Source organism: Kitasatospora sp. NPDC096077, assembly GCF_040303245.1.
GTDB lineage: Bacteria > Actinomycetota > Actinomycetes > Streptomycetales > Streptomycetaceae > Kitasatospora.
Map to the genome: position 1 here is coordinate 1 of NZ_JBEOSV010000075.1, position 41,825 is coordinate 41,825.

Here is a 41,825-nt window from a genome sequence, read left to right on the forward strand (position 1 = left end):
ATCCGCTGCCTGATCCGCCGCGCCTGGTCCCTCTACCGCTGGAACACCCGGCCTCGCACACCCCGCATCCGATGACCTACTGGCGGACGCCCTTACGTCAGCAGCCAAAGCCGTCCTCACTCTGGAGCTGCAGCGCTGAAAACGCTCACTGTCCCACACCCACCCCAAGGGACTTCGCCAGCAGAGTCGCCGGTCCGACTTCCTACACCTCCCCGGGTGCTCCGCGTCCTCACCCACGGTTCGAAGTGATCACCACTGCGCCCAGTCCACCGTGGAAATGGTGTACCCGAAGTCCCGGACGACCGTGAAGAGGGGCTGGATGTAGGTGTAGCCCGGGTTCATCGGGTCGGTCGCGCCCCCCACCACCGTGCCGACGGCCTTGGTGCCGTAGATGACCGCTCCCCCGCTGTCGCCGGCGGCCGACCTCACGTCGACCTTGATCAGGTGCTCCGTGGTACGCCTATCGCCGTCGGTCATGCTGGCTTCGGCGGTGTCGAACATGCCGCACCTCCAGCCGCTCGCCATGCCCGAGGCGCAGGTCCAGTCGCCCTTCTCCATCTCGGACTGCGGGTCGGCGACGTAGCCGTTGTAGTAGTTGTAGACGTTGGCGACGTCCGTCTTGATCATCTTCCCGGTGGGGTGCCACGCCCGCGGATTGTCCACCCTGATCAGCTCGTAGTCCTCGGTGACGTTGTGCCGGTTGGTCACGACTCCGATGCGGGTGTTGCCCCACTGGTCGGGCCAACTGTCGTCACGCCGGATCACCGTACCTTCGTCCCAACAGTGACCGGCGGTCATCAGATAGGCCTGACCGGCCTGCTGGATCATGATGCCGGCCGAGCAGCGACCCCCACCCCCCATGGCCTGCAGGCCGTCGCCCCCGACCAGACCGGTCCGGACGTTGGCGGTCCCCCGGTGGGTGGTGACGTTGACCCTTCGCACGGTCGGCTTCGGTGACACCGGCCGCACGCAGCACCGCCTCGGCGTCCTTTCCGGCCTGTACGTCCAGCGCGACACGGTCGGCGCCGGTGTCTACCTCCCACGAACTGTCCGGCGGCATCAGCCCCTTGCGCCCGACCTCGTTGAGCCGCTCGTAGACCTCCCTGAGGTCGGCGGTGGTGTAGGCGGCACGCTGCGGGATAATTCCGGCGGCCTTGGCCGCGCGTTCCCCCTCGTCGTCCACCACGTTCGCGTGCACCTCACCGCGCATCACGTCGAGCCACACGCCCGCGTCCTTCGCGCCCTGGCCGGTGCGGAACGCCTTGGCGGTGTTCGACAGCCCGTCCTGGGCCGCCAGGCGCTGCCCCACCTCCCGCTCGGGGACGCTGAGTTGGCCCGCCACCGCATGCGCGGCGGTCTGCGAGGTGAGCGGGGCCGGTGACCCGAGACGGCCGACGGCTGAGCTCTGCGCCACGCCCGGCGCCATGGCGAACCCTGCCAGCAGGACCGCCACCGCACTCTTGGCGAGGGCCTTCCTGGGGACCTTCATGGTCAACACCCGGGACCGGCCGCGCGGAGCGATCCGCGCGGCCGGGTCGGTCAGCGGTGCGGCTCGGTGTCGGGTATCCAGGTTCCGTGGAATCCGGCCGGCACCCGGCGGGGCAGGTGCACCGTGGCGACCGGGCCGGCGGCCAGGTCGGTGGCGTCGTGCACGAGCAGACGGGAGGGCACCGACGGGGAGCGGTGGGTGACGATCGACAGCAGCCAGCCTTCGTCCTCACCGGTGGAGCCGGCGGCGGAGCCGTCCGTGGAGCCGGCCGCGGGGACGAAGACGGCCTCGCCCGCGTGCCAGTCCGCGCCGAGGTCGTGCCGGGCGACGAGGCCATGCTCGCTGTCGACTTTCACGATGGCGTGGGAGTCGACGGCGTACAGGTAGCGGTGGGGCAGCCCGACCAGGCGGTCGTCCAGGGTCGGGAACTCCACTCCGGTGTCGTCGAGCGCCTGCTCGGTGACGGTGCCGGTGGCCGGGTCGAGGGTCCAGCGGTGCAGGGAGCTGACCCCAGCGGCCGCGGCCTGGCCGGGGCCTGGCGGGCCGCCGGCGCGGGCCCAGGCGGCCCGCCAGGCGTCGGGGCCGTAGCGGACGGCGTCCAGGACGACGCGGCCCCGGTCGTCCTCGTGGGCGTTGCCGACGTGGAAGACGTAGCACGGCTCGATGTCGAACCACCGCACCGCCGGATCGTTCCTGCCCATCAGTCCGATGCGCGCGGTGTAGCTGTCGCTCCACCGGTAGGGCACGCCGCGGCCCACCAGGTCGGGGTCGAGGACGACCGGGAGGTCCAGCCAGACGATGTGGTGGGGGGTGATGGCGAAGTCGTGCATCATCGTCGGCCCCGGCACCTCGACGGGGAAGCTGGTGGCCAGTTCACCGTCCGCGGTCAGCCGGTGGTACGTCAGATACGGCGGACGCACGCCGTAGTCGAACAGGTGCAGCTCTCCGGTACAGGGGTCCTCCTTGGGGTGCGCGGTCATCCCGGTGGTGAGCCGGCCGCCGAAGTCGCACGGGCCCAGGGTGTCCAGTTCGGGGCTCAGTTCGTAGGGGTAGCTGGTCTCCATCAGCGCGAGGATCCTGCCCGCGTGTTGGATGACCGAGGTGTTGGCGGCCCCGGCGGCCAGGTCGCGGGTGCCGTCCGGGCCGATCGGCCGGGCGCCGTCGAGGCGCCTGGTGCGCACCCAGCGGTTGCGGTACCAGGCGGCCCGGCCGTTCTCCAGCCGCACGCCGTGCAGCATGCCGTGGCCGGCGAACCAGTGCCCGCTGTCCTCGCCGGGCAGCGGGTTGGGCCCGTTGCGGAAGTAGCGGCCGGTCAGCTCGGGCGGCAGCGCGCCGGTCACGTGGAGTCCGGTGGCCTCGGTCTCGTCCTGGACGGGGGCCAGGTGGCCCGCGAGGTAGCTCGGAGTCTGTTCGCTCATGCCCCGACACTCACATGTACAAACTGATATGTCAATGAGTACATGTCCAGACTGTTAGGTACGATGGCCGCATGTCCCTGCGCCACGCCCTGCTCGGTCTGCTCGCCGACCGGCCCCAGACCGGCTACGACCTGAACAAGCGCTTCGAGGAGTCCCTGTCGCGCTACGCGTGGCACGCCAGCCACAGCCACATCTATCCGGAGCTGAAGAGGATGACCGTCGACGGCCTCGTCGAGGTCGTCGACGAGGGCACCCGCGGCAGCAAGACCTACGGCATCACCGAGAGCGGCACCGCCGCCCTGCGGGAGTGGATGTTCATCCCCAAGGACGGACCGGTGCGCAGCGAGGCCGTGCTGCGGCTGTTCCTGCTGTCTGCCCTGGAGGCGGAGGACGCGCGCACCCTCATCGACCAGGTCATCGCCCACGCGGAGACGGAGAGCGCCGAACTGCGGGAGGCCGTCCAGCGCATCGAGGCCGCCTCGCAGCCGGGTGACAAGCCGCCCTTCGCCCGCTTCGCCGCCGAGTTCGGTCTGCGGTTCCAGCAGCTCCAGCGCGACTGGGCCCAGTGGGCCATCGATCAGCTCGACGAGAGCGCGATGCCCACGGACGACCGAGGGCCGTCTTCCGATTGACCGGCCGGGCCGGACGACACGGGCCGGACTCCGCGACCGTGGACAGTGCGATCATCGCCCAGCGACACCCGATCACCGGGCTGTTCCACCGTGTTCTCCGGCCCCTGGTACGGGGGTCGCAGCCTCTTCATGTCGCCCGACTCCCTTGCATGGTAAGGAAGTTGGCGTAATTTCGGCTCCTCTCCGGACCTTCCTCCCCGGGACGACCGCCCGGACGCAGCGTCCTGTTCGAGTCCACCGGCCGCAACCTGGCGGCAGGCCCGAGCGGGCCGCCCGGGCCCTCCGGCGACTGGCGCCGCGACCTCCGCCGGATCGCCCACGAGCAGCGCGCCATCATGCGACGCCATCCCTGGCTCCCCGCCGCGCTCCCGGCCCGCCAGACCCTGGGCCCGAACACCCTCGCCGTCCTCGACCACGCGCTCGCCGTCCTCGCCCAAACCGGCCTGGACGCCCAGGCGCAGCTGGAGGCCTTCAGCCTCCTCACCGGCTTCGTGGCCAGCCACATGTCGTACGAACTCGCTCAGGAACGAGCCGGCGAGGTGGCGGACCGGATCTCCGGCGAGTCCCTCGACACCCAGGCCCGCTACCTCGCCTCCGCCGTCGCGGGCGGCACCTAACCCCACCTCGCCCGGGCCCTGGCCGGGGCAGGCGGCGACCAGAGTCCCGAGGCGGTCTTCGACCGCTCCCTCGACCTCGTGATCGGCGGGATCGCGGCGGCCGGCTCGGCGGAGCCGAAGGAGGGAGGGCCCGGGCCGGGCCGAGGACGACGTGGACGTTCAGGGGGGTGCCGTGCTGGGGCACGGGAGGCCTTCGGCAGCGGATGGGAGGTGCGGACGTTCCCGGTCCGCAGCCCCCGGGGCAACCCCGCTCCTGACCATGCGGAATCGAAGCTCGTGGAGCGTCGTGCATGATCAGGCGCTGGGAGTTGGATCAGGAACTGGAGGCAGGGTTGAGCGTCACTGGTGTGCGGGTCGTCGGCGCGGTGCCTGACGAGAGGATCTGGGACCTGCTGAACGTTGCGGTTCAGGCTGCGCCGTCGCCGTACGCCTCCGCCGCGGTCGTCGACCTCCCCGAACTCCCGCCCGGCGGCTCCCTCCTGGTCCGCCCCGACGGCTTCATCGCCTGGCGTGCCGCCGATCCCCCGACCACCTGGGCCCGTCCCTCACCCTCCTGCTCGGGCACGGCTGAGCCACCGGGAACACCCCTGTCCCCCGGGAGATCCCCGGGCGGGCCGGCAGTGGCGTTGTGCTCGGTGCCGCCGGGTCCACTGCGGCCACAGGGCTGTCCAGACACCTTGTCGCACGCCGTCGAGGGTGGTTCGCCGCGGGCCGAGGCCTCCCTGGCGGCCGGATGCGATCAAGCACCCGGCGCGGGATCCTGAAATCAGGCGCATGCGAAGGAACTCTGCCACCGTCGCCCGCCCACCCGGATGTGCGCCGCAACGTGACGCCAAGTCACCGTCAGCCGAGCGGGTGGCACAGCCTCGCCCTCCTTCACACGGTCCGGCTCGCGCCGGGCGTCGTCCGGGTACCGGTCATCACCCTCCGCGACCGGATCAGAGGAGTGGTCTGCCATGGCCGTGGTCCGCAAGAACATCCTGAAGGACACCACCGCACGCGACGACTTCATCGAGGCCGTTCACCGCCTCAAGGAAAAGATGTCCAACCGCACGACCCGCGGGTACGGCATTCCCGGCCCCGACCAGCAGCTGTCCCTCTACGACCTCTTCGTGATCGAGCACATCCAGGCGACGAGGCGTGCCATCCCGTCCAACGGCAGCTGGTTGCTGCGCAACACGGCACACCGCTCGCCGTCCTTCCTGCCGTGGCACCGCTGGTTCCTCCTCCGCGTGGAGGGCCAGATGCGGTCGGTACTCGGCAAGTCCGGCTTCGCCCTGCCGTACTGGGACTGGCAGACCGACGCCGACGCCGGAGTGCCGGAGCGGGCGGCGGTCTGGGGCGACACCTACATGGGGCACGCAGGCATACCCGTCAACAGCGGCCCGTTCCGCGCCCAGAACAACCCCCGACCCTTCTGGGTCATCGTCGAAGCCGACGGCCTCGGCGCCTGGGACTCCGTCCGGCGGGGGCTGGAGCGGCAGTTCTACCAGAGTGCGAACAGCCTGCCCAACAGCACGAATGTGAAAGAGGTCCTCTCCAGCTACCCGACGTACGACTCAGTAGGTTTCGACGTGAACTCGGCCGGTTTCCGCAACCGGCTCGAAGGGTTCCTGCCGGCCGGTCAGTCCAGCATGCACAACCGGGTCCACGACTGGATCGGCCGCGACATGATCCCGATCAGCTCGCCCAACGACCCGGTCTTCTTCCTGCACCACTGCAACGTGGACCGGATCTGGGAAAGCTGGATGAGCAAGAACGGCCGCAGCTACCTCCCCGGCATGGATGCCCCACCCGTGTACAGCGGTATCCGGATCGACGACGTACTCCCCTTCGACGGCTATCCGGTCGACGACCCGCCCACACCGCGCCGCGCCCTCGACATGACCTCCCTCTACAGCTACGACCAACTGGTACCGATCTGACCCCGACTACCGGGCGTGAGCATCGAGTTCAACCTGCCCGGCGCACCGCGGACAGCCCCCTCCACGGTTCGCTGTCGCCCGTCAGTGTGCGCCCGCTCCGTCCGCCGGTGCCGCACCCGCCATGACCGACGGGGCGAAGGCCGGCAGTTGCTCCAGACTCTCCGCGACCGCCGCGAAGCCGTATTCGAGCATCTCCCGCTCGTAGCGCTCGACGGCGGGCAGCAGTTCCGCCTCGCCGCGCTCGACCGCGGTGAGCACGCGGCAGAGGAGTTCCGCGTCCCGGAACGCGGTGTTGGCGCCCATGCCCGCGCTCGGCGGCATGACGTGGACGGCGTCGCCGAGCAGGGTGACCCGGCGGGTGCCCCAGTGCGGCACCGGCTTCGCGTGACGGACCGTCAGCACCGAGCTGTTCACCACATCCGACTGGCGCACCAGCTCGACCAGGTCGGGGTGCCAGTCGGCGATGCCGGCCAGCAGCAGGTCACGGACCCCCGGCCAGTCGGCGGGCAGCGGCTTGATGTACTCGGGCAGGAACGCTCCCCAGCGCAGGTAGCTGCCGGTTCGCGGCAGTTCGACGTCGGGGGCCAGTTCGGCCGCGGCCAGGTGCGGCGGGCGGCGGAACTCCATCTTGCCGAGCAGCATCCGCACCTCGGGGCCGTGGACCAGGGTGCCGAAGCCCGGGACCAGGCCGGCGAACCGGTCGGTCAGCGGCGTGCGGCCGAGCAGGCCGCTGCCGTCGAGGGTGACCACCTCGGCGTCGGGCAGGAGTTGTCGGCGCACGGGCGAGTTGCCGCCGTCCGCGCCCACCAGCAGGTCGCCGGTGGCGGCGGTCCCGTCGGCGAACTCGGCCCGCACGGTGCCGTCGGCCTGCTCGCTGTAGCGGACCAGCCGCTTGCCGAACTCGATCCGGTCGGTGATCCCGGCCAGCAGCAGGTGCCGCAGGACGTGCCGGTCGGTGGCCATGCCCCCGTGCAGCGCACCGAGTCGGCGGATCTCGCGCAACTGCTCGTCGACCACCCGCCGCTCACCCGAGAGCTCCCCGGTGCTGGCCTCCAGCAGCGGGTGCAGGCGCTGCGGCAGGCATGCGCGCAGCGCGTCCAGCCCCCGGCCGCCGATGCCGATCCGGAAGCCCTGGTACCGGGCCTGCACGTTCTCCTCGCGCTCGTAGACCCGCACGTCGATCCCGGCCTGGTGCAGTCCCTGCGCCAGGCACAGCCCACCGATTCCCGCGCCGATCACCAGTACACGCATGTCGATCCCCCCGTGGAAACTGACTTGAACACCGTTCACTTGGTCACTGTTCAACTTACTTGGTCGGTGTTCAAGTGGCAAGATGCCTCCGCTGACAGGAATGGGCTACGAAAGGGGACACCCGATGCCGCTTCGGCAGGCCGACGTACTGCAGGGTGCACTGGAACTGCTCGACGAGGACGGTCTCGACGAGCTGACCACCCGCCGCCTGGCCCAACGGCTCGGCGTCCGGGCCGGCGCCCTGTACTGGCACTACCCGAGCAAGGCCGCCCTGCTGGACGCGCTGGCCGACCGGATCATCGGCGAGATGCTCACCCAGCCGCCCACCGGCGGCCCGGACACCGCCCCCGCCACCGAACAGGCCTGGCCCGACCGCCTCCGGGAACTGGCCACCCGGGCCCGCGCGGCCATGCTCGCCCACCGCGACGGCGCCCGGCTCGTGGTCTCCTTCACCGCCCCGCCGCCCAACGCCGTCGCCTACTTCGGCGCCCTGATCGGTACCCTGCGCTCGGCCGGAGCCGATGCCCCGGCCGCCCACCTCGGCGCGGACGTGGTCACCAGCTTCGTCAACGGCTACACCCTCGAAGAACAGGCCCGCCAGGCCGCGCTGATCCCCCAGGACCAGCGCGACGCGACCTTCCGGCTGGAACTGGACATCGTGATCGCGGGCATCCGCACACAACTGCTGCACGACTGAGCGGAGCCCGCCACGGCAAGCAGTACCGGGGCGGCTTGCCGTGGCGGGCCCGGACAGCCGGACGCCCGACCGTCAGTGGTCCTCGTGGAGAAGTCGCAGGGCCACCCGGCGGCCGTGGCCGCGTTTGACAGCGAGTGCGAACCACAAGCGGGTCGCTCCGTCCACGACGTGGTCCGAGTCGGCCGGATCAACCGGATCGGCCCCGACCGGACGGCCTTCCTCGACACGTACGCCGAGCACGTCCTGCCGGCCCGGCGTGGACAGCCGGACCGCCCACCGAAGGTCCTGCTCAGAGGCGGACGAGGCGCGGCGGACCGTCACCGTCAGGGGCGAGGACGACGTCCAGCGGCGGCCGCAGCCAGTGGACGACCTGGCGTCGCCCGTCGTCGGCCCGCACCGGAGGAAGGCGCTCCGCCACGTGTTCGGCGACGGCGAGCGCCTGCTCGTCGTCCAGCGGGGAGCTGACCGCACGACGGCGGTCCCAGGTGACCAGGAGGCGTTCGGGCCGCCCGGCGGAGCCCAGGAAGCCGACGGCTGTGGCAGGCTGCGGGTCCACCAGCAGAACCTTTCCGTATGCGTCGCGCCGAAGCGCGACATGGGATCGGCCCGTCCTGTCCGGGCTGATCCGCCGATCTTGCCCCCACCCGCGGGAGCGCGCACCACGACACCGGGCTCGACCCGGTTCCGCCCACCCGGTGAGCGGCGGTTCCGGTGCATGGATCCGGAATCCTCGGGCAGGCGCCAGGTGTCCTGATGTCGCAAGCCGACGGGAGTGACGGTGACGAGTGCCACGGACAAGGTCCGCAACATGGCGGAGAAGGCCACGGGCAGGGCGAAGGAGGCCGCAGGCCGGGCCCGGGGCGACCGGAGGATGGAAGCGGAGGGCAAGGGCCGGCAGGCCAGGAGCGATCTGAAGCAGGCCGGGGAGAAGATCAAGGACGCGGTCGAGCACTGACAGCCCCGGACGGTCAGGCGCCCTCGCGGCGGACGTGGCGCGGTCAGCTCGCGGTGCGCCGGGCCGCCACGAGGTCGGCGTGGGGGGTCCGCACGACGTGCAGGCCCCCCACGCCCGGTGTCAGCGCCCGGGCGACGGCCCTCCAGGTGGCGCGCCGCACGGGCGGCGGGAGGGTGGCGACGACGAGCGCCTCCGGGCCTGGAGGCGGTCGGTCTCGGCCTGCAGCAGGTCGTAGAACTCCACCGAGACCGAGTACCCGGGTCCGGGTCCGCGTCCGGGCTCGGGCTCGGGCTCGACCCCCGTCCCGTCAGCCATGATCGTGCCACTGGTCACGCCCGGACCCGAGCGGAATTCCGCCGACGTCGAACAGCGCTGCGGCGGGCATCCGCCCTCTCCCTCTCTCGTGACGGACCGGTAACCGACGCTACGGCCACCCGGCCCGGTGCGCGCGGCCGCCGGGCACGTGCACCACGCCCACGGCGCCCTCGCCGCGCCCCGGCCGGCCCCGGTCCGCCGGGGTCTGCCACGGCGCGGTCGGGTCGGCCGGTCCACTGCGGTGCGGTGGCGGCCCGGTGTCCGGCGGGGTGAGCCTGGAAGACCGCTCGCTCCACTCGTGCCCGTCAGTCCGCGTCGCCCACGGTGCTCCGCTCCGAGCGGAGTTGCTCCTCCGAGGCGCCGCGTCGCCAGTAGCCGGAGAACTCGACCCGGGCACGGTCGTAACCGCGCTCCCGGACCAGGTGCCGGCGCAGGCCCCGGACCATCGCCGACTCCCCCGCGATCCAGGCGTACGGCACGCCGGCGGGCAGGTTCGCGGCGCGCACCGCCCCGGCCAGGATCTCGCCCGGCAGCGCGGACCCGCCCTCCCTGGTCAGCCAGGTGACGTCGAGTGCGGCCGGGCTCGGCAGGTCCTGGATGTCCTGCCGGTACGGGACTTCGACGAAGGCCCGGCCCCGGACCCCGGTCGGGAGCCAGCGCAGGATCGCGCCGAGTGCGGGCAACGCGGTCTCGTCCGCGGCCAGCAGCACCCAGTCCGTGTCGGCCGGCGGCCGGAAGCCGACGCTGCGGTTGTCCGCCGTCGTCGGCCCCAGCAGGACCACCCGGTCGCCGGGTTCGGCCCGGGCGGCCCAGGTCGCGGCGGGGCCGGCGCCGTTCGACGGCTGCCCGGGCCGGGCGCCGTGCAGTGCGAAGTCCACGTCCACTTCGAGGGGTTGGTAGCGCTGCGCGCGGATGGTGTACGAGCGCATGACCGCCCGTTCGTGTTCCGGCACGGCCTGCCAGGCCTGGTACCAGCCCGCGCCGGTGCGGTCGGGCAGGACCGGGGCCGGCTGGCCCGGGCGCGGCAGGAAGAGGGAGAAGCTCTGGTCCCGGCCGCCGGAGGCGAAGCCGGCCAGCCGGTCGCCGCCGAAGGTCACCCGCAGCAAGGTGGGGCCGAGCCGGCGGGTCCGTACCACGTGGGCGTCGAAGAAGCGGAACTGTCCGGCGACGGCGGCCGGGTCGGCGGCCGGGGCCGGCGCCCCTGCGGCGGGCCGCGGGATGCGGGTCGGTCGGGTGTCCATCGGGTCGTCAGCCCAGCTTCCGGGCGGACCGGATCGCCTGGGCCAGCCGTTCCAGCAGCGGTGCGGCGCCGGTGTAGGAGAAGCGCGGCACCGCGCTCCAGGGGGTGATCTGGTTCGCCTTCACCGTGGGCAGCTCGGCCCAAGTCGGCTTGCCCGTCAGGTCCTTGGGCTGCAGCGAGGTGCCCCGTTCGTCGAGCAGCAGCAGATCGGCCCGGTACTGGCCGGCGTTCTCCCAGCTGAGGCTCTCGAAGTAGCCCCCGGCTCCGGGCTTGTCCGGGACGACGATGTCCACGCCGAGTTGCGCGAAGTACATCAGGTCGGAGGAGACCTTCGGGTTGGACACGTAGAACAGGTCGGCACTGGCGGAGCAGGCCAGGACCCTGATCCCGCCGGACGCCTTCACCGCCTGCCGCACGCTCTCGGCGGCGGCCTCGAAGCGGGCCTTGGCGTCGGTGACCTTCCTGGCGTTCAGGTCCGCGCCCAACGAGGCGGCCAGATCGGCGTAGTGCTCGATCGGCTCGGTCATCGGCACCCGGGCCACCCCGATCGCCGCGACGTTCGGGTTGATCTTGAGGATCTTGTCCTTGCTCTCGTCGGGGACGTACCAGAAGGCCCCCGGGTCGTACATGTGGGTGACCAGGAGGTCGGGCTGGAGCGCCGCGTACTTCTCGATGTCGAACTCGCCGTAGGCGTTGCCGATGACGGTCACCTGGTTCACGTCGAGGTCGCCGGCCTGGGGGTCGGCCCTGCCGTCGGCGGCCCTGGTCTCGCCGAAGACGCCGACCACCTGCCGCCCCAGACCGAAGTCGACCAGGGCCGCGGCGGCACCGGTGAAGGCGACGACGCGCTGGGGCGGGTTGAACGCCGACAGCCGCTTCGGCTGGTCGTCGGTGAACGACCAGGGGCCGGCCTTCACGCCGTCGGACGCGCCGGCCCGGCTCTTCGTGCCGCTGCCGCCGCACGCGGCCAGGAGTGCGCCGAGCGCGGTGGCACCACCGCCGGCGAGCAGGCCGCGGCGAGTGGGACGACTGGTGATTGTGGGGCGTGTCACAGGTGTTCGCTTTCAAGGAGGGACAGGGCCGGCGGCGCGAAGCGCGGCACTCTGCCGGAACCGAACGACATCGAACTAAGCATAGGCTAACCTAACTTTCACTCCTGTCCAGAGACGTCGTCCCCTCCCCCACACCCGACCCCGCACCCGACCCCGGAGCCCACCAACCGTGTCCATCGCCAGACCACCGCAGTTGGGTCCTGTCCGCCCCGGCGCGGACGACGCCGACGCCGACACACCGGTGCGGCGCACCGCCCGGTGGGCCGGCGGGCTGCTCGCCGCCCTCCTGCTCCTGCTCGCGGTCCTGGTGCTGAGCATCGCCGTCGGAGCCAAGCCGCTGACCCCCGGCCAGGTCTGGCACGGGCTGCTCGACCACGACTCCACCGACTACGCGGTGGTCCACCGGATGCGCCTGCCGCGCACCCTGCTCGGGCTGCTGGTCGGCTGCGGCCTCGGCCTGTCCGGCGCCGTCATGCAGGCCCTGACCCGCAATCCGCTCGCGGACCCCGGACTACTGGGCATCAACGCCGGCGCCTCGGCGGCCGTGGTCACCGCCTCCTCGCTGTTCGGCATCGCCACCGTCGGCGGGTACGTCTGGTTCGCGCTCGCCGGTGCGGCCGTCGTGTCCGTCGCCGTGTACGCGGTCGGCGGCGGCCGGGCGGCCACTCCCGCCCGGCTCGCGCTGGCCGGGTCCGCACTCAACGCCACGCTGTACTCCTACGTCAGCGCGGTGATGCTGCTGGACACCAGGACGCTGGACCGGATGCGGTTCTGGACGGTCGGCTCGCTGGCCGACGCCCAGCCCGCAACCGTCCTCACCGTGCTGCCGTTCATCGGGGCGGGCCTGCTGCTGGCGCTCGCGCTGGCCGGGCCGCTCAACGCCCTGGCCCTCGGCGACGACAAGGCCAGGGCCCTGGGCACCCGGCCCGGGCTCGTCCGGGCCGGGGCCGTCGCGGCCGTCACCCTGCTCTGCGGGGCCGCGACGGCCGCCTGCGGACCGATCGTCTTCGTCGGGCTGATGGTGCCCCACCTGGTGCGTGCCGTCACCGGACCCGACCTGCGCCGGCTGCTGCCGTACTGCGCGCTGCTCGCCCCGGTCCTGCTGCTCGGTGCCGACGTGCTGGGACGGGTCGTGGCCCGGCCGGGCGAACTCCTCGTAGGCGTGGTGACCGCGGTGCTCGGCGGGCCGTTCTTCCTCCACCTCGCGCGCCGCGGGAAGGTGGCCCGGGCATGACCTCGATCCGTTTCGGTACCACCGGCCGGTCGCTGCGCTACCAGCCGCGCGCCCTGGTGGCGGGCACCGGCTGCGCCCTGCTGGCCGCCGTCGTGAGCGTGTTCAGCCTGGGCAGCGGAAGCTACTCGCTCGAACCCGGCGACGTGCTGCGCGCACTCACCGGTGAGGGCTCGCCCGCCGAGGACTTCATCGTCAACCAGCTGCGCCTGCCCCGGGTGGTCACCGCCCTGCTGGTCGGCGCGGCCCTGGGGCTGGCCGGCTCGCTCCTCCAGTCCCTGGTCCGCAATCCGCTGGGCAGCCCCGACATCCTCGGGTTCACCCAGGGGGCCGCCGTCGGCGCCCTGCTCGTGGTGGTGGCGGGCGGCGGCAGCGCGGCCCTGGCCGGCGGAGCCGTGGCCGGCGGCACCCTCACGGGGGCGGCCGTCTGCGCGCTCGCCTGGCGACGCGGCCTGCACGGCGGCCGGCTGGTGCTGGTCGGCATCGGTGCCGCCGCCGTCCTCACCGGGATCAGCGGCTACCTGCTCACCCGGGCCGGACTCACGGACGCGGCCCGGGCGCTCCTCTGGCTGACGGGGAGTCTGGACGGCCGCGGCTGGGGCGAGGCGCTGCCACTGGCCGTCGCCCTCGCCGTCCTGACCCCGGTGGTGCTGTGCGGCTGTGCCCGGCCACTGCGCATGCTCGAACTGGGCGATGACACCGCCATGGCCCTGGGCATCCGGGTCGGACCGCTGCGCCTGCTGCTGCTCGGCTCCGCCGTGCTGCTGTCCGCGCTCGCGGCGGCCGCCGCCGGCCCGGTCTCCTTCGTGGCCCTGACCTCGCCCCAGCTCGCCGGACGGCTGGCCCGCTCCCCCGGCCCCAACCCGGCCGTCTCGATGCTGACCGGTGCCGCCCTGCTGGTCACCGCCGACTGGGCGGCCCAGCATCTGGTCGGCGGACACCAGCTGCCGGTCGGCGTGGTCACCGGCGTCCTCGGCGGCGGCTACCTGCTCCGGCTGCTGGTCGCCGAACGGCGGGCCGGCCGGATCTGACCGCAACCCGGCAGACGGCCGCACGCACGGACATGACGGACGGTGTCCGGGACGCCCCCGCGGCCGCGGGGAGGACCGTTCGGACGCCCGCCGTCACCCCGGCGGTGCGGTGAACCGGTATCCGGAGTCGATCAGTGCGGGCAGGAACTCGGAGAGGGCCGCCACCGTCTGCGAGCGGTCCCCGCCCCCGTCGTGAGTCAGCACGATCGCCCCCGGCCTCAGCTCCGACATGAGCCGCCGGGCGATCACGTCCGTCCCGGGCTCCGCCCAGTCCTGCGGGTCGACCGACCAGCCCATGGGCCGCATCCCCAGCTCGGCGCAGACCTTGAGCGTCTTGGCGGGCCAGTCCCCGCCCGGGGAGCGGAACCAGGTGGGCTCCTTGCCGGTGATCCCGGCGAGGAGTTCGGAGGTACGTGTCAGCTCGTCGCGGATGTTCGCCTCGGGGAGGGCGCGCAGGTTCGGATGGCTCCAGGAGTGGTTGCCGATGAGGTGGCCCCGGCCCGCGATCTCCTTCACCAGCCCGGGGTGTTCGGCCGCGTTCTCCCCGATCAGGAAGAAGGTCGCCCGGATGCCGTGCTTCTCCAGGAGGGCCAGCACGGCCGGGGTGTACTTCGGATGGGGACCGTCGTCGACGGTGATGGCCACCACCTTGCGGCCGGCGTCGAGCTCGTTCACCGGCCTGGTCTCCTCCGCCGTGAGGTGTCGCTGGGCGACGGGCGGGGCCGGGGCGGAGCCGGCGGTGGCGGAGCCGCTCGGAGCCGGAGTGGCGACGGCCGAAGTGGCGACGGCCGGGGCGGGCATCGCCGGAGGCGGTGGCGGCCCACCGGAGACGGCGGGCGCCGGCCCGCTCACGGCCCCCGCGTCCCGAGGTCCTCCACGGCCGCAACCCGTGAGTCCGAGGAACGACAACCCGGCCGTCGTCAAGAGCAATCTTCGTGAGGCGATCTGACGATGCGACAACATCCCGTACGCATCCCCGCGCCGGAACCGTCCGTCACCAGGACACCCTCAGAAGGCCTACGGCGTCACCGGAGGCCCCGGGCGCGCCGTCCACCGCGCTACCGCCCTCCGGCCTGCTCGGCCCGCAGCCGCCAGCCGGCGCTGGCCTCCTGCTGCTGCCAGAACCGGTGGAAGCGTCCCCCCGCCCCGAGCAGACCCTCGACCGTGCCGTCCTCGACCACCGAACCGTCCTCCAGGAACAGGACCCGGTCGGCGGTGCGGACGGTGGCCGGCCGGTGGGTCACGACGACCCCGGTCCGGGTCCCCGCCCCGGCGGTCAGCGCGGCGGCGACGGCGGCCTCGTTCTCGGTGTCGAGGGAGCTGGTGGCCTCGTCCACGAGCAGCACCGGAGCGGGCTTCAGCAGGGCCCGGGCGATGGCGATCCGCTGGCGCTCGCCGCCGGAGAGCGCCGTGCCGCCCTCACCGACGCGGGTGTCCAGGCCGGCCGGCAGCCGGTCGGCGATCTCGTCCACCCGGGCCAGCCCCAGCACCCGGTCCAGCCGTCCGTGCTCCGCTCCCGGATCACCGACCAGGACGTTCTCCCGGATCGTCCCGTCGAACAGGTAGGAGTGCTGGAAGACCATGCTGGTCAGCGCGCGCCGCCCGGCGCCGTCGAGGTGGGCCAGGTCCACGCCGTCGACCAGGACGCGGCCGCGGGTCGGCGACAGGAGTCCGGCGAGCAGGGCGAGCACCGTGCTCTTGCCGGATCCCGAGGGGCCCACGACCGCGGTGGTGGTGCCCGCCTCCAGAGTGAGGTTCAGGCCGCGCAGCACCGGCCGACCGTCCTCGTGGTGGAAGTCGACGTCCTCGAACTCGATCCTCGGCGCCCTGCCGGGTCCGGCCGCGCTGCCCTGGGGCGTGGTCGGTGCGGCGAGCACGGCGTGGACCCTGGCGAGCGAGGCGCGGACGGTCTCGACCGCGGGCGCCAGCCCGGCGAGCGCGGTGAACGGCTCCAGGTAGCGCACGACGACGACGATCAGGGCCACGGCCTCCGGTGCCGTCAGGTCCCCGCGCACCGTCAGGACGGCGGCCGTGCCGGCCAGCAGCACCAGGGCGACCTGGCCCGCCAGACCGAACAGCAGCTGGCCCGGGACCTGGAGCAGCAGCAGCCGCATGGTGGATCCGTGCTGCTCCGCCAGGGCCCGGCCGACCTGGCTGCGGGCCGGTTCGACCCGCCGGCCGGCCCGCAGGGCCTGCTGGGTTCCGGCGAACTCGATCAGCCGCTCGGTCAGGGCGCTGTTGGTGTCGGCGGCGAGCGCGTCGGCCCGTCGGCTGATCCGTCCGGAGGCCCAGAGCGCCACCATCAGCACCGGGACGCCGAGGGCCGCGGCCAGTCCGAGCTGCCAGGCGACCGGGAGCAGCGCCAGGGCGATCGCGGCGGGCAGCAGGACGGCACCGGCCAGCGGTGTGAGCAGGTTGGCGAACAGGCCGACGAGTTCGGGGCCGCCGGAGGCGATCGCCGCGCGGGCCTGCGCGGTGTTGCCCGCCAGCCAGCCCAGCCGGACCTCGGTCAGGCGGTCCGCGACGTCGTGCTGGACGCGCTCCAGGAGCCCGAACCCCAGCTCGAAGCCGCGCCGGGCCGCGAGCGTGTCGACCGCCCAGCCGGCCGCGGTCACGGCCGTCAGGACGCCCAGCCAGGGCAGTGCGCCGACCGGGCGCGGGCCGAACAGCTCCCGCACCAGCGGGACCAGCAGGACGGCACCGGCCGCGCGCAGCAGGACCGAGGACAGGGTGAGCGCGCCGTAGGCGGTGACCGCCGGACGCCGCTCCGCCGGCAGCAGCCGCAGCAGCGGTCGGATCATCGGATGGCTCCTTCGGTAGCGGTCCCGAGGTACCCGTCGTCGGGTCGCCCGGCTCCGGGTAGCCCGGAGGCGGGGCCGTCCGGCACGGAGCGCGCACCGTCGGCCTGCCAGAGGCGGTGGTAGCGGCCACCGGCGGCGAGCAGTTCGTCGTGGGTGCCGGCCTCCACCACCCTGCCGTCGTCCATGACGGCGATCCGGTCGGCGCCGGTGACGGTGTGCAGGCGGTGGGCGATGACGAGGACCGTGCGGTCCCGGGTGAGCCGGTCGAGGGCGCGCTGCACCAGGTACTCGGACTCCGGGTCGGCGTAGGCGGTCGCCTCGTCGAGGACCAGGACCGGGGTGTCGGCGAGGATCGCGCGGGCGATGGTGAGCCGTTGCCGCTCGCCGCCCGACAGCTGCGCCCCGTCGCCGAGCACGGTGTCGTACCCCTGCGGGAGCCGGGTGATCCGGTCGTGGATCCGGGCCGCGCGCGCCGCCGCCTCGACCCGTTCGGCGGAGGCGTCCGGGACGGCCAGCGCGATGTTCTCCCGGACGGTGCCGCGGACCAGCTGGACGTCCTGGAGGACGAACCCCACCCGGGTGTACAGCTCGTCGGCGGTCAGCGAACGGATGTCGCACCCGTCGACGCGGATGGCGCCCCCGCCCACGTCGTGGAACCGGGCGAGCAGGGCGGCGAGGGTGGACTTGCCCGAGCCGGAGGGACCGACCAGGGCGGTCACCGTGCCGGGCCGCAGCGTGAGCGAGACGTCCCGGATCACCGGCACGCCGGGCCGGTAGGCGAAGGCGACCCGGTCGAACACGACCGTGCCCGGCGGGCCGTCCTGGTCGGCGGTGCCGGTACCGGGGCGGGTGTCCAGTTCCTCCGCGTCCAGCGTGACGGCGATGCCGCGGGCCGCGAGCATGCCGTCCCGCAGTCCGCCGAGCCCGTAGCCGATCCCGAGCAGCCCGGTGCCGAAGGTGGTGCCGAGCAGGAGGAACGGCAGCAGGTCGACGGGGGCCATCCGGCCCGTGACGATCAGCAGGGTTCCGGTCGTGGCGATCAGCCACAGGAAGGTCGCGGGCCTGGTGACCAGGTCCATGAAGGTCTTCTTGCCGATGAACGGCCGCTGCCAGTCCCCCAGGAACGCCAGGTACTCGTCCAGTCGCAGCCGGAAGGTGGAGGCCGCCGCACCGCCGAACACCCGTACCACCGGCTGTCCTTCGAGGTAGGCGCCGGCCTCGCCGCCCATCCGCTCGGCCCACCGCTGGGCCTGCGCGATCCGCGGACCGGACTGCACCATCATGACCGCCATGGTGACGACGTAGACCAGGACCGGTACGAGCAGCACCAGGGCCGGCCGCCAGTCCACGGCGAACAGGTAGCCGAGGACGGACAGCGGGGCGACGACCGCGGCCACCGCGTCCGGGACGGCGTGGGTGACCAGGTAGTGCAGGGACAGGGTGTCGTCCTGGACGAGTTTCTTGGTCCCGGCCGATCCGCGCGTGGAGTACCAGCCGAGCGGCAGCCGGGCGAGTTTGCCGAGCAGCCGGGTGCGCAGGTCACGGGCGAACCGGGCGTCCACCGCGTGCAGCCACAGGGTCAGCGCGGCGCCGAGCACGGTGCCGGCACCGAGCAGGCCGAGCGCGAGCAGGCCGACGGCCCGCAGCCGCGCGTCGTCGGCGCCGTCCAGGAGCCGCCGGGCCAGCTCGGTCAGCAGGACGAAGGGGGCGAGTTGCAGGACCGTGACGACGACCTGCAGCAGTCCGGCCAGCAGCAGCGCCCCGCGCACGGGGGCGAGCAGCCGCCCGGCCGCCTGGGAGCGCCAGCGGGCGGGGGCCGCGGGGGTGGACGGGGCGCCGGGCTGCGCCGGGACGGCCGGCTCCCGGGGCGCGGCCGGCCCGGCGGCCGTCGGCCCGCCGTCGGCGAGTTCGTCACCGGCGAGTTCGTCACCGGTCGGCGGGCGGGCCGCGGCGATCTCGGGCAGTGCCGCTTTCCCGCCCGCCGGGTCGTCCCGGAGCTTGCCCATGGACCGGCCGTGGATCCAGTAGGCCCGGCCGGTCAGCTCGGACTTGGGGAATCCGAACTCCTCCCGCAGCCGGGTGCGGACCAGCTTGAACGTGGTCTGCTCGGCGGCGATCCAGGCGGACCAGTCGGACCAGTCCCGTGCCTCGACCGCGGCGGCGAGCCCCGCCCCGCCGTCCCGGGGCACCCAGTGCGAGCGCAGCCGCGGATGGGTCGCCAGCGGTATCAGCCGGTCGTCCGGGACGTGTTCCTCCAGGTACAGCTCCACCGCGACGTCGTGCGGGAGGGCCCGCAGGATCGAGTTGACGGCCGGGATCGACGCGGCGTCCCCGAACAGCAGGTATCCGGCCGGTGGTTCATCCGTCGGTTCGAACGTGGTGGAGCCGAGTGACATCACCGGCACCCGGGCCCCCGGGCGGACGGTCGCGGCCCAGCGCGAGCCGGGTCCCGCGGGTTCGTGCAGGACGAAGTCCACCGCGAAGGCGCCCTTCTCCGGGTCGGCCTCGGTGATGGTGTAGGCGCGCTGGTGCTCGGTGGCCCCGCCGTCCGGGTCCGGGAACCAGAACCGCAGCCAGGCGGCCGGGCCGGCGGTGACCTCCTCGAACAGGGTCGGCGAGACCAGGCGGACGCGCACGAAGTGCGGCGCCAGCCGGATCTTCTCCACCACCGTCGCCTGGTGGTCGCGCGCGCCGAAGCCCCGCAGGACGGCGCCCTGGAATCCACGGGTCACAGCGTCCTCCCCTCGGCCGGGAGCCTGACGTCCAGCGCGGCCGTCACCTCGGCCAGCGGGCGCCCCGGCGGCGCCGCGTCGGTGAGGCCGCGGATGTACGCGGTGACGACCAGCCGGAAGTAGTCCTCCGGGGAGACCTCGGGCAGGTTCGCGTGGGCCGCCGCGAGCACCCCCTCCGAGGCCAGCAGGGCACGGGAATCGGCCAGTTGGCGCTCCATCCGGTGATCGCCCCGCCCACCCGCCAGGTAGGCGGTCTGCCGCTCCTGGGCCGCCGCCTGCGCGATGGCGAACCCGGCCACCGAGGTGCAGACGACCACGGCGGTGTCGGGGGTGTGGCCGCGTTCGACCAGGGCCTCGATCTCGCCGGCGAGCACCGCGGCCCCCGCGGTGCCCCGCGGGAAGAGCTCTTGCAGGTAGCGGGCCATGCCCGGCCGGGCGAGGACGAACTCCCGCAGCGTGAGCGCGAACCGGAGCAGGTGCGCGCCGACGTCCTCGGGCAGGTTCGGGACGCGGAGTTCGGCGAGCATGCTCTCGCCGATCAGCCGGTCCAGCCCGGCCTTGCCGTCCACGTGCCGGTACAGCGCCGCGGAGGCGACACCGAGACGGGACGCCACCCCCTGGAGGGTCAGGTCCGCCAGGCCGATCTCCCGGCCGACCCGCTCGATCCCGGCGAGCGTGATGCGCGGGGGCCGTCCCTCGTGTCCCCTCGTGCGCGAGGGACTGCTTCCGTGCTCCATGCCGAGACCCACACCCCTTGAGATAAGGCGACCCTTAGTTAAGGCCTTAACATAGTGCGGACGGGCGGGCCGGGGCAAGCCCCCCGACGGACCGCCGTCCCCGCCCGGCGCACACCGGCACCGGGCGGGGACGGAGCGGGGGACGGGGAATCAGCCCTCCGCTCCGGCCAGGTCGCGCAGGCGCCGGTCCAGCCGGCGGCCGATCTCCGCGAGCGGTCCGCTACGGGTCATGTCCTTGTGCTCGCAGGTGATCCCGTGGTTCTCGACCGCCCCGTCCACGTGGGCCTTCCAGTCCCGGTGGGAGAGCCCCGGATCGATCGGGTCGACCGTCGCGGTGAAGAACAGCAGGTCCCCGTGGAACACCTGGTGCTCGACGCCCTGCTGGAGTTCGGCCGAGGAGACGAACGCCGCCATCACCCCCTGGAGCGTCTCCTCCGACAACTCCGCCAGCACACCGCCCTGTTCGGCGATGATCCGCAGCACCGCGGCCCGGTCGAGCGGGCTGCCGTCCAGGCGGTCCAGGTCGTAGTGGGACATGTAGAGCAGCGAGCGCAGGGCCTGCTGGCGGTGGTCGCGGGCCAGCTTGCGCCAGGGGTAGCGCGGATAGGAGTCGAGCATCGCCAACAGGGCCACCCGCTCGCCCTGTTGCTGCAGACGGGTCGCCATGGTGTGGGCGACGACCCCGCCGAAGGACCAGCCGACCAGGTGGTAGGGGCCCTCGGGCTGGACCTCCCGGATCCGCTCCACGTACTCGTCGGCCAGCTCCGTCAGGGAGCCGGGCACCGGCCGGCCGAGCAGGGTCCGGCTCTGCAGGCCGTAGAGCGGCCGGCGCGGGTCCAGGTGCGGGCGCAGGCCGGCGAACGGCCAGCTCAGCCCGGAAGCGGGGTGGACGCAGAACAGCGGCTCCAGCCCGCCCTCCGTGCGCAGCGGGAGCAGCACGTCGAGGGCCTCCCGGCTGCCGGGGCCGGTAACGGACTCGGGCGCGCGGTCCGCCCGGCTGTCCAGGTGCCGGGCGAGCTGGGCGATGGTGGGGCGGGTGAACAGGTCGAGCACCGGCACGTCCCACCCCAGCCGGGCCCGCAGCCCGGTCTGCACCCGGGCGAGCAGCAGCGAATGGCCCCCGAGGTCGAAGAAGTTGGCGTCGGCGCCGATCCGGTCCCGGCCCAGCGCCTCGGTCCAGACCTCGGCGATCAGTCGCTCGGTGCCCTCGGCCGGGGCTCGCTCGTCCACCGCGCCGGGGGCGTCGTCACGGTCCGCCCGCAGCGCCTGGTCGGCCAGCGCCCTGCGGTCCACCTTGCCGGAGCTCATCAGGGGCAGCGCCGCCACCACCCGCACCTCGCGGGGCACCAGGTACTCCGGCAGCACCGTCCGCATCCAGTCGCGCAGTTCGGCCGGTTCCGGGCGTGCCCGGGTGCGGTCCGGCGTGCACCAGGCCGCCAGGCGGTCCCCGCCCGGTCCGCCGTTCAGCACCAGCACCAGCACCACCGCCTGGCGGACCGCGGGGTGCCGGTTCAGGACCGACTCGATCTCCTCCAGTTCGACCCGTACCCCGTGGATCTTCACCTGGTTGTCGGCCCGGCCGAGGAACTCGATGTCGCCGTCGGCGCGGTAGCGGGCGAGGTCCCCGCTGCGGTAGAGCCTGGCACCGGGTTCGCCGGAGAGCGGGTCGGCCACGAAGGCGGCGGCGGTGCGGCGCGGGTCGTTGAGGTAGCCCCGCCCCAACGGGACGCCGCCCAGGTAGAGTTCGCCCGCGACGCCGACCGGCACCGGGCGCATCGACGGGTCCAGGACGTAGGCCCGGGTGTTGGGGTTGGGGCGGCCGATCGTGATGCCCCGTTCCGCGGCGCCCCGGTACACCTGGCAGGTGACCCCGATGGTGGTCTCGGCCGGCCCGTAGCCGTGGTACATGGTGGCCGAGCCGAGCCGGTGACGGAACCGTTCGAAGAGCTCGGGCGTGAGGACCTCGCCGCCGCACCACAGGTGCTTGAGCGAGGCGGCGGCGCGGCCGACGTCGGGGCGTTCCAGCATGATGTCGAGGATCGAGGACACCAGGTAGACGAAGGCGACCCGTTCCCGCTCGATCAGTTCCAGCAGGTGCGCCACGTCGCCTTCCCGGCCGGCCCCGGCCACCACCAGCGGGGCCCCGGCGGCCCACGGCAGGAAGATCTCGTTGACCGAGATGTCGAAGGTCAGCGGCGCCTTGTGCAGCACCGGGTCATCGGCGGTCAGGCCGAGCAGCCCGATCTGCCAGGGCAGGCGGTTGCTGATCGCCCGGTGGCGGATCATCGCGCCCTTCGGCGTGCCGGTGGAACCGGAGGTGTAGATGACGTACGCGAGGCCCTCCGGGTCGATGGGGAGCCCGGGGTCGTGGTCCGGCAGGTCGGCGAACCAGCCGCCGGAGCGGTGCCCGGCCAGGTCGAGTTCGACGGCGGCCGGGCCGTCGGGCAGCGCGGCCGCTCCGCCGGGGGTGGTCAGCACCGCGGTGAGGCGGGCGTCGGAGGCGATCCCGGCGATCCGGGCCTGCGGCCAGCCCGGGTCCAGGGGGACGAACGCCCCCCCGGCCTTCTGGACGGCGAGCAGGGCGATGACGAGTTCCGCGGAGCGCGGCAGGTGGATTCCGACGGTCCGCTCCGGACCGACGCCGAGGGCGGTCAGCCGGTGCGCCAGCCGGTTGGCCAGCCGGTTGACCTGTCCGTACGTCAGCCGGTGGCCGTCCGCGACGAGGGCGGGCCGGTCGGGGGCGGCGCGGACCCGGTCCTCGAACATCTCCGGGAAGCTGCGCGGGTCGACCGGTGCGTCGGTGGCGTTCCAGTCCCTGACGATGCGCCGGTGCTCGGCCTCGGACAGCACCTCCAGCGTGGAGATCCGGCGGTCCGGCGCGTCCACGGCCTGGCGCAGCACCCGGACCAGCCGTTCGACCAGGACGCGTGCGCCCGGCTCGTCGAACAGGTCGAGCGCGTACTCCAGGAACCCGTCGATCCCGTCGCCCTCCGGCCGGTCGGCCAGCGACAGGGTGAGGTCGAACTTGGCCGAGCCGTTGTGCGGGCGCAGGGCGGTCACCTCCAGGCCCGGAAGGCGGACCGGGCGGCGGCCGGAGCCGTAGGAGAGCATCACCTGGAACAGCGGGTGCCGCGACGGCGAGCGGACCGGGCGCAGCTGCTCCACCAGGCGCTCGAACGGCATCTCCTGGTGGTCGAAGTCGGCCAGGTCCCCTCTCCGGACCCGGGACAGGAGTTCGCGGAAGGTCGGGTCGCCGGAGGTGTCGGTGCGCAGCACCAGGGTGTTGGCGAACAGGCCGACCAGGTCGTCCAGTGCGCCCTCGTGGCGGCCGGCCACCGGGCAGCCGAGCGGGATGTCCGTTCCGGCGCCGAGGCGGGTGAGCAGGGCGGCGAGGCCCGCTTGCAGGGCCATGAACGCGGTGGCTCCGCTGTGGCGGGCCAGCGCCCGCAGGCCGCGGTGGAGTTCCGCGTCCAGGTGCACCGGGACGGTGGCGCCGCGGTGGCCGGACACCGCGGGCCGCGGCCGGTCGGTGGGCAGTTCGAGGTGGTCCGGGAGATCCGCCAGCCGTTCTTCCCAGTAGGCGAGTTGACTGCGGAACAGCGGGCCGTCACCGGCCAGCAACTCGGTCTGCCAGAGCGCGTAGTCGCTGTACTGCACCGGCAGCGGGGCCAGTTCGGGGGCGGCGCCACCCAGCCTGGCGCCGTAGGCGGCCGCCAGGTCGCGGGCGAGCGGGTCCTGGGACCAGTCGTCCCCGGCGGTGTGGTGGAGCAGCAGGACCAGCACGTGCTCGGCCTCGCCGGTGCGCAGCAGCCGCGCGCGCAGCGGGAGTTCACCGGCGAGGTCGAAGGCGTGCCGGGTGGCCGCGGCCAGGTCGGCGCTCCGGTGCCCGGACCGGGCCGGCACCAGGTCGAGTTCGACCTCCGCCTGCTCGACCGGGAGCACCCGGGCCGCCGGCTCGTCGCCGTCGGCGACCAGCAGGGTGCGCAGGCTCTCGTGCCGGGCGGCCAGGTCGTTCAGCGCCAGCCGCAGTGCGGGCACGTCGAGCGGGCCGGTGAGCCGCAGGGCCAGCGGGATGGTGTAGGTGGGGCTCGGCCCCTCCATCCGGTGCAGGAACCAGAGGCCGCGCTGGGCGTAGGAGAGCGGGATCCGGGTGGGGCGGGGACGGCCGGTCAGCCGGGGCCGTTCGGCGGCGGCGCGGTCCAGCCGGGCGGCCAGGGCGGCCGGGGTCGGGGCCTCGAACAGGTCCCGTACGCCGACGGCCGCGCCGAGCGTCTCGCGGATGCGGCCGGCCATCCGGGTGGCCAGCAGCGAGTGTCCGCCGAGGGCGAAGAAGTCGTCCTCCGGGCCGACCCGGTCGGCGCCCAGGAGGTCGGCGAAGAGTTCGCAGAGCACCTGCTCGCGCGGGCCCCTGGCGGCGCGGCCGTCGGCCGCGCCGCTGGTCGCCGGGTCCGGGAGTGCGGCGCGGTCCAGTTTGCCGTTGACGGTCAGCGGCAGGGCGTCGAGCACCACCACGGCGGTGGGGCGCAGGTGCTCGGGCAGCACGGCGCCGGCGTGCCGGCGCAGGTCGGCCGGTTCCAGTCGTTCGCCGCGGCGCGGTACCACGTAGGCGACCAGGCGTACGTCACCGCCGTCGTCCCTGGCCAGCACGGCGGCCTCGCGCACGGCGGGGTGCCCGGACAGGGCGGTCACGACCTCGCCGGGCTCGATCCGGAAGCCGCGGACCTTGATCTGGTCGTCGGAGCGGCCGAGGTACTCCAGCCGGCCCTCGGCGTCGCGCCGGGCCAGGTCCCCGCTGCGGTACATCCGCGAGCCCGGCGGCCCGTACGGGTCGGGCAGGAACCGTTCGGCGGTCAGCGCGGGGCGGCCCAGGTAGCCGCGGGCGAGCCCGGGCCCGGCCACGTGGATCTCGCCGACCTCGCCGGGGGGTACCGGGCGCAGGGCGGCGTCCAGCAGGCGGACCCGCAGGTCGGGCAGGGGCGCCCCGATCAGTCCGGTGGCGCCGGGCTCGGCGTCCGCCCGGGTGAGCGGGCGGACGGTGACGTGGACGGTGGTCTCGGTGATGCCGTACATGTTGGTGATCCGCGGCGCGGTGTCGTCGTGCCGCCGGTACCACTCGCGCAGCGCCGCCGGGCGCAGCGCCTCACCGCCCAGGACCACGTGCCGCAGTGCCGGCAGGCCGCCGGGTTCCGCGCGTTCGCGGTCGGCGTGGACGAGCTGCTCGAAGGCCGACGGAGTGAGGTTGAGCACCGTGACGGCCTCGCGGACCAGCAGGTCGAGGAACTCCTCCGGGGAGCGGCTGACGGTGTAGGGGACGACGACCAGTCGGCCGCCGTGCAGCAGGGCGCCGAAGAGCTCCCAGACGGAGAAGTCGAAGGCGTAGGAGTGGAAGAGCGTCCAGGTGTCGGCGGGCCCGAAGTCGAAGGCGGCGGCGGTGGTGCGCAGCAGGCGGACCACGTTGCGGTGTTCGAGGACGACGCCCTTCGGCTCCCCGGTCGAGCCGGAGGTGTGCAGCACGTAGGCGCAGTCCGTGTCCGCCGCGCCCTCGACGGCGGGTGCCGTGGCCGGCCTCCGGGCCAGGTCGGCCGTGGTCGCGGGGGCGTCGAGGACCAGGAGCGGCACCCGGTCGTCGGCGGCGGCGCCGCCCGGGTGGCCGCTCTCGTGGTCGCGGTCGGTGATCAGCAGCACCGGGCGGGCGGCCCGGAGCACGGCTCGGGTACGGGCGGCCGGCTGGTACGGGTCGACCGGGAGGTACCCCGCGCCCGCGCTCAGCACGGCGAGCACCGCCACCACCAGATCGGCCGAGCGCGGCAGTGCCAGGGCGACCAACTGGCCGCGTCCGGCGCCGTGTTCGCGCAGCAGGGCGGCGAGCCGGGCGACGCGTTCGGCCAGCTCGCGGTAGGTCAGCCGCTGTTCTCCCGCCACCAGGGCGACGGCCTCGGGGCGGGCCGCGGCCTGGGCGCGGAACAGCTCGGGGACGGTCGGACCGGGGTGTTGGGGGGCGCGTTCCCGTTCGCCTGCGGCGAGTTCGGGCACCGCGGCCCGCTCGTGCTCGGCGAAGACGTCCAGTTCGCCGATCGGGCGCTCGGGCCGGGCGGTGAAGGCGGCCAGGAATCCGAGCAGCCGGGCGTGCTGACGGGCGAGCGCCGCCCCGGTGTGGAGGGCCGGGTTGCCGTCGAGGTCCAGCGTGGTGGCCAGGCCGTCCGGGTCGTCCCGGAAGCTGACGGCGAGGTCCTCGATCGGGCCCGGTGAGAGCGGGTGCACCTCGGCCCGCAGCCCGGCGAAGTCCAGCGCGGGGCGGCTGAGGCCGACGTTGACCAGCGGGCCGGTGAGCCGGTCGGTGACGGCCAGGTGCAGTTCACGCCGTAGTTCCTCGCCCCGCAGCCGGGCGTGCGGGCGGGCCTCGCGCAGCCGGCGGGACACCTGGGCGACCAGTTCGGCGGCGCTGGTGCGGGGTGTGACGGTGAGCGGGAGCGGCAGCACGTTGACGGTGTGGGCGGGCACCCTGGCCGCGACGGAGCCGAACCGCCCTGCGTACGGAAGCCCGAGGGTGATGTCCGTACGCCCGGTGGCCCGGTGCAGGTAGCCGGCGACGGCCGCGAGCTGGACCTCTGCGCGGGTGACCCGCAGCGGGCGGCAGACGGCGGCCAGGGACTGCTGGGTCTCGGGGGGCAGGACGCCGCGGACCTGCACCAGCGGCTCGCCGGGCGGGGCGCTGCCGACCGCCGTGGTGAGCGGGGCGGGCAGGCCGGCCAGCCGCTCGCGCCAGTAGGCGCGGTCGCGGTCGGGCTGCGCGGAGCGGCGGTACTCGTCCTCCTCGGCGAGGAGGTCGGCGAGCGGGGCGAAGCGGGCGGGCGGCTGCTCCCCGTCCGCCGGGGCGGAGTAGAGCTCGGCGAGGCGTCGCTGGAGCAGGCCGAAGCCGTACGCGTCCAGGGCTATGTGGTGGCACTTCAGGTACCAGAGGTGGCGGTCGACGGCCAGTCGGAGCTGGGCGGTGCCGAACAGCGGTCCGGTGCCGGGGTCGAGCGGTCGCCGCAGGTCGGCACGCATCCAGGCGCGCGCGGCGGCGCGCGGGTCCGGCGCGGCGGACAGGTCGATCACGTCCGGTTCCGGCCGCCCTTCGGCGGGGGCCGCCGGCAGCGCGACCGGCAGCGCGTCGGGGCCCGACTCCGCGTAGCGCAGCCAGAGCGTCTCGGCCTCGACGAGGGTCTGCCGCAGGGCGGCGGCGAACCGGTCCACGTCGAGCGGGCCGACGAGGTCGACGTACTCGGCGCACAGGTACGCGGCGCTGCCGGGATCGCGCTGCTGGGCGTACCAGATGCCGGCCTGGGCGCCGGTGAGCGATCGCGGCTCCGCGGCTGGCGGGGCGGCGGGGGCGCCGGGGGCGTGGTCGGTCTGGCTCATCGGTCGCTCTCCGGGCCTCGGTCGTCGGTGGAGGGTTCGTGGCGGGCCCGGAAGGGGCAGGAGGGCACGGTGCCGCCGGGGGTGTCGGGCAGGAAGTACTGCCGCCACTCCCGGTTGCCCTCCTCCCCGTGGTTGCCGAGTTCCGGGGCGGGTTCGATGCCGTCGAAGCGGCGGATCCGGTTGCGGATGACGCTCCGGGCCCGGGCGCCCCGCGGGGTGTCGGGTTCCAGTCCTTCGAAGACCCAGCGGGGTTGGAAGGTGATCATGAAGCCGGGGGCGTGCCGGCTGTGCCGGGTCACGTGGGCCGGGGTGTTGCAGACCACGAAGATCTGGGTGCCGGCGAAGCTGAACTCCCACCACAGCGATTCGGGGTCGGCGGGCACCTCGGCCGGCCAGGGCTGGGCGTCCTTCTCGTGCAGGAACTGGAGCACGGACCAGAAGCGCTCGAAGTAGGCGTCCAGGGAGAGCAGCCGGTCGTCGGGGCGGAAGAGCACGACCAGCGAGGTGTCCTTGCCCAACTCCCGGTAGCAGTCGAGGTAGTCGAGCAGGATGTCGACCAGCGGGCCCCAGGTGCCGTCGTCGTGCACGCTCTCCAGGTAGCCGAACCGCAGGGCCTGCTTCTTGGCGGCGGACACCGCGAAGGTGCAGGGGAAGGGCCGATCGGCGGCGAGCAGGGTCTCCAGCAGGCCTCTCGCGACAGGAGGCCCCCATTCCGGGGTGCTGCCGATGGTGCAGGCGGCCAGGGCCTGTGCGCTGAGGGGGCCGACGGGGTCGCCGGATGGGTCGAGGGGGGTCACGGCGGGAACTCCATCCCGGGACGCCCGGGCACACGACGGCGCCCGGGGTCCTCGTTCGGTGTAGGACGGCAGGGCGACATGCGCGGGGCGCGGCCGGATCCGCGCGGCACGGCGTGGGCCGGCCCGGGACGGCGCGGGTCCCGGGCCGACGGAGGGGTGGTCCGGCGGTCAGAACTGCCGGTACATCTCCTCGGGGATGATCGGCTGGTGGTAGGTGCACTCACCGGAGAGCACGGTCGAGCCGTGCAGGCGGGACACCGGGATCAGCACCTTGTCCCCCTCGCCGAACGCGATCTTGTGGGTGACGTTGTTCCAGAAGTGCATCTGGCCGCGCTCGACCATCACCAGCCGGTGCTCGTTGTGCACATGGGTCGTGGAGGTCTCCTCGTGGCTCTCCACGAAGGTGTCGAGGTCCACCTCGATCCCGCTGTCGTCGATGTGACGGCTGATCCGCTCGGCCTTCTCCCGGTGCAGTTCGATGCTGTCGGCCCAGGCGAGCTGGTCGGCCAGGTCCGTGTCCCAGAGGGCGGCGAACCAGCGGGCGTCCGAGAAACCGCGGTGGAAGCGGTGGACCGCCTCCGGGCCGTGGAGCGCGGTCAGCGGGGTCAGCAGGCTGTCGAGCCGGGCGTCGAGCCGGTCCGCCGACAGTGGGTCGAGGGCGTCGAACAGGTCGGTGCGCAGGCCGAGTCCGTCCTCCAGGACGGCTGCGAAGCGAGCCCCGTCCGCCGCCTCGTCGATCTGCTGGTGCAGCAGGGCGCCGAGGAACTCGGGGTACTTCTCCCGGTCACCGGACAGGTGGTGCAGCAGGTTGCCGCGCCCCAGCGAGGTGCCGAGGTAGAGCTGCCAGTAGGCGGCGGCGCCGGGCCGCAGTCCGGCGGCCTCCAGCAGTGTCCGGTAACGCCCTTGCGCGTCGGCCCAGTTGCGGTACTGATCGAGCAGTTGGACGCGGGCACCGGGGTGCGCCTCGTCGTACTCCCCCAGGGCGGCCCGGCCGACCGCGGCGCGGGCCGCGGGCAGGAAGGCGCTCAGCTGGAGCAGCAGGAAGGTCGCGGAGGCCTTCCGGTCCTTGGTGGCACCGGCCACCGCCAGCGCCCTTCCGGGCTGCGCCACCCGACTCTCGTGGTAGTCGCGGATCTCCCGGCGCAGGACCTCCGGGTCGGCGCTGTCGAGCGGCTTGTACTCGCCGTCCAGCAGGGTGAACAGGTGGCGTTCGAGGATGGGCCCGGCCAGCGCGCCGAGCACGCGGTTCCGCGCGCCGTAGAAGGCCGCGCCGTCGTCGACGGCGGCCGGGCCGGGCACCGGCGGGAGGTAGAGCAGGCCGGTGTCGTACACGTTGCGCAGCATCCGGTGGCCGAGCAGCGCGCTCAGCTTCAGCGACTTGGCCGCCGGCATCGGCTTCCCGTAGTCGAGCCAGTCGAGGTCGTCCGGGCGGACCGGGCGCCGGTACGGATTCTCCTCCGTGGTCAGCTCCTCCCATTCGGCGGCCCGGAAGGCGGAGTTGGCGGCGAACGCCTTCACCGTGCTGTTCGGGTCGCTCGGATCGAGCTCGGGGAGAAGGTCGGCAAGGTCCAGGGGCATGGGGTTCCTCCGGCGGGCAACGGGGCGGGAGAGTTCGAGTCCGGGCAGCGGGCGTACCGCCGTCGACCGGGGACTTAGGTAAGCCTTGCCTTGGTTTGAGGACTCGTCAAGTGTTCCCTGCTGGATCACCCGTTCCATTTCCGGCCATTCGACGCGCCCCCCGGAAACGCCTCGACGGACCGCGCCCCGGAAACAGGGCACGGTCCGTCGACGAAGCACCGGAACCACGGCCGCCGGAGGGCGGCCGAAGGATCAGTGCAAAGACTTGGCAAGGGCCGGCAGGATCTGGTCGGCCGACCACGGGATGCTCAGCACACTCGGCGCGCTGCTGGCCTGGGCCAGCGTGCGGTTCACCGGCAGGTAGGCGCCGGAGGTGACCGCGGGCAGGCCCTTGAAGACCGGGTTCGACTCCAGCTGCTGCTGGTTCTCCGGAGTGCCGTACCAGACCAGCAGTGCCTGCGAGGTGAGCGAACCCAGGTGCTCCATGCTGAGCGCGTTCGAGAAGCTGTTCAGCTTGGGCGCACTGCTCACCACCGGGTCGAGGGTCAGCCCCACCTGCTCCAGCACCTTGGTGCGCGCGTCGGTGTAGAGCACCATCCGGCCGTTGCTCGGCTGCGGGTAGGCGTAGACGAAGCTCTTGCCCTTCAGCTGCGGGTACTTGGCGGCGTCCTGGGCGAGGCTCTGGTCGACCGCGGCGATCGCCTGGGTCGCCTCCTTGCCGCGGCCGAGGGCCTTGCCGATCAGCTCGGTCTGCTCCTGCCACGGCGTCCCGTAGGTGGTGCGGCCCTTCAGGTACCCCACGGTGGGGGCGATCTTCGACAGCTTGTCGTAGTCCGCCGATGTCATCCCGGACTGGACGGCGAGGATCAGGTCGGGCCGCAGGGCGGCGATCTTCTCGATCGGGTAGCCGTCCGTGGTGTCCAGCACCTGGGGCCTGGCGTCCCCGAGCGCCTGCTCGGCCCAGGGGCCGACCCCGTTCTTGAAGCTGTCCTCGGTCTTGACGATCGCCACCGGCTTGACCCCCAGGGCCAGCGCCGCGTCCTGGTCGGACCACCCGAGGGCCACCACCCGCTGAGGGGCCTTGGGTATGGTGGCGCTGCCGAACTGGGTCTCGACGGTGACCGGGAAGGCGCCCGGATCGGCCTGCCCGGCCGCCGTGGCGTCCCCTCCGCCCTTGGTCGCGCCACTGCCGCAGCCGACCAGGACCAGGGCCAACAGGCCGCCTGCGACGGCTCCCAGGGATCTGCGGAGGATCCGGCTGTCACGATTCATGGCATAGCCCTCTCTTCGTTCGTCGGCTCGTGCCACGATGGCCTGGCCCGTTTATTGCCGAAGCGGTAAGGGTAGGCTAGCCTAACTCTCCGTGCTACGGACCACTTCCCCCCCAAAAACCACCGTTGCCAAGCCCGTTGACCCGGTGAGGGTCGGGCGCAGCCGCTCCACCGCGGCCCGGTTCGCGGCCCTGGCCGGCTGTGCGGCCGTCCTCGCCCTGACCGTCCTGCTCTCGCTCGCCGTGGGGGCCAAGTCCATCCCCCTGCACACCGCCTTCGACGCGGTCTTCCACTTCACCGGCGGGCAGGACCAGTTGGTGGTGCGGCACGAACGACTGCCGCGGACCGAGCTCGGCCTGGTGGTCGGCGCCGCGCTCGGCCTCGCCGGGGCGCTGATGCAGGCCCTGACCCGCAACCCGCTGGCCGACCCCGGCCTGCTCGGGGTCAACTCCGGTGCCTCGGCGGCCGTCGCCGTCGGCATCGGGTTCGTCGGCCTGCGCTCCCCGCTCGGCTACGTCTGGTTCGCCTTCGCCGGCGCGGCCGCGGTCTCCGTCCTGGTCTACCTGCTCGGCTCGATCGGCCGTTCCGGGGCCACCCCGGTCCGGCTGGCCCTGGCCGGCACCGCCGTCACCGCCGCGCTCACCGCCTTCACCTCGGCGATCCTGCTCCTGCGGCCCGCCACCTTCGACCAGTTCCGCTACTGGAACGTCGGTTCGGTCGTGGGGCGCAGCACCGACCTCGTGGTCCAGCTGCTGCCGTTCATCGCCGCGGGCGCCGTGCTCGCGCTGGCCCTCGGCCGGCCGCTGAACGCCCTCGCCCTCGGGGAGGAGGCCGGCCGCGCGCTCGGCGCGCACCCGACCCGTACCCGGCTGCTCGCCATGGCCGCGATCACCCTGCTGTGCGGGGCGGCCACCGCCGCGGTGGGGCCGATCGGGTTCGTCGGACTGGTCGTCCCCCACCTGGCCCGCTTCCTCACCGGCCCGGACCAGCGCTGGGTGCTGCCCTTCTCCGCGGTGCTGGCGCCGATCCTGCTGATCGGCGCCGACGTGCTGGGCCGCGTGGTGACCCGGCCCAACGAGGTCGAAGTGGGCCTGGTCACCGCCTTCCTGGGCGCACCGGTGTTCATCGCCCTGGCCCGCGGCGGAAAGGTGGCCCGGCTGTGAACCTCCTCCAGGCCCCGCCGCTGCGCCCGGTCCGGCCCGCGGTCAGGCCCGCCTTCCGGGTGCTGCGCCTCGGCGCGTGGTTCTCCGTCCGAATACGCCCACGCGCGGTGCTGGTGTCCCTCGCTCTGCTGGCCGCGATCCTCACGGTCGCGGTGGTCACCCTCACCACCGGCGACTACCGGATACCGGTCCCCGACGTGGTCCGGGCCCTGCTCGGCGGCGGTGACCCCGGCACCCGGTTCGTCGTCGACTCGCTGCGCCTGCCCCGGCTGGCCACCGGCATCCTGGTCGGCCTCGCCCTCGGCGCCTCCGGAGCCGTCTTCCAGGGCGTCACCCGCAACCCGCTGGGCAGCCCGGACGTGATCGGCTTCGGCACCGGCGCCGCCTCGGGCGCGGTCGCCGTCCTGGTGCTCGCCCACGGGGGCCCCGGCGAGGTCGCGCTGGGCGCGCTGGCCGGCGGACTGACCGTCGCCACGGCCGTCTACCTGCTGGCCCTGCGCGGCCGCGGCATCCAGGGCTTCCGGCTGGTCCTGATCGGCATCGGCGTCACCGGCATGCTCACCGCCTTCAACCAGTGGATGCTCACCCGCGCCTCGCTCAACGACGCGCTGACCGCGCAGATCTGGCTCACCGGCAGCCTCAACAGCCGCGGCTGGCAGCAGGCCGGCCCGCTGGCCCTGGCCCTGCTGCTCCTGCTGCCGCCGCTGCTCCTGCTCGGCCCCCGGGCCGACCAGTTGGAGCTGGGGGACGACTCGGCGCACACCCTCGGCCTGCGGGTGGAACGGACCCGGCTGACCCTGATGGCGCTCGCCGTCGGACTGGTCGCCTCGGCCACCGCCGCGGCCGGCCCGATCGGCTTCGTGGCGCTGGCCGCCCCGCAGATCTCCCGCCGGCTGACCCGGTCCCCCGGCGCCGGCTTCGGACCCGCCGCGCTCACCGGCGCCCTGCTGGTCCCGCTCGGCGACCTCGCCGCCCAGCACGTGCTGAGCAGCGAACTGCCCGTCGGGGTGGCGACCGGCGCGCTCGGCGGCGTCTACCTGGCCTTCCTGCTGGCCGCGCAGTGGCGGTCCTCCCGCTGACCCCGCGGCTCCAACCGGACCACCGAACACGAACGGACGAGGGGAGTGGGCCCCGTGCCCCAGGACGAACAGAACGAGGCGTCCGCCGACGCCTTGGGGCCCGGCTACCGGGCCACCGAACGCGACGTACGGCGCTGGGTCTTCGACCGCCAGCGCCGGTGGATCGCCGGGGCGATGGTCTTCACCGCCCTCCACCAGACGGCCGAGGCGGCGGTGCCGGTCATGGTCGGCGCCGTGGTCGACCACGCGATCGACGGCGGCGGACCGGCCGACCTGCTGCGCTGGATCGCCCTGCTGGCGCTGCTGTTCCTGGCGCTCAGCACCGCGATGCGACTGGCGGGACGGTGCAACCGGCACGCCAGCCAGGACGCCGCGCACGAGCTCCGGGTGGCGGCGGTGACCCGGATCCTGGACCCGCGCGGCTTCGCCGCCCAGGCCGGCAGCTCCGGCACCCTGCTGAGCACCGCGACCGCCGACGCGCTGCGGATCGGCCTCGGCAACCGGGCCTGGGCGATCGGGGCCGGCGCCGCCGCCGCCCTGGCGTTCGGCGCGACGGCACTGCTGCTGACCTCCGTGCAGCTCGGCCTGGTGGTCCTGGTCGGCCTGGTGCCGCTGCTCGCCGCGACCCGGCTGCTGGCCGCGCCGCTCACCGCCCGGAGCAGCGCCGAACAGGCCGAGGTGGCCCGGGCCACCGGGACCGCCGCCGACCTGGTCCGCGGGCTGCGGGTGGTCAAGGGCCTGGGCGCCGAGGAGGCCGCGCTGCGCAGGTACCGGGTGGCCAGCGGCTCGTCCCTGGCGGCCACCGTGCGCGCGGCCCGCTGGGAGGCCGGCTACCAGGGCCTCACCCTGCTGCTCAACGGCTGCTTCCTCACCGTGGTGGCCTGGTCCGGGGCCCGACTGGCCGTCGACGGGTCCATCTCGGTGGGCGAGTTCGTCGCCTCGGTCGGGCTGGCGCAGTTCCTGGTCGGCCCCAGCACCCGGTTCGGCATGGCGATGGGCCTGCGGGCCAAGGCCCGGGGCTCCGCCGCCCGGATGGCCGCGCTGCTGGCCGAACCCTACGCGGTGGCCGGCGGACCGCGCACCGCGGCCGGACGGCCGGACGGCGCACTGGTCCTCGCGGGCCTCGGCGCCGGGCCGCTGCGCCACCTCGACCTCACCGTCCGGCCCGGCACGACCGTGGGGGTGGTGACCCCCGACCCGGCCGTCGCCGCCGCCCTCCTCGACGTCCTGGCGCTCCGTCGGCCGGCCGAACGCGGGCAGGTCGAACTCGACGGCGTCCCGCTGGCAGAACTGAGCCTGGCCGAGGCCCGCCGGGTGCTGCTCGTCGCCGACCACGAGGCCGACCTCTTCGACCTCACCGTCGCCGAGAACGTCCGCGGTCCGCTCGACGCGCCCGCCGATCCGGCACTGGTCGCCCGGGCGATGTCCGCGGCCGACGCCGACCAGGTGCTCTCGGTGCTCCCGGACGGCGGGCGGAGCCGGATCGGCGAACGCGGCCGGATCCTCTCCGGCGGCCAGCGCCAACGGGTCGCCCTGGCCCGGGCCCTGGCCGCCGACCCGGCGGTGCTGGTGCTGCACGAACCGACCACCGCCGTCGACGCCGCCACCGAGGCCGACATCGCCGACGGACTGCGCGCGATGCGGGCCGACCGCACCACCCTCCTGGTGACCACCAGCCCGATCCTGCTCCAGACCTGCGACCGGGTGGTGTTCCTGGACGACGGCGTACCGACCGCGACCGGGACGCACCGCGAGCTGACGATCGACCAACCCTCCTACCGTACGGCGGTGATGGCATGACCCAGGTCTCGGACGAGCGCCTGGAGCGGACGGCCCCGGCGCCGCCCCCCGAGCTGCTCCCCACCGCCACGGCCGCCCAGACCCGGGCCGAGGTCCTCGCCCGGGTGCTGCGCCGCCCCTGGCAGTCGGCGGCCGCGCTGCTCCTGGTGGTGGCCGGGGTGCTGGCCGGACTGGTGGTGCCGCGCGCCCTGGGGCACCTCGTCGACGTGGTCGTGGCGGGCGGCCACCAAACCTCCGCCGTCACCGGACCGGTGGTGCTGATCGGCGCGGCCTGCCTCGCCCAGGCCCTGTTCGCCGGCTGGGGCGCGGCGCTGGTGGCCCGCCGCGGTGAGGAGGTGCTGGCCGGGCTGCGGGAGAGCGCGCTGGGCAGCGCGCTCAACACCGGGCTGGCCCGGCTGGAGCGTTCCGGCAGCGGCGACCTGGTGGCCCGGGTCAGCGGGGACGTCACCGTCCTGGGCGAGGCCGTGCGCACCCTGGTGCCGCAGCTCATCGGCGCGCTGCTGGAGATCGGCCTGACCCTGGTCGCCCTGCTGCTGCTGGACTGGCGGCTCGCCCTGGCCGCCCTGACCGCCGTCCCGTTGCAGGTGTACGCCGTGCGCTGGCTGCGCCGCCGCTCCGGACCGGTCCGGCGCCAGGAGCGGATCGCCCAGGGCGAGCAGGCGCAGCAGATCCTCGAATCGGTGAACGGCGCGCACACCGTCCGGGCGTTCGGTCTCGGCCCCCGGCAGCTGGCGGAGGTCGAGCGGCGCTCCGCCGCCGCCCGCGACCTCGCGCTGCGCTCGACCCACATCGGGACCCGGTTCTTCGGGAAGCTCAACGGCGCTGAACTCACCGGCCTGACCGGCCTGTTGGCCGTCGGCTTCGTACTGGTCCGGGCCGACGCGATCGCCGTCGGCACCGCCAGCGCCGCCGCGCTCTACTTCCTGCGGCTGTTCGATCCGATCAACGGCCTGCTGTCGACGGTCGACGAGGTGCAGTCGGCCTCGGCGGCGGCCGACCGGGTGGTCGGGCTGGCCCTGCTGCCGCGGAGCGGGGCACCGGAACCGACCGCGCCCCGGCGGCCCGGCTCCGCCGCGGGCCCGCGGAAGGCGGCGGCCGTTGAACTGCACGGGGTGGGTCACGCCTACCTCCCGGGCCACCGGGTGCTGCACGGGGTGGACCTGAGCCTGGCCCCCGGCGAGCGGGTGGCTGTGGTCGGCACCACCGGGGCCGGCAAGAGCACCCTGGCCCGGCTGGTCGCGGGGGTCCACCCGCCCTCGGCCGGACGGATACTGATCGACGGCCGCCCGGTCGAGGAACTGACCGACGGCCGGATCCGGCGGATGGTGGCCCTGGTCAACCAGGAGACCCACGTGTTCGCCGGAACGCTGGCCGAGGACCTCCGGCTCGCCCGGCCCGAGGCCGACGACGAGGAACTGCGCGCCGCGCTCGGGACGGTCGACGCCTGGGACTGGGCCGCCGCCCTGCCGCAGGGGCTCGCGACCGAGGTGGGACAGGGCGGCACCCGGCTCACCCCGATCCAGGCCCAGCAGCTGGCCCTCGCCCGGCTGGTGCTCGCCGACCCGCCGGTGGCGGTCCTGGACGAGGCCACGGCGGAGGCGGGCAGCGCGGGGTCGCGTGCCCTGGAGGCCGCAGCCGAGCGGGCCCTGGCGGGTCGCACCTCGCTCGTGGTCGCGCACCGGCTGACCCAGGCGGTGCGCGCCGACCGGATCCTGGTGCTGGAGGACGGACGACTCGTCGAACAGGGGGACCACGAGCAGCTGGTGGCCGCCGGCGGGCGGTACGCGCGGCTCTGGGCGGCCTGGAGCGGGGCCCGGGACTGACCGGACCGGCGACGCCCGCCGACCGGCCACAGCCGGTCGGCGGGCGTCGCCGCTACCCTCCCGGCCTGTTCAGAAGGCCCAGTCGTCGTCGGAGGTGTCCTCGGCCTTGCCCATCACGTAGGAGGAGCCGGAGCCGGAGAAGAAGTCGTGGTTCTCGTCCGCGCCGGGCGAGAGCGCGGCCAGGATCTCCGGGTTGACGGCCGTCCGGTCGGCGCCGAAGCGGGCGGGGTAGCCGAGGTTCATCAGGGCCTTGTCGGCGTTGTAGCGCACGAACACGGCGACGTCGTCCATCAGGCCGAGCGGCCGGTACAGCTCGCCGGAGTAACGCAGCTCCAACTCGTAGAGTTCGTCGAGGAGTTCGTCCGTGAAGCGGCGCATCCCGGCCTGTTCGGCGGCGGAGCGCCGCTCCAGGCCGCGCTGGTACTTGTAGCCGGAGTAGTACCCGTGCACCGCCTTGTCGCGCAGGATCAGGCGCACCATGTCGGCGGTGTTGGTGAGCAGCGCGTGGGTGGAGAAGTGCAGCGGCAGGTAGAAGCCGGCGTAGAGCAGCAGCGAGGAGAGCAGGGTCGAGGCGACCTTGCGCTTGAGCGGGTCGTCGCCGTAGTAGTGCGCGAGGACGGCCTTGCAGCGCTGCTGGAGGACGTCGTTGTCGACCGCCCAGCGGTAGGCGTCGTCGATCTCCGGGGTGGTGGCGAGGGTGGAGAACACGGACGAGTAGCTGCGGGCGTGCACGGACTGCATGAAGGCGATGTTGGTGTAGACCGCCTCCTCGTGCTCGGTGCGGGCGTCCTGGATCTGGACGATCTCGCCGACCGTGGCCTGCACGGTGTCGAGCATCGTCAGACCGGTGAACACCCGCATGGTCAGGGTGCGTTCCTCGGCGCTGAGGCGCTGCTGCCAGGCGGCGAGGTCGCCGGAGAGGGGGACCTTCTCCGGCAGCCAGAAGTTGGCGGTGAGGCGGTTCCACACCTCCAGGTCCTTCTCGTCGGTTACGCGGTTCCAGTTGACCGGGCGCAGCCGGGCGCCGGGGTCGTGGCGGTAGGAGGGGGGTGTGACCGAGGGCGTGGCCGGCCGGGTGGGGGTGGTCGTCATGGCGGGTGCTTCCGTGGGGTCGGTGGCGGGCTGGGTCACAGGGTGCAGGACAGGCAGTTCTCGATCTCGGTGCCCGCCAGGGCCTCCTGGCGGAGCCGGATGTAGTAGAGGGTCTTGATGCCCTTGCGCCAGGCGTGGATCTGCGCCTTGTTGAGGTCCCGGGTGGTGGCGGTGTCGCGGAAGAACAGCGTGCAGCTGAGGCCCTGGTCGACGTGCTGGGTGGCGGCCGCGTAGGTGTCGATGATCTTCTCGTAGCCGATCTCGTACGCGTCCTGGAAGTACTCCTGGTTGTCGTCGTCCATACCCGGGGCCGGGAAGTACACGCGTCCGAGCTTTCCCTCCTTGCGGATCTCCACCTTGGCGGCGACGGGGTGGATGGAGGCGGTGGCGTCGTTGATGTAGCTGATGGACCCGGTGGGCGGCACGGCCTGGAGGTACTGGTTGTAGATGCCGTGCTCCATGACGGCGGCCCGGAGTTCGCGCCAGTCCTCGACGGTGGGGAGGTGGACGCCCGCCTCCCGGAAGAGCGTGCGGACCCGCTCGGTGGCCGGCTCCCACGCGCGCTCGGTGTACTTGTCGAAGTAACTGCCGTCGGCGTAGGCGGACTCCTCGAAGCCCTCGAAGGCGGTGCCGCGCTCGGCGGCGATCCTCCGGGAGGCGCTGAGGGCGTGGTAGGCGACGGTGCGGAAGTAGGCGTCGGTGAAGTCGACGCCCTCGGCGCTGCCGTAGTGGACGCGCTGCGAGGCGAGGTAGCCGTGCAGGTTCATCTGGCCCAGGCCGATGGCGTGGGAGGCGGCGTTGCCGCGGGCGACCGAGGGGACGGCGTCGATGTTCGACTGGTCGGAGACGGAGGTGAGGCCGCGCACCGCGGTCTCGACCGTCCCGCCGAAGTCCGGCGAGGCCATGGCGGCGGCGATGTTCAGGGATCCGAGGTTGCAGGAGATGTCGCGGCCGACCGTGGTGTAGCCCAGGGCCGCGTCGTACTCGCTCGCCGTGTTGACCTGGAGGATCTCCGAGCACAGGTTGGACATGTTGATCCAGCCGGGGATCGGGTTGGCCCGGTTGACGGTGTCCTCGAAGAGCAGGTACGGGTAGCCGGACTCGAACTGGAGCTCCGCGACGGTCTTGAAGAACTCGCGGGCGCTGATGGTGGTCTTGCGGATGCGCGGGTTGGCGACCAGCTCCCGGTAGTGGTCGCTGACGGACAGGTCGGACAGCGGCTTGCCGTACTCCCGTTCCACGTCGTAGGGCGAGAACAGGTGCATGGACTCGTTGCGCTTGGCGAGTTCGAAGGTGATGTCGGGAACGACCACGCCCAGGGAGAGGCTCTTGATCCTGACCTTCTCGTCCGCGTTCTCCCGCTTGGTGTCGAGGAAGCGCAGGATGTCCGGGTGGTGGGCGTGCAGGTAGACGGCTCCCGCGCCCTGGCGGGCACCGAGCTGGTTGGCGTAGGAGAAGGAGTCCTCCAGGAGCTTCATCACCGGGACGACGCCGGAGGACTGGTTCTCGATCTTCTTGATCGGCGCGCCCTGCTCCCGCAGGTTGGTCAGCAGCAGGGCGACCCCGCCGCCCCGCTTGGACAGCTGGAGGGCGGAGTTGATGCCGCGTCCGATCGACTCCAGGTTGTCCTCGACCCTGAGCAGGAAGCAGGAGACGAGCTCGCCGCGCTGGGCCTTGCCGGCGTTCAGGAACGTGGGGGTGGCCGGCTGGAAGCGGCCGGTCATCATCTCGTCGACCAGTCCCGCGGCGAGTGCTTCGTCCCCCGCTCCGAGGTACAGGGCGGTGGCGACCACGCGGTCCTCGTAGCGCTCCAGGTACCGGGTGCCGTCGAAGGTCCTGAGCGTGTAGGAGGTGTAGTACTTGAACGCGCCGAGGAAGGTGCGGAAGCGGTGCCGGTGGGCGTAGGCCTGCCGGTAGAGGCCCTTGACGAACTCCCAGGGGTAGCGGCGGATGGGGGCCTCCTCGTAGTAGTCGTTCTCCACGAGGTAGGCGATCTTCTCCTCCAGGGTCGGGAAGACCACCGTGTTGGGGTTGACGTGCTGGAGGAAGTACTGACGGACGGCTTCGCGGTCCTTGGCGAACTGGATCCGGCCGTCGCAGTCGTACATGTTCAGCATGGCGTTGAGCGCGTGGTAGTCCTTGCGCGTGCCGACCGACTCCCTGGGGTCGGCGGGGGCAGCCGGGGCGGGGGCGGCCGGGGCGGGGGCGGCGGTCATGCCGCGGTCCTCGGTGTCGACGAGTGTCGTGTCCAAAACGTCCGGAGTCCTTCCCTCACGGCACGGACGTCGTGTTCCGTGCCCAACAGTTCGAATCGGTACAGCTCGGGTACGCCGCACTTGGCCGAGATCACCCGGCCGGCCAGGCAGTAGTCCGCGCCGAAGTTGGTGTTGCCGGAGGCGATCACCCCGCGCAGCAGGGCGCGGTTCGCCGGGTCGTTCAGGAAGCGGGCCACCTGTCTGGGGACGGCTCCGGCGCGCTCGCCACCGCCGTAGGTGGGCACGATCAGCACATAGGGCCCGGTGATCCGCGGCATCGGCTCGCGGTGCGGGGACAGCGGGATGCGGACGGCGGGCAGTCCCAGCCGTTCCACGAAACGCTTGGTGTTCTCCGAGACGCTGGAGAAATACACGAGACCACTCACCGGTCCGCCGCCTCCTCTGGGCTCGCTCCCTTTCGGGCTCCGGGGCGGGGAGGGCGGCAGCGCGCAGCGGCGTCTCCGTGGCGATGCGCCGAAGAACAGGGGCGCACCGGACCGGAGGGCCCGTACGACGGCCACGCGGCCCTCCCTCGGGGCCTCGGAGCGCGCACGCCGCCATCCGGCGCGCGCACCGGTGGCAGGTCTTCGGACTCGCGGGCCCGCCCTCCGATCGGAGGGCACCTACTGGCCGTCGCTTCCCGGACCCGGCTCGGGTCCAGTGCGTATGACGGCGGTCGTTCCCGCTCACCGCTGCGGGGCAGTCCCGGACTTCCACCGGGTTCCCTCTTGCCTCACCGAGTGCACGGGGCGCCCGGTGAACCACCAGCACCGCAACACTACATCTAGATCCGATGCGACACGCGCATCCCAGATGTTGTGCCTCAGGGGGAACTTAGGTATACCTAAGTCAGCGAGTCCGCAGCGCTCGGCCCGGCGGGCCGAGCCCGTGCCCGGCTGCCGCAAAGGCCCTACCCGTTCTCCTGCGGGCCTGCGTCGAGGCCCTCGCCGAGGACTGGGTACGGCACCAGGGAGCGGCGGTCGGGGTCGACCAGCAGGCGGTCGCCCGCCGGGGGTCTGGCGCGCTGGGCGCAGTCGCACCGTTCGCAGCAGGGTGACGGCCTCCTCGGTGCTCGGGATGCGCGGGGAGTGGATGTCCCACACACCCGGGCCGACCTCGCGCGGGTAGCCTGCCCCGGCCAGCTCCCCGGCGACCTCCATGTGCGAACGGGTCGCCTCCAGCGAGATGACGTCCGCGTCGAGCTCGTCGATCGCGGTCATGATCGCGCCGAACTCGGCGTAGCACATGTGGGTGTGGATCTGGGTGTCCGCCCGGACCCCGGAGGTGGCGAGCCGGAAGGACTCGGTCGCCCAGTCCAGGTTGGCCGGGCCGTGCGGTGGGGTCGCAGCCTTAGGGCGTCCGCCAGTAGGTCATCGGATGCGGGGTGTGCGAGGCCGGGTGTTCCAGCGGTAGAGGGACCAGGCGCGGCGGATCAGGCAGCGG

The 41,825-nt window shown here is 73.4% G+C and carries 29 protein-coding genes, 2 pseudogenes and 1 riboswitch; of the genes and pseudogenes, 11 read left to right on the forward strand and 20 right to left on the reverse strand.

All coding sequences use genetic code 11. From position 1 onward, the window contains the following. Positions 1-249 precede the first annotated feature (249 nt). Genes ABTZ03_RS37480 through ABTZ03_RS37490 form a run of 3 tightly spaced genes read right to left on the reverse strand, consistent with a single transcriptional unit; the run spans position 250 to position 2,907 of the window. Positions 250-861: a S1 family peptidase gene (locus tag ABTZ03_RS37480; protein ID WP_350517671.1), complete on the reverse strand. Its 612-nt coding sequence runs from the start codon at positions 859-861 to the stop codon at positions 250-252. Further along, positions 752-1,489, reverse strand: coding sequence for a hypothetical protein (locus ABTZ03_RS37485; RefSeq protein WP_350517672.1), 738 nt, complete (start codon positions 1,487-1,489; stop codon positions 752-754). Before ABTZ03_RS37485 ends, ABTZ03_RS37480 begins: the two co-directional genes overlap by 110 nt. A gap of 50 nt (positions 1,490-1,539) precedes the next feature. Continuing rightward, positions 1,540-2,907 (reverse strand): carotenoid oxygenase family protein, encoded by a 1,368-nt coding sequence (locus ABTZ03_RS37490; RefSeq protein WP_350517673.1) that lies wholly within the window; start codon positions 2,905-2,907, stop codon positions 1,540-1,542. 71 nt (positions 2,908-2,978) lie between these two features. On the opposite strand from ABTZ03_RS37490, the gene ABTZ03_RS37495 reads away from it, so the two are divergent. From ABTZ03_RS37495 to ABTZ03_RS37505, 3 genes are all read left to right on the forward strand, one after another. After that, the gene (locus ABTZ03_RS37495) at positions 2,979-3,539 is read left to right on the forward strand and encodes a PadR family transcriptional regulator (RefSeq protein WP_350517674.1); all 561 of its coding nucleotides are present in this window, start codon (positions 2,979-2,981) and stop codon (positions 3,537-3,539) included. A 248-nt stretch (positions 3,540-3,787) separates the two neighbouring features. Beyond that, on the forward strand, positions 3,788-4,156 hold the full coding sequence (locus ABTZ03_RS37500) for a TetR/AcrR family transcriptional regulator C-terminal domain-containing protein (protein WP_350517696.1): 369 nt from the start codon (positions 3,788-3,790) through the stop codon (positions 4,154-4,156). Between the two features lie 956 nt (positions 4,157-5,112). After that, on the forward strand, positions 5,113-6,081 hold the full coding sequence (locus ABTZ03_RS37505) for a tyrosinase family protein (RefSeq protein ID WP_350517675.1): 969 nt from the start codon (positions 5,113-5,115) through the stop codon (positions 6,079-6,081). A gap of 81 nt (positions 6,082-6,162) precedes the next feature. Here ABTZ03_RS37505 and ABTZ03_RS37510 read toward each other — a convergent pair whose 3' ends face one another. After that, positions 6,163-7,332 (reverse strand): FAD-dependent oxidoreductase, encoded by a 1,170-nt coding sequence (locus ABTZ03_RS37510; RefSeq protein ID WP_350517676.1) that lies wholly within the window; start codon positions 7,330-7,332, stop codon positions 6,163-6,165. 124 nt (positions 7,333-7,456) lie between these two features. Between ABTZ03_RS37510 and ABTZ03_RS37515 the strand changes: the two genes are divergently transcribed. Then, positions 7,457-8,029 (forward strand): TetR/AcrR family transcriptional regulator C-terminal domain-containing protein, encoded by a 573-nt coding sequence (locus tag ABTZ03_RS37515; protein ID WP_350517677.1) that lies wholly within the window; start codon positions 7,457-7,459, stop codon positions 8,027-8,029. Between the two features lie 289 nt (positions 8,030-8,318). On the opposite strand, the gene ABTZ03_RS37520 is transcribed toward ABTZ03_RS37515, so the two are convergent. Next, positions 8,319-8,585: a hypothetical protein gene (locus ABTZ03_RS37520; protein WP_350517678.1), complete on the reverse strand. Its 267-nt coding sequence runs from the start codon at positions 8,583-8,585 to the stop codon at positions 8,319-8,321. Positions 8,586-8,807: 222 nt separating this feature from the next. On the opposite strand from ABTZ03_RS37520, the gene ABTZ03_RS37525 reads away from it, so the two are divergent. Further along, entirely contained in the window at positions 8,808-8,984 is a 177-nt protein-coding gene (locus ABTZ03_RS37525) for a CsbD family protein (RefSeq protein ID WP_350517679.1), read from the forward strand. A 620-nt stretch (positions 8,985-9,604) separates the two neighbouring features. On the opposite strand, the gene ABTZ03_RS37530 is transcribed toward ABTZ03_RS37525, so the two are convergent. Next, entirely contained in the window at positions 9,605-10,540 is a 936-nt protein-coding gene (locus ABTZ03_RS37530; RefSeq protein WP_350517680.1) for a siderophore-interacting protein, read from the reverse strand. A 7-nt stretch (positions 10,541-10,547) separates the two neighbouring features. Further along, complete coding sequence (locus ABTZ03_RS37535; protein ID WP_350517681.1) at positions 10,548-11,591, reverse strand: ABC transporter substrate-binding protein; 1,044 nt, start codon at positions 11,589-11,591, stop codon at positions 10,548-10,550. A gap of 193 nt (positions 11,592-11,784) precedes the next feature. Here ABTZ03_RS37535 and ABTZ03_RS37540 point away from each other — a divergent pair, with 193 nt between their 5' ends. Both ABTZ03_RS37540 and ABTZ03_RS37545 read left to right on the forward strand, forming a co-directional pair. Then, entirely contained in the window at positions 11,785-12,825 is a 1,041-nt protein-coding gene (locus ABTZ03_RS37540; protein WP_502894722.1) for a FecCD family ABC transporter permease, read from the forward strand. Continuing rightward, positions 12,822-13,853 (forward strand): FecCD family ABC transporter permease, encoded by a 1,032-nt coding sequence (locus ABTZ03_RS37545; protein ID WP_350517682.1) that lies wholly within the window; start codon positions 12,822-12,824, stop codon positions 13,851-13,853. The genes ABTZ03_RS37540 and ABTZ03_RS37545 overlap by 4 nt, the downstream gene beginning before the upstream one ends. Before the next feature lie 93 nt (positions 13,854-13,946). Here ABTZ03_RS37545 and ABTZ03_RS37550 read toward each other — a convergent pair whose 3' ends face one another. The 8 genes from ABTZ03_RS37550 to ABTZ03_RS37585 form a co-directional block, all read right to left on the reverse strand. Further along, entirely contained in the window at positions 13,947-14,528 is a 582-nt protein-coding gene (locus ABTZ03_RS37550) for a polysaccharide deacetylase family protein (protein ID WP_350517683.1), read from the reverse strand. 383 nt (positions 14,529-14,911) lie between these two features. Then, complete coding sequence (locus ABTZ03_RS37555; RefSeq protein WP_350517684.1) at positions 14,912-16,654, reverse strand: ABC transporter ATP-binding protein; 1,743 nt, start codon at positions 16,652-16,654, stop codon at positions 14,912-14,914. Further along, the gene (locus tag ABTZ03_RS37560; protein WP_350517685.1) at positions 16,651-19,386 is read right to left on the reverse strand and encodes an ABC transporter ATP-binding protein/permease; all 2,736 of its coding nucleotides are present in this window, start codon (positions 19,384-19,386) and stop codon (positions 16,651-16,653) included. Before ABTZ03_RS37560 ends, ABTZ03_RS37555 begins: the two co-directional genes overlap by 4 nt. Continuing rightward, positions 19,383-20,123 carry a TetR/AcrR family transcriptional regulator gene (locus ABTZ03_RS37565; RefSeq protein WP_350517686.1) on the reverse strand — a complete coding sequence of 247 codons (741 nt, stop codon included), beginning with the start codon at positions 20,121-20,123 and terminating at the stop codon, positions 19,383-19,385. Before ABTZ03_RS37565 ends, ABTZ03_RS37560 begins: the two co-directional genes overlap by 4 nt. Before the next feature lie 150 nt (positions 20,124-20,273). Beyond that, the gene (locus ABTZ03_RS37570) at positions 20,274-27,524 is read right to left on the reverse strand and encodes a non-ribosomal peptide synthetase (protein ID WP_350517687.1); all 7,251 of its coding nucleotides are present in this window, start codon (positions 27,522-27,524) and stop codon (positions 20,274-20,276) included. Beyond that, complete coding sequence (locus ABTZ03_RS37575) at positions 27,521-28,321, reverse strand: YqcI/YcgG family protein (RefSeq protein WP_350517688.1); 801 nt, start codon at positions 28,319-28,321, stop codon at positions 27,521-27,523. The genes ABTZ03_RS37570 and ABTZ03_RS37575 overlap by 4 nt, the downstream gene beginning before the upstream one ends. Positions 28,322-28,489: 168 nt before the next feature. Further along, positions 28,490-29,899 (reverse strand): cupin domain-containing protein, encoded by a 1,410-nt coding sequence (locus ABTZ03_RS37580; RefSeq protein WP_350517689.1) that lies wholly within the window; start codon positions 29,897-29,899, stop codon positions 28,490-28,492. 252 nt (positions 29,900-30,151) lie between these two features. Further along, positions 30,152-31,171 (reverse strand): iron-siderophore ABC transporter substrate-binding protein, encoded by a 1,020-nt coding sequence (locus ABTZ03_RS37585; RefSeq protein ID WP_350517690.1) that lies wholly within the window; start codon positions 31,169-31,171, stop codon positions 30,152-30,154. A gap of 145 nt (positions 31,172-31,316) precedes the next feature. Here ABTZ03_RS37585 and ABTZ03_RS37590 point away from each other — a divergent pair, with 145 nt between their 5' ends. Genes ABTZ03_RS37590 through ABTZ03_RS37605 form a run of 4 tightly spaced genes read left to right on the forward strand, consistent with a single transcriptional unit; the run spans position 31,317 to position 37,035 of the window. Next, the gene (locus tag ABTZ03_RS37590) at positions 31,317-32,333 is read left to right on the forward strand and encodes a FecCD family ABC transporter permease (RefSeq protein ID WP_502894719.1); all 1,017 of its coding nucleotides are present in this window, start codon (positions 31,317-31,319) and stop codon (positions 32,331-32,333) included. Beyond that, positions 32,330-33,412 (forward strand): FecCD family ABC transporter permease, encoded by a 1,083-nt coding sequence (locus tag ABTZ03_RS37595; protein ID WP_350517691.1) that lies wholly within the window; start codon positions 32,330-32,332, stop codon positions 33,410-33,412. Before ABTZ03_RS37590 ends, ABTZ03_RS37595 begins: the two co-directional genes overlap by 4 nt. A gap of 54 nt (positions 33,413-33,466) precedes the next feature. Beyond that, positions 33,467-35,212, forward strand: a complete 1,746-nt coding sequence (locus ABTZ03_RS37600) for an ABC transporter transmembrane domain-containing protein (protein ID WP_350517692.1) — start codon at positions 33,467-33,469, stop codon at positions 35,210-35,212. Next, the gene (locus tag ABTZ03_RS37605) at positions 35,209-37,035 is read left to right on the forward strand and encodes an ABC transporter ATP-binding protein (protein WP_350517693.1); all 1,827 of its coding nucleotides are present in this window, start codon (positions 35,209-35,211) and stop codon (positions 37,033-37,035) included. Before ABTZ03_RS37600 ends, ABTZ03_RS37605 begins: the two co-directional genes overlap by 4 nt. Positions 37,036-37,104: 69 nt before the next feature. On the opposite strand, the gene nrdF is transcribed toward ABTZ03_RS37605, so the two are convergent. The 5 genes and pseudogenes from nrdF to ABTZ03_RS37630 all read right to left on the reverse strand — a co-directional run. After that, entirely contained in the window at positions 37,105-38,127 is a 1,023-nt protein-coding gene (gene nrdF, locus ABTZ03_RS37610; protein ID WP_350517694.1) for a class 1b ribonucleoside-diphosphate reductase subunit beta, read from the reverse strand. Positions 38,128-38,162: 35 nt separating this feature from the next. After that, entirely contained in the window at positions 38,163-40,379 is a 2,217-nt protein-coding gene (gene nrdE / locus ABTZ03_RS37615) for a class 1b ribonucleoside-diphosphate reductase subunit alpha (protein WP_502894721.1), read from the reverse strand. Then, on the reverse strand, positions 40,340-40,768 hold the full coding sequence (nrdI, locus tag ABTZ03_RS37620) for a class Ib ribonucleoside-diphosphate reductase assembly flavoprotein NrdI (RefSeq protein ID WP_350517695.1): 429 nt from the start codon (positions 40,766-40,768) through the stop codon (positions 40,340-40,342). The genes nrdE and nrdI overlap by 40 nt, the downstream gene beginning before the upstream one ends. Positions 40,769-40,943: 175 nt before the next feature. Continuing rightward, positions 40,944-41,163: riboswitch (cobalamin riboswitch) on the reverse strand. Positions 41,164-41,292: 129 nt separating this feature from the next. Beyond that, positions 41,293-41,433: pseudogene (locus ABTZ03_RS37625) on the reverse strand (short-chain fatty acyl-CoA regulator family protein); the annotation flags it as partial. Then, positions 41,426-41,707: pseudogene (locus tag ABTZ03_RS37630) on the reverse strand (5-methyltetrahydropteroyltriglutamate--homocysteine S-methyltransferase); the annotation flags it as partial. The pseudogenes ABTZ03_RS37630 and ABTZ03_RS37625, both read right to left, overlap by 8 nt. Positions 41,708-41,825 lie beyond the last annotated feature (118 nt).

Excerpts from the sequence above, each read along its gene's own strand:
- ABTZ03_RS37480 (WP_350517671.1), bottom strand. The coding sequence starts at position 861 with ATGGGGGGTGGGGGTCGCTGCTCGGCCGGCATCATGATCCAGCAGGCC.
- ABTZ03_RS37485 (WP_350517672.1), bottom strand. The coding sequence starts at position 1,489 with ATGAAGGTCCCCAGGAAGGCCCTCGCCAAGAGTGCGGTGGCGGTCCTG.
- ABTZ03_RS37490 (WP_350517673.1), bottom strand. The coding sequence starts at position 2,907 with ATGAGCGAACAGACTCCGAGCTACCTCGCGGGCCACCTGGCCCCCGTC.
- ABTZ03_RS37495 (WP_350517674.1), top strand. The coding sequence starts at position 2,979 with ATGTCCCTGCGCCACGCCCTGCTCGGTCTGCTCGCCGACCGGCCCCAG.
- ABTZ03_RS37505 (WP_350517675.1), top strand. The coding sequence starts at position 5,113 with ATGGCCGTGGTCCGCAAGAACATCCTGAAGGACACCACCGCACGCGAC.
- ABTZ03_RS37510 (WP_350517676.1), bottom strand. The coding sequence starts at position 7,332 with ATGCGTGTACTGGTGATCGGCGCGGGAATCGGTGGGCTGTGCCTGGCG.
- ABTZ03_RS37515 (WP_350517677.1), top strand. The coding sequence starts at position 7,457 with ATGCCGCTTCGGCAGGCCGACGTACTGCAGGGTGCACTGGAACTGCTC.
- ABTZ03_RS37530 (WP_350517680.1), bottom strand. The coding sequence starts at position 10,540 with ATGGACACCCGACCGACCCGCATCCCGCGGCCCGCCGCAGGGGCGCCG.
- ABTZ03_RS37545 (WP_350517682.1), top strand. The coding sequence starts at position 12,822 with ATGACCTCGATCCGTTTCGGTACCACCGGCCGGTCGCTGCGCTACCAG.
- ABTZ03_RS37555 (WP_350517684.1), bottom strand. The coding sequence starts at position 16,654 with ATGATCCGACCGCTGCTGCGGCTGCTGCCGGCGGAGCGGCGTCCGGCG.
- ABTZ03_RS37565 (WP_350517686.1), bottom strand. The coding sequence starts at position 20,123 with ATGGAGCACGGAAGCAGTCCCTCGCGCACGAGGGGACACGAGGGACGG.
- ABTZ03_RS37570 (WP_350517687.1), bottom strand. The coding sequence starts at position 27,524 with ATGAGCCAGACCGACCACGCCCCCGGCGCCCCCGCCGCCCCGCCAGCC.
- ABTZ03_RS37580 (WP_350517689.1), bottom strand. The coding sequence starts at position 29,899 with ATGCCCCTGGACCTTGCCGACCTTCTCCCCGAGCTCGATCCGAGCGAC.
- ABTZ03_RS37585 (WP_350517690.1), bottom strand. The coding sequence starts at position 31,171 with ATGAATCGTGACAGCCGGATCCTCCGCAGATCCCTGGGAGCCGTCGCA.
- ABTZ03_RS37605 (WP_350517693.1), top strand. The coding sequence starts at position 35,209 with ATGACCCAGGTCTCGGACGAGCGCCTGGAGCGGACGGCCCCGGCGCCG.
- nrdF (WP_350517694.1), bottom strand. The coding sequence starts at position 38,127 with ATGACGACCACCCCCACCCGGCCGGCCACGCCCTCGGTCACACCCCCC.